51 protein-coding genes (2 of these 51 cut by a window edge) are annotated in these 57,671 nt (G+C 39.9%); 30 read left to right on the forward strand and 21 right to left on the reverse strand.

The features are described from left to right. The 3 genes in view from QSE00_RS11070 to QSE00_RS11080 are tightly spaced (at most 23 nt apart) and all read left to right on the forward strand, a layout consistent with a single transcriptional unit that may run on beyond the window. Nucleotides 1–1,021, forward strand: the 3' portion of a protein-coding gene (locus QSE00_RS11070; RefSeq protein WP_286105998.1) for a RagB/SusD family nutrient uptake outer membrane protein. It extends 866 nt beyond the left edge of the window; only the last 1,021 of its 1,887 coding nucleotides appear in the window; the start codon falls outside the window, past its left edge; its stop codon occupies nt 1,019–1,021. 23 nt (nt 1,022–1,044) lie between these two features. Beyond that, entirely contained in the window at nt 1,045–2,238 is a 1,194-nt protein-coding gene (locus tag QSE00_RS11075; protein ID WP_286105999.1) for a DUF5000 domain-containing lipoprotein, read from the forward strand. Nucleotides 2,239–2,252: 14 nt separating this feature from the next. Further along, entirely contained in the window at nt 2,253–3,674 is a 1,422-nt protein-coding gene (locus QSE00_RS11080; protein ID WP_286106000.1) for a DUF4998 domain-containing protein, read from the forward strand. A gap of 568 nt (nt 3,675–4,242) precedes the next feature. Here QSE00_RS11080 and QSE00_RS11085 read toward each other — a convergent pair. Continuing rightward, nucleotides 4,243–5,559, reverse strand: a complete 1,317-nt coding sequence (locus QSE00_RS11085; RefSeq protein ID WP_110356809.1) for a Gfo/Idh/MocA family protein — start codon at nt 5,557–5,559, stop codon at nt 4,243–4,245. A gap of 251 nt (nt 5,560–5,810) precedes the next feature. Continuing rightward, a complete protein-coding gene (locus QSE00_RS11090; RefSeq protein ID WP_286106001.1) occupies nt 5,811–6,320 on the reverse strand; it encodes a hypothetical protein in 510 nt (169 codons plus the stop codon). 191 nt (nt 6,321–6,511) lie between these two features. Between QSE00_RS11090 and QSE00_RS11095 the strand changes: the two genes are divergently transcribed. Both QSE00_RS11095 and QSE00_RS11100 read left to right on the forward strand, forming a co-directional pair. Beyond that, a complete protein-coding gene (locus QSE00_RS11095) occupies nt 6,512–9,148 on the forward strand; it encodes an MGH1-like glycoside hydrolase domain-containing protein (protein WP_286106002.1) in 2,637 nt (878 codons plus the stop codon). 16 nt (nt 9,149–9,164) lie between these two features. Next, a complete protein-coding gene (locus QSE00_RS11100; protein ID WP_286106003.1) occupies nt 9,165–11,132 on the forward strand; it encodes an amylo-alpha-1,6-glucosidase in 1,968 nt (655 codons plus the stop codon). A 21-nt stretch (nt 11,133–11,153) separates the two neighbouring features. Here QSE00_RS11100 and QSE00_RS11105 read toward each other — a convergent pair whose 3' ends face one another. Together QSE00_RS11105 and QSE00_RS11110 are read right to left on the reverse strand one after the other, a co-directional pair. Further along, nucleotides 11,154–11,411, reverse strand: coding sequence for a heavy-metal-associated domain-containing protein (locus QSE00_RS11105; protein WP_110356805.1), 258 nt, complete (start codon nt 11,409–11,411; stop codon nt 11,154–11,156). Between the two features lie 147 nt (nt 11,412–11,558). Further along, nucleotides 11,559–13,289 carry an APC family permease gene (locus QSE00_RS11110; protein WP_286106004.1) on the reverse strand — a complete coding sequence of 577 codons (1,731 nt, stop codon included), beginning with the start codon at nt 13,287–13,289 and terminating at the stop codon, nt 11,559–11,561. A 111-nt stretch (nt 13,290–13,400) separates the two neighbouring features. Here QSE00_RS11110 and QSE00_RS11115 point away from each other — a divergent pair, with 111 nt between their 5' ends. Together QSE00_RS11115 and QSE00_RS11120 are read left to right on the forward strand one after the other, a co-directional pair. After that, entirely contained in the window at nt 13,401–14,111 is a 711-nt protein-coding gene (locus QSE00_RS11115) for a DUF1003 domain-containing protein (RefSeq protein ID WP_286106005.1), read from the forward strand. A 115-nt stretch (nt 14,112–14,226) separates the two neighbouring features. Beyond that, complete coding sequence (locus QSE00_RS11120) at nt 14,227–15,603, forward strand: Gfo/Idh/MocA family oxidoreductase (RefSeq protein ID WP_286106006.1); 1,377 nt, start codon at nt 14,227–14,229, stop codon at nt 15,601–15,603. 39 nt (nt 15,604–15,642) lie between these two features. On the opposite strand, the gene QSE00_RS11125 is transcribed toward QSE00_RS11120, so the two are convergent. From QSE00_RS11125 to QSE00_RS11135, 3 genes are read right to left on the reverse strand one after another with little or no spacing between them, the layout of a single operon-like run. Further along, a complete protein-coding gene (locus QSE00_RS11125; protein ID WP_286106007.1) occupies nt 15,643–16,317 on the reverse strand; it encodes an ABC transporter ATP-binding protein in 675 nt (224 codons plus the stop codon). Between the two features lie 9 nt (nt 16,318–16,326). Beyond that, entirely contained in the window at nt 16,327–17,589 is a 1,263-nt protein-coding gene (locus tag QSE00_RS11130; protein WP_286106008.1) for an ABC transporter permease, read from the reverse strand. Next, nucleotides 17,586–18,668 (reverse strand): efflux RND transporter periplasmic adaptor subunit, encoded by a 1,083-nt coding sequence (locus QSE00_RS11135; protein ID WP_110356800.1) that lies wholly within the window; start codon nt 18,666–18,668, stop codon nt 17,586–17,588. The genes QSE00_RS11130 and QSE00_RS11135 overlap by 4 nt, the downstream gene beginning before the upstream one ends. A gap of 300 nt (nt 18,669–18,968) precedes the next feature. Here QSE00_RS11135 and QSE00_RS11140 point away from each other — a divergent pair, with 300 nt between their 5' ends. The 4 genes from QSE00_RS11140 (at nt 18,969) to glk (ending at nt 24,763) form a co-directional block, all read left to right on the forward strand. Then, nucleotides 18,969–19,421 carry a pyridoxamine 5'-phosphate oxidase family protein gene (locus tag QSE00_RS11140; protein ID WP_110356913.1) on the forward strand — a complete coding sequence of 151 codons (453 nt, stop codon included), beginning with the start codon at nt 18,969–18,971 and terminating at the stop codon, nt 19,419–19,421. Between the two features lie 101 nt (nt 19,422–19,522). Continuing rightward, entirely contained in the window at nt 19,523–21,931 is a 2,409-nt protein-coding gene (gene ppsA / locus QSE00_RS11145; RefSeq protein WP_286106009.1) for a phosphoenolpyruvate synthase, read from the forward strand. Nucleotides 21,932–22,661: 730 nt separating this feature from the next. Then, nucleotides 22,662–23,597 (forward strand): 1-phosphofructokinase family hexose kinase, encoded by a 936-nt coding sequence (locus tag QSE00_RS11150; RefSeq protein WP_286106010.1) that lies wholly within the window; start codon nt 22,662–22,664, stop codon nt 23,595–23,597. Nucleotides 23,598–23,686: 89 nt separating this feature from the next. Beyond that, entirely contained in the window at nt 23,687–24,763 is a 1,077-nt protein-coding gene (gene glk / locus QSE00_RS11155) for a glucokinase (RefSeq protein ID WP_286106011.1), read from the forward strand. Nucleotides 24,764–24,863: 100 nt separating this feature from the next. Here the strand turns inward: glk and QSE00_RS11160 are convergent, their stop codons facing one another. Then, nucleotides 24,864–25,724 (reverse strand): universal stress protein, encoded by an 861-nt coding sequence (locus tag QSE00_RS11160; protein ID WP_286106012.1) that lies wholly within the window; start codon nt 25,722–25,724, stop codon nt 24,864–24,866. A 247-nt stretch (nt 25,725–25,971) separates the two neighbouring features. On the opposite strand from QSE00_RS11160, the gene pta reads away from it, so the two are divergent. Together pta and QSE00_RS11170 are read left to right on the forward strand one after the other, a co-directional pair. Further along, nucleotides 25,972–28,065, forward strand: coding sequence for a phosphate acetyltransferase (gene pta / locus QSE00_RS11165; protein ID WP_286106013.1), 2,094 nt, complete (start codon nt 25,972–25,974; stop codon nt 28,063–28,065). Nucleotides 28,066–28,089: 24 nt separating this feature from the next. Then, nucleotides 28,090–29,280, forward strand: a complete 1,191-nt coding sequence (locus QSE00_RS11170; protein WP_286106014.1) for an acetate/propionate family kinase — start codon at nt 28,090–28,092, stop codon at nt 29,278–29,280. Nucleotides 29,281–29,341: 61 nt separating this feature from the next. Here QSE00_RS11170 and QSE00_RS11175 read toward each other — a convergent pair whose 3' ends face one another. Continuing rightward, the gene (locus QSE00_RS11175; protein ID WP_110356793.1) at nt 29,342–29,548 is read right to left on the reverse strand and encodes a YgaP family membrane protein; all 207 of its coding nucleotides are present in this window, start codon (nt 29,546–29,548) and stop codon (nt 29,342–29,344) included. 285 nt (nt 29,549–29,833) lie between these two features. Between QSE00_RS11175 and QSE00_RS11180 the strand changes: the two genes are divergently transcribed. The 3 genes from QSE00_RS11180 to QSE00_RS11190 all read left to right on the forward strand — a co-directional run bounded on the left by QSE00_RS11180 (nt 29,834) and on the right by QSE00_RS11190 (nt 32,809). Then, nucleotides 29,834–30,220, forward strand: a complete 387-nt coding sequence (locus QSE00_RS11180) for a hypothetical protein (RefSeq protein WP_110356792.1) — start codon at nt 29,834–29,836, stop codon at nt 30,218–30,220. Nucleotides 30,221–30,225: 5 nt separating this feature from the next. After that, nucleotides 30,226–31,908, forward strand: coding sequence for an ABC1 kinase family protein (locus tag QSE00_RS11185; protein WP_286106015.1), 1,683 nt, complete (start codon nt 30,226–30,228; stop codon nt 31,906–31,908). Nucleotides 31,909–32,044: 136 nt separating this feature from the next. Next, entirely contained in the window at nt 32,045–32,809 is a 765-nt protein-coding gene (locus tag QSE00_RS11190; RefSeq protein WP_286106016.1) for an exodeoxyribonuclease III, read from the forward strand. On the opposite strand, the gene QSE00_RS11195 is transcribed toward QSE00_RS11190, so the two are convergent. The 3 genes from QSE00_RS11195 to QSE00_RS11205 form a co-directional block, all read right to left on the reverse strand. After that, nucleotides 32,806–33,171: a hypothetical protein gene (locus tag QSE00_RS11195; protein ID WP_146216327.1), complete on the reverse strand. Its 366-nt coding sequence runs from the start codon at nt 33,169–33,171 to the stop codon at nt 32,806–32,808. The two genes, QSE00_RS11190 and QSE00_RS11195, sit on opposite strands and share 4 nt — an antisense overlap. Before the next feature lie 92 nt (nt 33,172–33,263). Further along, complete coding sequence (locus tag QSE00_RS11200; protein WP_286106017.1) at nt 33,264–33,662, reverse strand: hypothetical protein; 399 nt, start codon at nt 33,660–33,662, stop codon at nt 33,264–33,266. A 24-nt stretch (nt 33,663–33,686) separates the two neighbouring features. Next, the gene (locus QSE00_RS11205) at nt 33,687–34,454 is read right to left on the reverse strand and encodes an RNA polymerase sigma factor (RefSeq protein WP_110356787.1); all 768 of its coding nucleotides are present in this window, start codon (nt 34,452–34,454) and stop codon (nt 33,687–33,689) included. 253 nt (nt 34,455–34,707) lie between these two features. Between QSE00_RS11205 and QSE00_RS11210 the strand changes: the two genes are divergently transcribed. From QSE00_RS11210 to QSE00_RS11220, 3 genes are read left to right on the forward strand one after another with little or no spacing between them, the layout of a single operon-like run. Further along, entirely contained in the window at nt 34,708–35,037 is a 330-nt protein-coding gene (locus tag QSE00_RS11210; protein ID WP_110356786.1) for a YtxH domain-containing protein, read from the forward strand. A gap of 6 nt (nt 35,038–35,043) precedes the next feature. Continuing rightward, nucleotides 35,044–35,388 (forward strand): hypothetical protein, encoded by a 345-nt coding sequence (locus QSE00_RS11215; protein ID WP_286106018.1) that lies wholly within the window; start codon nt 35,044–35,046, stop codon nt 35,386–35,388. Beyond that, nucleotides 35,381–35,611: a DUF6327 family protein gene (locus tag QSE00_RS11220; protein ID WP_286106019.1), complete on the forward strand. Its 231-nt coding sequence runs from the start codon at nt 35,381–35,383 to the stop codon at nt 35,609–35,611. The genes QSE00_RS11215 and QSE00_RS11220 overlap by 8 nt, the downstream gene beginning before the upstream one ends. Before the next feature lie 35 nt (nt 35,612–35,646). Here QSE00_RS11220 and QSE00_RS11225 read toward each other — a convergent pair whose 3' ends face one another. Next, entirely contained in the window at nt 35,647–36,714 is a 1,068-nt protein-coding gene (locus QSE00_RS11225) for a response regulator (protein WP_110356783.1), read from the reverse strand. Beyond that, nucleotides 36,692–39,445 carry a PAS domain S-box protein gene (locus tag QSE00_RS11230; protein ID WP_286106020.1) on the reverse strand — a complete coding sequence of 918 codons (2,754 nt, stop codon included), beginning with the start codon at nt 39,443–39,445 and terminating at the stop codon, nt 36,692–36,694. The genes QSE00_RS11225 and QSE00_RS11230 overlap by 23 nt, the downstream gene beginning before the upstream one ends. A gap of 257 nt (nt 39,446–39,702) precedes the next feature. Between QSE00_RS11230 and QSE00_RS11235 the strand changes: the two genes are divergently transcribed. Next, nucleotides 39,703–40,542, forward strand: coding sequence for a patatin-like phospholipase family protein (locus tag QSE00_RS11235; RefSeq protein WP_286106021.1), 840 nt, complete (start codon nt 39,703–39,705; stop codon nt 40,540–40,542). Nucleotides 40,543–40,772: 230 nt separating this feature from the next. Here QSE00_RS11235 and QSE00_RS11240 read toward each other — a convergent pair whose 3' ends face one another. Next, the gene (locus QSE00_RS11240; RefSeq protein WP_110356912.1) at nt 40,773–41,237 is read right to left on the reverse strand and encodes an Hsp20/alpha crystallin family protein; all 465 of its coding nucleotides are present in this window, start codon (nt 41,235–41,237) and stop codon (nt 40,773–40,775) included. A gap of 218 nt (nt 41,238–41,455) precedes the next feature. Between QSE00_RS11240 and QSE00_RS11245 the strand changes: the two genes are divergently transcribed. Next, nucleotides 41,456–43,966, forward strand: a complete 2,511-nt coding sequence (locus QSE00_RS11245; protein WP_286106022.1) for a cation-translocating P-type ATPase — start codon at nt 41,456–41,458, stop codon at nt 43,964–43,966. 28 nt (nt 43,967–43,994) lie between these two features. Here QSE00_RS11245 and upp read toward each other — a convergent pair whose 3' ends face one another. The 4 genes from upp to QSE00_RS11265 all read right to left on the reverse strand — a co-directional run bounded on the left by upp (nt 43,995) and on the right by QSE00_RS11265 (nt 47,311). Then, on the reverse strand, nt 43,995–44,648 hold the full coding sequence (gene upp, locus QSE00_RS11250) for a uracil phosphoribosyltransferase (RefSeq protein ID WP_110356779.1): 654 nt from the start codon (nt 44,646–44,648) through the stop codon (nt 43,995–43,997). Further along, nucleotides 44,645–45,748 (reverse strand): site-2 protease family protein, encoded by a 1,104-nt coding sequence (locus tag QSE00_RS11255; RefSeq protein WP_110356778.1) that lies wholly within the window; start codon nt 45,746–45,748, stop codon nt 44,645–44,647. Before QSE00_RS11255 ends, upp begins: the two co-directional genes overlap by 4 nt. 163 nt (nt 45,749–45,911) lie before the next feature. Continuing rightward, nucleotides 45,912–46,670 carry an SDR family NAD(P)-dependent oxidoreductase gene (locus QSE00_RS11260; protein ID WP_110356777.1) on the reverse strand — a complete coding sequence of 253 codons (759 nt, stop codon included), beginning with the start codon at nt 46,668–46,670 and terminating at the stop codon, nt 45,912–45,914. 2 nt (nt 46,671–46,672) lie between these two features. Further along, on the reverse strand, nt 46,673–47,311 hold the full coding sequence (locus QSE00_RS11265; RefSeq protein WP_146216326.1) for a WG repeat-containing protein: 639 nt from the start codon (nt 47,309–47,311) through the stop codon (nt 46,673–46,675). Between the two features lie 491 nt (nt 47,312–47,802). Here QSE00_RS11265 and QSE00_RS11270 point away from each other — a divergent pair, with 491 nt between their 5' ends. Beyond that, a complete protein-coding gene (locus QSE00_RS11270) occupies nt 47,803–48,627 on the forward strand; it encodes a universal stress protein (RefSeq protein WP_286106023.1) in 825 nt (274 codons plus the stop codon). A 33-nt stretch (nt 48,628–48,660) separates the two neighbouring features. On the opposite strand, the gene QSE00_RS11275 is transcribed toward QSE00_RS11270, so the two are convergent. After that, nucleotides 48,661–49,065, reverse strand: a complete 405-nt coding sequence (locus tag QSE00_RS11275; protein WP_286106024.1) for a hypothetical protein — start codon at nt 49,063–49,065, stop codon at nt 48,661–48,663. Between the two features lie 92 nt (nt 49,066–49,157). Between QSE00_RS11275 and QSE00_RS11280 the strand changes: the two genes are divergently transcribed. From QSE00_RS11280 to QSE00_RS11310, 7 genes are all read left to right on the forward strand, one after another. Then, a complete protein-coding gene (locus QSE00_RS11280) occupies nt 49,158–50,669 on the forward strand; it encodes a sensor histidine kinase (RefSeq protein ID WP_286106025.1) in 1,512 nt (503 codons plus the stop codon). Between the two features lie 7 nt (nt 50,670–50,676). Next, entirely contained in the window at nt 50,677–51,729 is a 1,053-nt protein-coding gene (locus QSE00_RS11285) for a response regulator (RefSeq protein ID WP_286106026.1), read from the forward strand. 98 nt (nt 51,730–51,827) lie between these two features. Next, a complete protein-coding gene (locus tag QSE00_RS11290; RefSeq protein WP_286106027.1) occupies nt 51,828–52,664 on the forward strand; it encodes a universal stress protein in 837 nt (278 codons plus the stop codon). Nucleotides 52,665–52,759: 95 nt separating this feature from the next. Beyond that, the gene (locus QSE00_RS11295; protein WP_286106028.1) at nt 52,760–53,605 is read left to right on the forward strand and encodes a universal stress protein; all 846 of its coding nucleotides are present in this window, start codon (nt 52,760–52,762) and stop codon (nt 53,603–53,605) included. 17 nt (nt 53,606–53,622) lie between these two features. Next, nucleotides 53,623–54,471: a universal stress protein gene (locus QSE00_RS11300; protein WP_286106029.1), complete on the forward strand. Its 849-nt coding sequence runs from the start codon at nt 53,623–53,625 to the stop codon at nt 54,469–54,471. 156 nt (nt 54,472–54,627) lie between these two features. Beyond that, a complete protein-coding gene (locus tag QSE00_RS11305) occupies nt 54,628–55,488 on the forward strand; it encodes a universal stress protein (protein WP_286106030.1) in 861 nt (286 codons plus the stop codon). Nucleotides 55,489–55,608: 120 nt separating this feature from the next. Continuing rightward, nucleotides 55,609–56,448, forward strand: a complete 840-nt coding sequence (locus tag QSE00_RS11310; protein WP_286106031.1) for a universal stress protein — start codon at nt 55,609–55,611, stop codon at nt 56,446–56,448. 43 nt (nt 56,449–56,491) lie between these two features. Here the strand turns inward: QSE00_RS11310 and trxA are convergent, their stop codons facing one another. After that, the gene (gene trxA, locus QSE00_RS11315; RefSeq protein WP_110356766.1) at nt 56,492–56,791 is read right to left on the reverse strand and encodes a thioredoxin; all 300 of its coding nucleotides are present in this window, start codon (nt 56,789–56,791) and stop codon (nt 56,492–56,494) included. Between the two features lie 114 nt (nt 56,792–56,905). Here trxA and QSE00_RS11320 point away from each other — a divergent pair, with 114 nt between their 5' ends. Further along, a protein-coding gene (locus QSE00_RS11320; protein ID WP_110356765.1) for a universal stress protein crosses the window boundary here: on the forward strand, nt 56,906–57,671 show its 5' portion. 71 nt of this gene lie beyond the right edge of the window; the window shows 766 of its 837 coding nt (coding positions 1–766); it begins with the start codon at nt 56,906–56,908; its stop codon lies off the right edge, out of view.

The raw sequence follows: 57,671 nt of genomic DNA on the forward strand, positions 1-57,671 counted from the left end.
CGTTGATCCCTTTCCACAAAATGATACGACCCTATTGAAGGCTGCACTGAGAGGAAGAGTTACCGAAAGATGGAACAAGGAAATACTTTGGGGACATACAGAGAACACCTCTGGCATTCAATATAATTCTATGCCTAGATTATATGGCTATACTTCCAACCCGGTTACTTCCAGACATTGTCCTCCTTTAAGAATTGCAGAAATGTATTATTCAGAAAACGGTGTTCCTATTGAAGAAGATATCAATTTTGACTATACCAATAGATATAAAACCAAGGAAGCTTCCAGTCAAGACCGTTTTCATGTTGAGCCCGGGCAAAAAACCGCGGTATTAAACTTTGATAGGGAAACAAGATTTTACGCAGATCTATCCTTTGACAGAGGAGTTTGGTTTGGTAATGGTAGGGAATTGGATACGGACCCATGGTATATACACTCAAGAAAGGGTGAATTTGCCTCCGTTTTTGAAATTTCCCAATATTCTGTTACCGGATATTGGCCTAAAAAGTTAATCAACATAAAGACCACAGTAAAAAATGGTACTAGTTTAAGTACCAATAGATATGCTTTTCCCATTATTCGTTTAGCGGATTTATATCTCTATTATTCCGAGGCTTTAAATGAAATGAAAGGAGCTCCGGATAACGAAGTGTATAAGTATATTGATCTTGTTCGAGAAAGAGCAGGTTTGAAAGGAGTGGTAGACAGTTGGGCTAATTATTCAAAAGCTCCCAACAAACCTTCTACCAAGGAAGGTATGAGAGAAATTATTCATCAGGAAAGATTGATCGAAATGGCTTTTGAAGGTGGAAGGTTCTGGGATCTAAGAAGATGGAAACTTTCTGAAATTTACATGAACAAACCAATCAAGGGATGGAGCGTGTTGGAACAAGATGTAGACGACTACTACAATGTTAGAGTTTTATATAATCCTTCCTTTTCACAAAAAGATTACTTATGGCCTATTGCAGAAGGGGAATTGGTAAACAATCCTAATCTACAACAAAATCCAGGGTGGTAAATTTAAATTAAATAATATTTATTATGAAAAAAATATTTACTCTATTAGCCATCAGCTTATTTCTAATAACTGGTTGCGAAGAAGATTATGAGCACAGCCCTATAGCTAAGGATATTAATGCTCCCAAACCTATAGAAAATTTAATATATGAACCTATTCATGGAGGGTTTAATATTTCATACGACATTCCCGACGACAAGGACATACTATACGTAAAAGCATCCTATATTAATACCAAGGGTGAAGTATCCGAAGTAAGGGCGTCCTCCTATAGTAACAAAATACAAATTCTGGGATTTGGAGACACCTCTGAGAGAACAGTTGACATATTTGTTGTAGACAGGGCAGAGAACGTCTCAAAAGCTGTTTCCTTTACGGCAAAACCTTTGGAATCCCCTGTTAATGTTATAAAGGAGACCATGAGTATTACAGAGGATTTTGGTGGAGCCAAATTTCATTGGATCAATGAAGAAAAAGTGCCCATTGTTATCGGTTTATTGGCACAGGAAGACGATGGTAGTTTAGTGGAAGTAGAGACAGTTTATACGTCCCAATCCGAGACCAGCAATTCCCTAAGAGGATATGATGCGGTACCCCAAAAATTTGCAGCTGTAATTAGAGATAGGTATGACAATATATCAGATACCATTTATCCTGCCACCGAGGATAAATTACTAATCCCATTATTTGAAGAACGCTTGGATAAGACCAAATTCAAAAAACTTATTTTAAGTAATGATACCAATTGGGATGCATGGGAAGGCGATTATACCCATTTCTATGATGACAATATGGAAACCATCGTCCATACACAAGGTGATCACCCCATGCCTCAGATATATTCTATAGATTTAGGAGTGGTTGTTAAATTAAGCCGGTTTACCTTACATCAAAGATTGTCCCACGGTGACGCCCATGCCTATACACATGGCAATCCTAAAAAATATACAGTATATGGAGCCAAGGAATTGCCAGAAGACAACGGTACCATGGAAGGCTGGATCGAGCTCAAGGATTGTGAGTCTATAAAACCCTCAGGGTTGCCAATAGGTCAAAATACCGATGAGGATATCGACCATTTATATGCTGGTGATGAATATACATTTGACGAAGCTCCCGAAATTAGATATTTCCGTATCGCCGTTACTGAAACATGGGATGGTGCAGGATATATTAATGCCTCTCAAATAACCTTTTGGGGAAATATTACTAACTAATGGAAAATTATAATATGAAAACAAGATATAATTACATAAAATTGTTACCCCTTGTCTTGGTATTGGGTATTATTTCATGTCAAGATATGGATGAAGTTCACGAAGAATATGTAGCAGACGGTGAAATAATATATACCAACAAAGTAGATTCGCTTAGAACTTTTGCTGGCAAAAATAGGGTTAAAATATCTGGGTATATTACAGGAGGTTTTAATGTCAATGAAGTAGTGGTTACTTGGAACAAAGGATTGGATCAACAGATTTTTCCATATCAGAAGTCCTCTGAGGATACGGACCTCATCAATTTAATAGTAACAGATTTAAATGAGGATAACTATGAATTTACAGTATATAGCAAGGATGAAGATGGCAACAAGTCTATCCCAGTTGTAGTATTTGGATCTGCTTATGGTGAAAATTATCAGTCTAATTTGGAGCCAAGGGCGGTTAATAATGTTTCTTTTGATGGCACAAACTTAGAGGTTATACTTGCATTGAGCAATGAATTACAAAGAGAAACAGAATTTAAATTTACCGATATCAATAATACTGAAATTATTAAAAGTGCCCTTGAGGATGACCTCCTAGTAACTTTGAACAATATATCCTTGAATAAACCTATTACCTATAGAACATATTACGTGCCTACCCAAGCTGTGGAGGGTGAGGAAACTTCCATAGACAAATTTGAATCCAATTGGCAAGTCTTGACTCTTCCGACTATTGGAGGTATTATGGACAGTGTTTCCTTTACAAGTGTATTGGGTGGAGTAAAAGCCAATTGGTCCAATCCAAATGGTGCCAATCTAGTCCTTACCTTTGAATATACCGCTGGTGGTAATTTAAAAACACAGACTTTTGAATCTTCGGATACCAATGGAGAAGTAATAATCTCTGGAATGGATCCCGGCGAACAAAATATGGCTGTGACTATAGCCGATGTTTATGGAAATTCTTTTGGCCCCAATACATTTATTGTTTCGCCCCAAGAGGCATCGCAATTGGACAAAACAGGTTGGTCCATCATCGACTTTTCTTCGGAAGAAGCAGGTGGCGAAGGCCCAGTTAACGGTTATGTTACGGCAGCGATCGATGGGGATATAAATACCTTTTGGCATACGACCTGGTCCACAGGATCTCCAGATTACCCACATTACTTCACAGTAGATATGGGAGCGGAAAAAACCATCGCCAGTTTTGAAGTCTTTAGAAGGCAAAACAATGGCAGTGGGCAAACCAAGCATCAGTTTTTTGTAAGCAATGACGGTGTAACTTGGACCGACATGGGTACATTTAATATGGATTCCAGTTCTAATGATGGCCAGGTATATCCAATGGCAGATAACCCTACCGCTCGATATTTTAAGTATGTTGCCACGGAAGGGCCTAACAATTTTGCCTTCCTTGGTGAGATAAATGTTTATGGCTTAGAGTAGTACCATAATTTTAAACATTTATAATTAGTCAAAAAAATGGGGGAGGATTTAGGTCCTTCCCCATTTTTTTTAATCAATTACCCACAATTACTCTTGGCTAAACTGTTTAAAGACCGTTCAAAATTATTTAGGCCAATAAATTGGCCATATATACATTTACCACATAGATTTTGTAAAAAAAATTATATTGACATCCTCATTATTGGCTTTCCATGCTTATTGATCGTACAGTAATCGTTTTCAAAATCCAATTTAGAGAAAAGACTTGGCCACATTGTATAAGCGTTATATCACATTAATGGGTCTCCTCCATTATCAAACAATAAGTATTGGATAAATACCTATTACTGCATATGATACGTTACCTAGTATCATTAAAACCTACAATCCCGTCTAACAAATGTCATTCCCCGACAGGGCCAAAACAGCCAAGAAGCGTATATTGGAGATTAGCCTTGTTTAATTTATATAGGCGTTTCAATTGTATCAATCAGGTCGTACCACAAAAAATCCCAAACTTTCTACCTACTTGGAAAGTTTGGGATTAATAATTATTCTATTTAAAATCTTAGATCACAACGGTCTTCCCGGGGATTGGTATATTGTAAGTACCATCCGCATTGGGTTGTACCGGTGCCGGAGAATCCCAAGTTAAATTGTCCGGAGCCAAATCTATATTGGAAGTCATGGCCTCCTCCCACTTAATTACTTGGCCCGAATAAGTGGCCATCCTTCCTATAATTGCACTCATGGTACTCATAGCTCCATTTTCAGCATTGCTTATTACACCTTTGTTCCTAATGGATTCAAAAAGTTTAATATGCTCTACCTGATATGGATTTGGATCATCCTTTCCTCGGTGGGTAAATATATCATTGCCATTATAATCCTTAATAAAGGCATTATCCCCGTACGTTTCAATAGTTCCTTTGGTACCTTGAAAGGTCTCGGCCACCCTACTCATGGTTTCCGGCATATGACGGCACTGACTGGCTATTACAGCACCACTGGGATAGGTATATTCCACAAAATGGTGATCAAAAATTTCCCCATGGTCCTTACCCGTCCTTACTTGTCTTCCTCCAAATCCTTGTGCTGAAACTGGGTATTCCCCTATAAACCAATTGGCAACATCTATATTGTGGATGTGCTGTTCCAATATATGGTCTCCGCACAACCAGTTGAAATAATACCAATTTCGCATTTGGTATTCCAGCTCGGTTTGTCCTGGTTGTCTTTCCCTAACCCAAACTCCACCACTGTTCCAGTATACTTGTCCTGAAACAATTTTTCCTATCTTATTATCCTTGATTTGCTGTAAAGCTGCCAAATAACTGTCCTGGTAATGTCTTTGAAGGCCAACGACCACATTTAATTTCTTATCCTTTGCTACTTGCGCCGCTGCCAATACCTTTCGTACTCCAGGTACATCCGTTGCAACCGGCTTTTCCATAAATACATGCTTTCCTGCATTTACCGCATATTCAAAATGCTGGGGCCTAAATCCTGGAGGGGTGGCCAAAATAACCACATCCGCCATGTCTATGGCTTTTTCCGCCCCATCAAAACCAACAAACTGATTCGCCTTGGGAACATTTACCTTCTTGGTATCCTTAAACTCCTTCTGCAAATTCATTAAACTTCCCTGCAACCTATCTTCAAAAGCATCGGCCATCGCAATCAATTCAACATTGGGATCCGCTTTCAGGGCTTGTTGCGCCGCACCTGTACCACGACCACCACAACCAATCAAGGCTATCTTTAATTTCTTGTCATTAGCTACATTTACCATAGCATTCATTTGCATGGTTGGTAAAATCATAGCTCCTGTTACCAGAGCACTGCTCTTAACAAAATCTCTTCTACTGTTTTTAATATTGGTCATGGTATTACTTGTTTGTTTAGTTTTTATGATATAAAATTAAAAATTGCACAATCACGGCCCCATATCAAAAAATGGGGAACAGGAATGCGTGGTCAAGATAGAGATTTATTTGGAAACGTACAATGTACATTTGTACGGAATAGCACCTATTATGTTAAATATTTCCTGATATCCCAGAATAACGAACATAAATTTTTTCAACGCCTAAAATTCAACCGTCATTATACGGTATCCGTAACAGAAAATTTCATTTATAATTTAGACTTTTCTTTCAAAGCCTCCGGTTTAAAATGCCTATGCCTTTCCATCATCATTTCTTGCAGGGAATCCATTTGTTGAAATATTTTTCGCATGTCCGAAAAGTTGTTGTTGCGTTGCCTTTCAAAAAAATCATTAAAGTATGGGCCTCTACCCATAAGGGAATCTATATCCATGAACCGCCCCAAATTATGGTCTTCCATGAAAGAGTATAAATTATCCTCTGAGAAAAATTTCATAGCCCCCATGATACTGTCCAGATTCATTTCCTTGGGCAGGCTCTCCAGATTACTGTATGAATAAGAGTAAATGGAGTCATAGCCTATAACATTTCCTTCCTCATCGTATTGCTTATCGACCTTCCAACTTATTTTCGGTGTATCCCTAGAAATACTGTCCGTGCTTCTCTCGGCAAGCTCAAGCTTGGATGGACCGCGATCGTCCTGTGCCTGGCATGCAACTAAAATCAAACCCAACAAAAGGGTAAACACAAATTTTTTCATATTAAAAAATTTTAATTAAACCTCTGTTTTTACATCATTAGCCTCAAAAAAAATGCCATCCGAGACATTATTTAAACCGTTGTCAGGTTAAAAATGTGTTAAACATATGCTATCTTTAATGGTAGAATATGAAAGTGCCGGATGCACACGATAATGGTTAACCGCAGTACCCTTATATATGATAAAATTTAATGACTAAAGAAAGAATGGCCCAAGAACAAAAGCGATTGGATGATTCCCGATCAAAAGTGAAGGATTGGCATAAATGGGGCCCATATTTAAGTGAACGGCAATGGGGAACGGTCAGGGAAGACTACAGTCCGGATGGGGATGCCTGGAACTACTTTTCGCACGACGATTCCCGCAGTAGGGCCTATAGATGGGGAGAAGATGGTATTGCCGGAATTTCAGACAGATATTGTAATGTATGCTTTGGAATAGCCCTATGGAACGGAAAGGATCAAATCTTAAAGGAGCGACTTTTTGGACTTACGGGACCTCAAGGGAACCATGGAGAGGATGTAAAGGAGCTCTATTACTATTTGGAGAATACCCCTACCCATTCCTATATGAAGCATCTGTACAAATATCCACAGAACCAATTTCCATATCGTCAATTGGTGGAAGAAAACAGAAAACGGGGAAAAAACGATTTGGAGTACGAGCTTTTGGATACCGGCATCTTCGACAACAATGAATATTTTGACGTCCTTACTGAATATGCCAAGGCAGACAACGAAGATATTCTCATAAAAATATCTATTAGCAATAGAAGTTTAAATACGGCTCCTATTCATGTACTACCAACTCTATGGACCAGAAATCTTTGGAGTTTTGTAGGTATGCCCGAAAAACCGATCATAAAAAAAGAAACCCAAAAAGGCCAAACCTTTGTCTCCCTAAAACACATATATGTAGGGAGCTACCATCTCTATTTTGAAGAAGCTTCCCGATTGTTGTTTACGGAGAACGAGACCAATATGGAAAAGGTTTATGCACAACCTAACGATCATCCCTTCAAAAAGGATCTTTTTCACGATTCCGTGGTGAACAACGATTATTCCATAATTTCCAAAAATAATCAAGGCACCAAATTTGCACCCTTGTACAAGCTGAATATTAAAGCTGGGGAAACAAAAACAATTAAATTAAGGTTGACCGACTCTTCTTTGGAAACCCCATTCGACAAGGGTTTTGACACCATCTTTTCTAAAAGAATCCAAGAATCCCAACAGTTTTTGGATGCTACTTTTAAAACGGCAACCAAAGATGCCAAAGAAATTCAAAAACAGGCCATTGCCGGACTGCTCTGGTCCAAACAATATTACAATTACGAAGTGGAAAGGTGGTTGAACGGCGACCATAAGGAGATGCCTCCTCCACAAAATAGATTTAACGGAAGAAACAAGGAATGGAAAACACTGAGAAACCACGACATACTTGCTATGCCGGACAAATGGGAATATCCTTGGTTCGCTGCTTGGGATACAGCATTCCACTGTGTTAGCCTTGCCCTGGTAGATTCCAATTTTGCCAAGGATCAATTGTTGTTGTTTACCAAGGAATGGTATATGGCACCGAACGGCCAGATACCTGCATATGAATGGAATTTCAGTGATGTAAATCCACCCGTACAAGCTTGGGCGTCCCTTCAGATTTATCAAATGGAGAAAAAGAAGACCGGTAAAGGGGACCTTATTTTTTTAAAGCGAATGTTCAACAAACTGGCCCTAAATTTTACCTGGTGGGTGAACCGGGAGGATAGTCTTGAAAACAACGTTTTTGAAGGGGGATTCCTGGGGCTAGACAATATTGGGGTCTTTGATCGTAGCCGTGATATTCCCGGAGGTGGAGTCCTGGAACAAGTGGATGGAACTTCATGGATGGCCCTGTATTGTCTTAATATGTTGGAAATGGCTTTGGAAATTGCCTTGGAAGACCAATCTTTTGAGGATATGACCATGAAATATTTTGGCCATTTTGTCTTTATTGCAGAAGCGCTAAACGCAATAAGTCAGGATTATAACGGCTCATGGGATGAAATGGAAGGTTTTTTCTATGATAAGTTGATATTGCCCCATGGAGAATCCGTTCCCATTAAAGTACGTTCCATTTCGGGTTTGTTATCCCTAACGGCAGTATTGAATATCAAGAAAGAATATTTGGACAAGCTACCCCGATTCAGAAAAAGTATGGAATGGTTCCGTAAACACCGGATAGAGAACGCAAAATATCAGGTAATGGAAGAATACTCTGAAAATAAGGATGTACTTCTATCACTAGTACCCAAGGACCGTTTGCAAAAGCTGATAGGAAGTATTTTAAACGAAAAGGAGTTTCTTTCCCCATTCGGTATCAGATCCTTATCCAAAATACATGAAAAACCCTACACCATCAACATAGATGGAAAAGCCTATGGGATCAATTATGAACCTGCGGAGTCCACCTCTGGACTTTTTGGTGGAAATTCCAACTGGAGAGGGCCTATTTGGATGCCAATGAACTATTTGTTTATTAATTCCCTAAGGGAGTATCATAGCTATTTTGGAAATAAGTTGGCATTTCCTTATCCCACAGGTAATGGTAACATGATGAATCTAAAGGATATTGGTGATGAAATTGGCAAAAGGCTGATACTGCTTTTTGAAAAGGATGCGGATGGCAATAGACCCATTCACCAATTGCATCAAGAAAAATACCGGGACCCCCACTTTAAGGACCTTATCTTATTTTATGAGTATTTTCATGGGGACAGTGGCAGAGGTGTAGGAGCCTCGCATCAAACGGGATGGACCGCTTTGGTAGTGAATTTAATGGAAGAAATATAATTGTAATTTGGAGAATTTGTTCACTAAGGAATGGTTGGTTACCAACGGACTGGGCGGTTATGCCTCAGGCGCTGTCAACGGTGCCAATACAAGACAGTACCACGGTCTATTGGTCGCCGCCCTTGAACCGCCTACCGACCGCACAGTAGTGGTGGCAAAAATTGAAGAACGCGTACTAATTGATGGCCAACATTACCATATTTCCACCAATCAATATCCCAAAGTGGTTTTTCCCGATGGAGGTCAATATTTAAAGAATTTTACTGTTGACCCGAATCCTACTTGGCTGTTTGCCGATCCTAATTGGGAACTGCGCAAAAATATACAAATGATATCGGGATCCAACACCACTGTACTCACCTACACCAACATTGGAAAGAATCCATTTGTATTGGAGTTACACCCACTTTACGCATACAACGACTATCACACTACCTTTCACGAAGCTTCGCGGTATAATTTCTTTACAGAGCTCAATAAGGACCACTTAAAATCATACCCGGAATACGGAAGTAATCCGGTTTTTACCGGGTGGACGGCAGGACATTATTATGAGGCACGTAGTTGGTTTAAAAATATCATCCTCTCCAAGGGAAAAGCTCGAGGCCTAGGGTCGGTCTGCGACTACTATAGAATTGGATACCTCGAACATGAACTACAGCCTGGAGAAGAACTTATATTGTACTTCACCATAGAGGAGGACATAGTTAGGGAAGGAATAAAAAAAATTCTATCACTGGACGGCCAAAAACGAAGGAGGAGCAACAAAAAGTTCGCACCTGGTTTTTTTAAAGACCTCATGTTATCCGGAGAACAATTTATAGTCCATAGAAATTCCACCAAAAGTATGTCCGTAATTGCTGGCTATCACTGGTTTACGGATTGGGGAAGGGACACCATGATCGCTATGCGCGGATTAACCATTGCTACTGGTAAAAAAGAGCTATCCAAATCTATTTTGAATACTTTTTTCAAGAGTGTGGATCAGGGAATGATCCCGGACCGATTTCCCGATAATGCCAAAGACCCCGTTCATTACAATACCATGGATGCCACACTGTGGCTATTTGTGGCCAGTTATGAATACCACAAAAAATTTGAAGATATTGCATTCCTAAAGGATCATATAAAAATATTAAAGAATATTTTGGACCAGCATATTGCCGGGGCCCGTTACAACATTCACATTACGAAGGAAGGATTTATCTACGGCGGGGAATGCAAGGTACAGTTGACATGGATGGATGCCATAGTAGGCGGTAAGGTCATTACCCCTAGAATTGGCTGTCCTGTGGAGGTCAATGCGCTTTGGTACAATGCCCTTAAAATTTATGAAAATTTCTGCCAGATTCTCAATGCCGATGTTGAAGCCAGATATTTGGAATTAATAACCAAATTTGAATTGAATTTCACCAAATTCTTCACCAATCCTCATGGATCCTTATATGACGTGATCATCCCAGGGACCTCACAGGACGATACCTTGCGTCCCAATCAAATATATTGCCTAAGCTTACCTTTCGGAGTTCTGGATAACGACCAACAAAGATCCATTCTTGAGACTGTGGAAAATAAACTTTACACCCCCTTTGGTCTTCGCACCTTGGACCCGGATAATCCTGAATACAAGCCGAATTATGAAGGTAACCAGTGGTCACGGGACCATGCTTATCACCAAGGAACCGTATGGCCGTTTCTATTACATGAATACTTTAAGGCCTTTTTCAAAATCTACGGAACCTCTTTAAGTAATAGGAAAAAAGTAATGTTGGAATTGGAACCCTTACGTCAACATTTCTACAAGGACAATGGCATCCATTGTATTTCCGAGATTTTTAATGGTAGCAACCCCAAAGAGGGAAAAGGTTGTATTCATCAAGCTTGGTCTGTTGCGGCCATTATTAAATTGTACATAGATTATGGGCTCGACAAAATTGAACGGGAAATATCAACGGAACAGGAACCAAACCTTAAAAAAAATTAAAAATTGAATTTGGTTATTACCTTATAAAGAAAACAGTCCCTTTGGTATGGCATGAAATCCTAGGGATTTAACCATCTTCTCCACCTCTTTTATTTCAACCATTTGAGTAGTATGTACTGTAAACTCAATTGGAAAGTCATCATTAAAAACTACATTTTTTACGCCTTCAACCTTTAATAGGTTCTCCCTAATTCTCCTGAGGTCATTGGCCTCCTTGGCATTGGTTCCAAAAACTTTTCCATGATTGCCGGGAATTACATTTTCTGATAGAATACTCATATTAAATTTCTATTTATCCATAAATAATTAATTGGCCTACGCATCTTCAAAACCAAAATCTAATTAAATCCCGTAAACCTGTTATAAATTTACAAAAACAAGCAAGGACAAAGGTGATAATTATCATAACTTTAAAAGCAACAATCATTAGATAATGAGTCTTACATCGCCCAATTCCTGAATTTTATAGGGGAATTTATCCCCAGGGGAGCCAATGAACATAAAATTGGTAGGAATTCCCCATCGTTTTGAAAGCTCCTTTATTTTTGCTGGACCAAACACACCTACTTCTTCAACACATTGGATATGAATGTCAGGATAAGCCCTATCCAACACCTCAATATCCTCCTTTAATTTGGGGGCCATAATATGCCCTTCATTTACTACCGCTACTATTTTAAGTATCCTAGTTGGTTCATTGTTCTTAATGTAAAGCATTACCTTATTTAAGGTAGCTACATCATCATGGTTGGTAAAGAAAACAAACTGTTGTTTATTTATTGCCGCCAGTAATTTTTTGGTCTGCACATTCAAGGTCTTAAATAGATGGCCCTTATCTGGAAAGACAAAACTTAGAATATCTAGAAATCCCCTAAAAATATAGGTGCGGTACAACATAAAAAACACTACAAGAAGGGTGGGAATGAGGTATTCCGTAAAAATCCCCAAATAAGAAGGGTTTAAAATAATGTTTCCTGCCATGGCTGTAATTACCGCAAGTATGGCAATTATAAGGCCCACCCAACTTGATCTTTCCGGGCGTGGTAATTTGTCCCGATTTATTTTTAGCATCATGTTTCCCAATCCAAACAATACCATAACCGATAAAAAGGCTATGGTATAAACCCCTGCCAATTTTGCCAAATTTCCTTTGGTCGCCAATAATATGGATACACAAAGTATATAGAAAAGCGTATAGATCAAATATGAACTTCCCGACTTATTCTTCTTCAATAAAAATTTGGGTAGGATCCTATCCAAGGCCATACGTTCCATAAGTCCCCCTACCCCAACAAAAGAGGTAAGTACGGCCCCACTTAAAACCAATGCCGCATCAATGCCCACCAGAATGGAAAGCCAATTACCTCCGGATACATCGGCCATGTGGGAAAGCAGGGCATCTTGATTGGATTCAATTACATTTAGCGGGATAATGGCTAGGGCAAGAAATGCTATCAAGGGATTAAAAACAGTTACCACCACCCACATATTGCGCAAGGTCTTTGGGAAAACCCCTGCTTTCTGCTCCTCTACATAATTGGCCGAACTTTCAAAGCCACTAATCCCCAACATTGCCGCAGAAAACCCTAAAAACAAAGCGCTAAAGACACTACCTTCCAATGGGACCTTATAATTTGACAACAAGGTCCCAAATCCATTTTGAGCAAAAAAGACTATACAGAAAGCACATAATAAGGTTAATGAAAATAGATGAAATAAAAAAATAACTATTGCCACCTTGGAAGACTCACCAATTCCAATGATAACCAATGCCATAAAACAAAACATCAAGAATATGGTCACTGGCAAAACAGGAATAAAGCACCATATACTATAGGCATATTTTACAGCCTCACTAGCCGATATCACAGCTGTTGCCATATACGACAAAACGGTCAATGCTGCAGCAAGGGATGCTGTCGATTTCTTAGTAGTATTCAACAAAGCATTATAGGCACCTCCGTTCAATGGTAGTGCCCCCACTACCTCTCCATAAATTTTCCTAAAAAGAAACAGGACAAATGCCACTACCAAAAGGGAAATCCAAGCATACTGACCGGAGTAAACTATGGCCAATGCGGAAACAAATAGACACGATGAACTAATGTCGTTACCACATATGGCAGTGGCTTCCAGCTGATTCAATTTTTTTTTCATCGAAAATAATTAGGAGATTGAATTCATATTTAAAGATAAGGGTAACAGCACAACTTTATCTTCAAATAGGCTAGAAAATACCTTACATTTAATAGATAAAACAATATGGACATGAAGACCTTTGTAAGCGCCCTATCCCTAAAAGAATATCCGATCAGCGAACAGGTTCCTGTAAAAACAATTCGAAAATCAATTATGGACCTTATCCACAAGGAGCATCCAGAAATACATTCGAAAAAATCCATATCTGTTTCAGAACTTAATTTATATCGGCAAAAATACCTGTCGGACTATCTTATCCATGAGGTTGGTGAATTATCCACTTTGGAAGAGGACGTACTTAAAACGATAGAGCAAGAACAAATAATTACCACACAGAGGGAAGGGTTGATTACTGCAAAGGAATATTCATTTGGCCAGCGATTGGCAGACAAGGTAGCAAGCTTTGGCGGAAGCTGGAGGTTCATAATTTTGTTTGGCATTTTTATTGTTATTTGGATGATCATCAATATTGTTTTCCTCCTGGATAGCGGATTTGACCCCTACCCTTTTATACTTCTCAATTTAATTCTATCCTGTTTGGCGGCATTACAGGCCCCGGTAATCATGATGAGCCAAAATAGACAGGAAGAAAAGGACAGGGAGCGTGCCAAACAAGATTATATGATTAATTTAAAAGCAGAACTTGAGATTCGCGTCCTGCACGAAAAATTGGACCACCTTATTATGCATCAACAACAGGAATTATTGAATATACAACAAGTTCAAGTTGAAATGATGGAAGATATCATGAGGCAGATAAAAGGACAACAGAAAAGTTAAAGGGTAAGGGTGTATTAAATATACATTTCAAAATTTAACCGAGAATATTCGTCAAGGATTGAAGTTATTTTGTATTTTTTGAAAACCAATAAACCATCAAATAATTAGCCCGACCATGGATAACAAGATTTTTAATATCAACCGAAGAAACTTTATGAAGGGGGCAGCCGCATCCTTGGCTCTTTCCTCTTTTGGATCCTATGGCATGGAACTCATTTACCGGGATAAACCGCTACGGGTGGGGTTGATAGGTACAGGTTGGTATGGAAAAAGTGATCTTTTTAGGCTAATGCAAGTCACTAAAGTAGATGTTGTATCTATCTGTGATGTGGACGAACGTTTACTAACAGAAGCTGCAAACCTCATCAGTCTTAGGCAGCCATCGCGTAAAACCCCTAGAATTTATAAGGATTATAGGAAAATGCTCGCAAAAAGGGATTTGGATATTGTACTTATTGGTACCCCAGATCATTGGCATGCACTGCAGGCCATAGAGGCCTTAAAGTCCGGAGCCCATGTTTATGTACAAAAACCAATAAGTGTTGATGTAATGGAAGGGGAAGCTATGGTAGCGGCCGCTAGAAAATACAACAGGGCAGTTCAGGTGGGAACCCAGCGTAAGAGTACCCCACATCTTATAGAAGCCAAAAAAAACATAGTGGACGCAGGCTTATTGGGGAAAATTTCCCATGTGGAAATGTGCTGTTACTATCATATGCGGGCCAATGGCAACCCTCCCATAGAAAAGGTTCCCGATTTTTTGGACTACGAAATGTGGACTGGACCGGCACCACTGCGTCCTTATGATGGAATCCCCCACAGACGTTGGTGGCGAACCTTTATGGAGTACGGCAATGGCATTATGGGCGATATGTGCGTACATATGTTGGATACCGTTAGATGGATGCTGGAGTTGGATTGGCCCAAAAGGATTAGTTCTACAGGCGGCATCTATGTCCAACAAGACGGGAAATCCAATATTGCCGATACCCAAACCGCCATCTTTGAATATGAGGAACTCAATTGCGTTTGGCAGCATAGAAGTTGGGGAACCCCCGCAGACCCGGATTACCCTTGGTCGTTTAAACTTTATGGGGAGAAAGGCACACTGTCCGGAAGCACCATGAGGTCCGACTTTGTTCCGCACGGGGATGGAGAAAAGATACATTTGGATGTTGTTTATGAAAAGGAAAAATATCCAGAGGACCTTACCGAAAAAGATATAGAACTGAACGCAGCTCCGGCCACCAGATTACATATGCTGGATTTTCTTGCTGCCATTGAAAAGGGCAATTTACCTGTTGCCGATATTCGGGAAGGCCACATATCCACCGCAAGCTGTATCTTGGCCAATATGGCCATGGCCACAGGAAGACCTTTGATCTATGATCCTAAAAATATTATGGTGGTAAATGATGTGGAGGCAACAGCGCTTTTACAAAGGGAATATCGTTCCCCATGGAAGCATCCCCATCCCCACGATTTTAAATAGAACTATGGCTGTCCCATGTAAGTTTGCGATAAATAAAAATTAATCCAAAATACGGCCATCCTCCATCTGTATAATTCGGTCTGTACGTTTGGCAAAGTCCTCGTCATGGGTCACTATCAAGAGAGAGAGGTCTTCCTCCTCCTTTAATCGTTTAAATATACTGAAGACGTTTTCAGAATTATGGCTATCCAAATTCCCGGTAGGTTCGTCGCCCATCAGAATCGCGGGATTGTTTATCAAAGCCCTGGCAATGGCCACCCGTTGTTTTTCCCCACCTGATATTCTCGAGGCCCGTTGATGGGCCAACTTTAGGATGTCCAACATTCTTAATTTTTCCATGGCATCGTGTTCTATTTCCGCTAAGGACTTCTCTCCCAATTTTTTTGCCGGTAGCATCACATTTTCCAATACGCTAAACTCGGACAGCAAATAATGAAACTGGAACACGAAACCTATATTCTTATTGCGTATTTGTGAAAGTTTACCGTGTTTTTGGCCCGTAATCAATTCATTGTTTAAAAATAATTCCCCGGTATAATCCGTATCCATGGTAGACAAAATATAAAGCAGGGTTGACTTACCTGACCCAGATTTACCCATGATAGAGGCAAATTCCCCCTTCCTTATTCCCAATGAGATATCTTTGAGCACATGAAATTTCACAGGCTTGTCAAAGTATTTGTTGATATTTTTTGTCTCTAAAACGAAGTCCATTTTTCTTGATTAAGTTCCCCTAATAATACGCACAGGGTCTATGTGCTTTGCTTTATTGGAAGGCAACCAACCAGCAACAAAGGTCGAAATCAGGGCAAAGGAAATTCCGATGACATAGTACCAAATATCATAATCAATGGGATAGGTGGTAATGGTTGGTAACGCCTCGGTTTCAAAGGCTACATTATCTATTAGTTTGGAAAGAACAAACCCAACAATAAGCCCAAGAATCCCACCCAATACGCCAATAATCATAGCCTGACACATAAATATAAGCTGCACGTCATTGCCTGAGAATCCAATAGCTTTTAAAATTGCGATATCCTTCATTTTCTCATAAATGAGCATATTAAGGATATTGTATATTCCAAAACCTGCAACTATCAATAATGTAATGGACACAGCGTAGGTGATCAGGTTACGAATATTGGATCCCGTCTCAAATTGGGCATTGGCCTCGTTAATGCTGGTCGCCTTTACTTGAAACTGTTTTCCCAAGCTTTTTGCCATAGTAGTGGCCTCGTTAATATCGTACAACTTTACATTGATATCGGTAATGTAGTTCTGGGCCTCTCCCAAAATACGTTGTACCGTCTTTAGATTGGCATAACTTTGAATATTATCTATTTCTGCAATGCCACTTTGGTAGATTCCCACAATTTTTAGGGGAAAAACATCCCCCTTTATAGTGCTTATCTGTACACGATCCCCTTTTTTAAGCGACATTTTTTGGGCAAGACCGGCACCCAAAAGTATTCCGTTATCACTATTTTTCAGATCCTGGGCCGTTCCCTCTACTATATAATCACCAATGTTCGAGAGTCTTGCCTCCTCCATAATATCGACCCCTACCAAATTTCCGCCCAGTTCTATGGAACCGGACAGATAAAAGATCTGCGCCCTAAGTTGTGGGGTGGCACCATACACCTTTTCGTCCTTTTTTAGATAATTCAGGATGGGTAGACCGTTGTGAATCTTCTTCTGACTTTGTTTTGGCTTAACGGAATTCACTACATTAAAGGCATCCTCAAATTCTTGGTAAAGGGCAATGGGCTGTTCATCCGAGGGTTCAATTTCATTGTAAATATGGATATGGGGTGTTTGGTTCAAAATTAGGCTGTCCAGCATTTCATTGAGCCCCGTCATAAAACTGACCAAGGTTATATAGGCCCCGATACCAAAGGTAACGCCTAGGGAGGCGGTGACCGTAGATTTCATCTTGGTGAGCAGATGGGTTTTGGCGATATTCAATATGACCTTCCAATTGATCATTCTTCAGGTTTTAGAATTTCTGTGGTCTCATTGATGCCTTTTATAATTTCGACACGATCCAGGTTTTGTAGCCCTGGAACAATTTCAACAAGTCCGTCCGGGGTCTTTACCTTATTCCCCTCCAACAAATATTCCTTGGGAATGGTCAAGACATTTTCCTTTTCAGAAATAATTATATTCCCCTCCCCTGCCAAACCGGGATAAAGTGCTTTTGGAGGATTATTAAAAATGGCCTCTGCCTTGAACGTTTGGGAACGCTCGTCCTTTTTGGGATATATTTTGCTTACTTTGGCGTCAAACACCATATCTCCATAGGCATCCAGCGTAATGAGGGCTTTTTGGCCCAACTGGAGTTTTACTATATCGACCTCATCTATCAACAACTCAATAATAAAATCCGATGCACTTCCCACCGCTGCCAAAGGCTCCATGGAATTGACTATCTCCCCGGGGTTTTTGTAAAGGGCATAAACCTTTCCATTGATCTTGCTGCTAACGGTAAAGTCTTCGGTGGAAAGCTTGGAGGTATTGTAATTGTTGATCGCTTGCTGAACTTGGGTTGAAAGTTCGTTCTTGGTCTGGACGTACTTATTTTTAAGTTGTTTTAAATTATTTCCCGAAATTTCATAAGCTAGTTTTCGGTTCTCGAACTGCACCTTTGAACCAATATTTTGATCCCAAAGCCTCTTTTGTCTTAAATAATTAACGGAATCATTTTTAAAGGATAAGGTTGCCGATCGAATCTCATCCTCCAATGAACTTAAGACCGCCGAACTTCCATTATAATTTGCCTTTGCCAATTCCAGGGTCAATCTGGCATTCTCCATATTGAGTCTTGGGGTACTGTTAACTATCTGAACAATGGGCGTTCCTTCCCTTACCAAGTCTCCCTCTTCCAATAAATTACGATCCAAAATACCCGCTACAGGGGCATAGGCCTGATATAGACTATCTGGCTGCACGGTTACGGATGCATATACAGATTCGGTTAAATGGATTTTTGTCGGAAAAGTCCTTTCCGGTTTGTCTCCACAGGATAACAATAGAAAAAGACACTGAATCAATATAAAATTCCTCATAGAAAATATAAAATACGGTAGCACAAAATAAAGGGAATTAAACTATTTGGAATATGAGAAAAATCATGATTGGTCTATTTCTGTCCAAATCCCAGCAAACCTTGCTCCTATAGTCTATTGGACCTATTAGAATATATGGGTAGTTTTTCTAAAAGGTAATGGACTGACCGATATCATATTTTACAAAAAAAGAAGGGACTAGATTTGACCCTATCGAGGTTTGGCAGAAATGACTTTTAAATGCAGTAATTACAATTGTTGCATGTTGCAGCCAAGTTAACGGACTATATCAAAAATAAAATGACAAATTTAACCACAAGCGAAAGTATACGATTACTCAGGAATAATTATACTGGTCATTTGGGATATATATCCCAACAACAGCCTTATGTACTTCCCATTACTTATTACTATGATAAGGATGACCACTCCTTAATAAGTTATTCTGCAGATGGTCATAAGATAGAAGCCATGCGCAAAAATGCTGCGGTTACCTTATTAGTGGAGGAAATAAAATCATCCAACAATTGGCAATCGGTCATGGCTCATGGTACGTACGAAGAACTTAAAGGTGCCGATGCCAAATTTAAGTTGCATCAATTTACTGAAGGAGTAAAAGGACTTATTCTCTCCAAGGAGAATAGGGAGACCGAATTTATTAGTGAGTTTTCCGGCAAATTATACTCACGCGGGATTCCAACCGTATATCGCATCAAAATATTAGAGATTACAGGAAAAAGAAAAGAGACCTAGACCGGTATTCAACGGGCTTGGTTTCTACATTTTCCAGCTACTGCCAATTGGCTGTATATCTCTATAAAATCAATTTCAACAACCCTCACAATATATTGGAGATGAAAAACTACATAAGACACTTTAACGAAATAGACATTAGCGATATTCCCGAAGTGGGAGGCAAAAATGCCTCCCTGGGCGAAATGTACCAGAAACTGACTTTAAAGGGGGTACAAGTTCCTGACGGATTTGCCACTACTTCTGACGCATACTGGCTATTCTTGAAAGAGGGCCAATTACAGGAATCCATATTCACCGAAATTGCGAAACTGGATAAAAAAGGATTTTCAAATTTAAGGGAAGTTGGGAGTGCTATACGAACAAGTATAGCCAATGCGGAATTTCCACAAGCCATCAAATCTTCCCTTGAAAAAGGATATAATGCATTGGTTAAAAAATACGGACCCCATATTTCCTTGGCAGTCCGTAGTAGTGCTACGGCAGAAGACCTTCCCAATGCCAGTTTTGCCGGGCAACAGGAAACCTATCTCAATGTTAAGGGATTTGATGAATTGGTAGCTGCCTGTCATAGGTGTTATGCTTCCTTGTTTACCGATAGGGCTATAAAATACCGAGAAGACAATCATTTTGACCAGACCAAGGTAGCGCTGTCCATTGGTGTTCAGTTAATGGTACGCTCAGATCTTGCCTGCTCCGGAGTAAATTTCACCTTAGATCCGGACACGGGGTTTAACAAGGTAGTTCTTGTTTCCAGTATTTGGGGCCTAGGTGAAAATATTGTTCAGGGTAGTGTAAATCCCGACGAATACTTTGTATATAAACCTAGTCTAAAAAATAGCATTCCCCTGCCCATCATTTCAAGAAAATTGGGCAGCAAGGAAAAAACCATGGTATACGACAGTTCGGGCAGTGGTATCCTTAACCTTGACACCAAAATAGAAAAACAGGAAAAATTTGTACTTGCCGATGCGGAAGTGATAAAACTAGCCCAATGGTCCATAATCATTGAAGACCATTATGGACGTCCGATGGATATAGAATGGGCAAAGGACGGATTGACCAATGAATTGTTTATAGTCCAGGCTAGACCCGAGACAGTACAAAGTGCCAAAAAAGACAAACTTAAAATCAGTACCTATTCCTTACTTCAAAAAAGTAAGGAAATTACGAGGGGAATGGGTCTTGGCAACAAAATATCGGCCGGGAAAGCACGCATCATCCATAGTCCACTTGAATCCGATAAATTGCAAGCAGGGGAAATTCTTGTCACGGAAAAGACCGATCCCGATTGGGATCCCATCCTCAAAAAAGCGGCCGGCATCATTACAGACCAAGGGGGACGCACAAGTCATGCCGCCATTGTTGCTAGGGAAGTTGGTGCAGCAGCCATTGTTGGCACCCTTAATGCCACAAAAACGATCAAGGACGGTCAGGATATTACCATATCCTGCGCGGATGGGGACACTGGGGTGGTCTACGAGGGAATATTGACATGGGATGAAAAAGTGGTGGATACCAAGTCACTTAAAACCCCCATAACCCAACCCATGCTCATTTTGGCAGATCCGGAACAGGCATTTAAACTATCATTTTATCCCACGGCCGGAGTTGGTCTGATGCGATTGGAATTTGTCATCAACAATTCCATTCAAATCCATCCAATGGCCCTAAAACATTTTGATGATTTGAAAGATATTACGGCCAAAACACTTATTGAAAAACTCACCCACCACTATCCGGACAAGGCCGATTATTTTGTACAAAAATTAGCAGAGGGAATTGCCACCATTGCAGCCGCCTTTTATCCTAAAGATGTTATTGTACGCACCAGTGATTTTAAATCCAATGAATATGCCAATCTAATAGGCGGTAAGGAATTTGAACCGTTGGAATCCAATCCTATGATCGGTTTTAGGGGAGCATCACGCTACTATCATCCTAAATATCAGGAGGCCTTTGAATTGGAGTGCAAGGCCATGAAAAGGGTTAGGGAGAAAATGGGTTTTAATAATGTAAAGATTATGATTCCCTTCTGTCGTACCCTTAAAGAAGCAGAAAGAGTGGTAGATCTTATGGCAGCTAACGGATTGAAAAGAGGCGAAAATGGCCTGCAGCTCTATATGATGACCGAAATTCCCAACAACGTTATTCTCGCCGAAGAGTTCGCACATTTTTTTGACGGCTTCTCCATAGGTTCCAACGATCTTACCCAATTGACCTTGGGTGTGGATCGCGATTCGGAACTCTTAAGCGACATTTTTGATGCCAATGATCCGGGAGTAAAAAAAATGATCTCTATGGCCATTGCCTCGGCCCATAAAACAAATACAAAAATAGGACTCTGCGGACAGGCTCCCAGTGATTATCCTGAGTTTGCACAATTTCTTGTAGAAAAGGGTATCAATTCCATCTCCTTTAGTCCGGATGCGCTCATTGATGGAATCAACAATATAAATATGGCGGAACAAAGTAAGATCAGCTTTGGAATGGCGGAAAGCAGTAATTGATATATGACCCGGTAACCATAAAAGGTATTAAACCTCAGCGCAAGCCTGTCTACCGACAAAGGCAGGCCTGTCTGCCGACAAAGGCAGGCCCTGAACCCAATAATAGGAATCGACCCTAGGGTCGAGATATTGAACCCAGATCCCGCCAAAAATGGCGGGATTAGTTCAACTTGCAATTTTAAGTGCGTCTTTCTGACTTCTCAATATTGAGTTTCACTAATAAATTCATATCCTGGAAATAGAGATTTATTTTCGTGATATTTCAATAATCCGATCCACTTATTCGCTAACTAAGGTACAGAAACAACCAAATAGGTTCCCGCTTCCCCGTTCGTCCTTAGTTTTTTTTAGAAAATGTAAAGAAAAAGCCTAATGGTAGCGATATCGGCGATGGTAACATTCCCTTTATGATCAATTAACTCCATTAAAGCAACTTTTGCAGACAATAAAATGCAGATAGTTGAACCACCCCTTAAAATTGAATAACCAATATTCTGGCCCAACCAACAAAAATATAAGCTCAAGTACATGGAATGATGATTAATATCATTTTTCACCACCTTCTTAACTATTTCCTTTGTGATTACAAGTGGGACACCCTATGGTATTCTATAAACCTATAATACCTTTTGGCGTTTTCCTTTGATAAAGGAAACCTAGGCTAGGAATGTCCAGTTTCTGCCCGGATCAAAAGACATAGGGCCATGAACAATCATAAATTATAACCAAGATGCAAAAGAGAATTATAACCCTTACCTTAAATCCTGTAATAGATAAGAATGTCTCGGTAGCAGGTATAAGCCCTAACACCAAACTACGCTGTACCGCGCCAACTTACGATGCGGGGGGGGGTGGTATCAATGTATCACGTGCTCTTAAAAAATTGGGCGAGAAATCACTCTGCATGTATCTGGCCGGGGGACCCACAGGAGAACATTTAAGGCAAATTTTGGACAAGGCAGATATTGATCAATTGGTAATACCCATTAAGGGATGGACACGGGATAACCTTGCAGTTACCGATACCACTACCAACTTACAATACCGCTTTGGAGTGCCAGGACCACAGGTGGCAAAGGAGGAGTGGGAAACCCTACTAGTAAAACTGGATGAGAATCTGGAAAATGGGGACTATTTGGTGGCCAGCGGTAAATTGCCCCCGGGAATGCCGGATGATTTCTACGTTCTGGTAGCGGAAATAGCTAAAAGAAAAAAAGTACACTTTATATTGGACACTTCCGGGGAGGCCTTGCTTCAGGCTACCAAATCCAAAATATTTATGCTAAAGCCCAACCTTGGGGAATTGAGTACTTTATGTGGTGTTTCATCAATCTCTGCTATGGAATTGGAACCCCTCGCCAAAAAATTTTTAAAGGAGCACGATTGTGGGATACTTGTTGTATCATTGGGTCCGAAAGGAGCCCTCTTGGCCACCAAGGATCTCATAGAACATATTCCAGCGCCCACGGTTCTCCAAAAAAGTACCATTGGCGCAGGCGACAGTATGGTGGCCGGTATGTTAGTGGGTTTGCTCAAAGGCAAAACAAACAGCGAAATGGTAAAATACGGAGTGGCCTGTGGTACAGCGGCTACCATGCATGAGGGCACCCAACTGTGCAATAAAGATGATGCCGATAATTTGTACCAATGGATCCTAGGACAATAAAACGCTTGAATGATAAGCATGGATTACTTAATTTAATTCAAAATATTCTAGTGGTATAGAACGCAACCATATTATAAAAGATAGACTTTATGGACAATATTCAAAAATTTTCGTTACCCGCCATCCATAAAGGAGAGATTCCCTTAGCTTTTATGAATAAAGGAATATCCGAGGACAAAGGTGTTATTTTGGCCGGGGATATTGGTGGCACCAAAACAAATTTGGCCCTTTTTCAAATTCAGGATGGCAACCTAGTACCATTAAAGGAAAAATCATATCGCACTAAACAATACCAATCCTTTTTGGAAATGGTATCTGCCTTCCATACCATAGACATGCCCAAGATAAATGGTATATGTCTGGGTGTTGCCGGACCCGTAATCCAAGGCAAGGTAGATGGCACAAATTTTCCTTGGGCAATTGACAGTGAAGCAATTAGTAAGGAATTTAAAATAAGGGCTGTTTCATTGATCAACGATATGGAGGCCAATGCGTACGGATTGGCTGCCCTACAAGAAAAAGACTTTAAAACCCTTAAGTACGGCACAAAAATACCTGGCAATGCAGCACTACTATCGCCAGGTACGGGACTGGGGGAAGCTGGAATGTTCTGGGATGGATCGCACTACCACCCCTTTGCCTGTGAGGGCGGCCATTGCGATTTTAGTCCTCGCAATGAAATGGACATAAGAATTCTACAGCACTTCCAAAAGAAGTTTGGACATGTAAGCTGGGAAAGGTTGTTATCAGGTCCCGGAATCATGGATCTTTATGTGTTCCTAAGGCAAATAAGTGGTGTAAAGGAACCTCAATGGCTGAGTGATCAAATATCCAAGGGTAATCCTTCTGCAGTAATTACCGGGACGGCAATGGAAGGTAAGGATTCCGTTTGTTCCGAAACCCTGGATAACTTTATTCGTTTCCTGGCCATAGAAGCGGCACAGCTCGCTCTAAAATTCAAGGCTACAGGGGGTATTTATATAGGCGGGGGAATCTTGCCAAAAATAATAGCAGGTATTAATCGGGACGTTTTTTACAACAACTTTGTGCAGTCGGGGAGGTTAAACCCCGTTTTGAAAATGGTACCGGTCAGGGTCATCCTAAATGAAAAAACGGCACTCTTGGGAGCCGCCTACTATGGTGCTATGGCTTTGCAAAAAAGCTAAAGAATGTTGTTTTCCATCAAACATAAGAAGAATATGGCATAGCTATATATTTTCAATCCACATACTTTGTCCCATCCTAAAAACCAAGCATCAAATACGCCTAAAAAAATAAGGTTTTATGGTTATGCTCATTAAAACTCATCAATATTACCTCGCCGTAATCCTCCATTTTTTTTACTAAATCACTATGGAACCATTTTTTTAGAAATCCTTTTTTTTCCCTTTCCAGCATCACTACCATATCCGCATTTACCACCCCTAAATAAATGCTGAGAGTGTCAAATATATCTTCAGAAAACAACAGTTCAAACTCTATTTCTGGATAATCCACCTTGGATTTTAGCATGTCCTTAAACCACTCCATTCGCAAATCTCCCGCGTATTCCCCACTGGTTGAAATATGTACTACCCTAATCTTTGCTTTTAATGGCTTGGCTATTTCTGAAAGCTTTTCAATGGCATGTATATCTTCTTCTTCAAAATCTGTAGCATAGACCATGGTATCCAAATTTCTAGGCAATACATCTTTGGGAATGGCTATTATAGGACAAGGTGCTTTCTCTATTAACTTCTTGGTAGTACTACCCAAGATCAATTCCTCCAGACCATTATCTCCTTTGGTTCCTACCACGATGAGTTGGGCGTGATATTCTTCCGCTTTGTATATAATTCCTTTGATTACCGAACTGTTCTGTACTGGCTCCATTTGTATTTTGGGATTGTTCCACTTGTTCCCAAGGTGTTCTGTGCAGAATTTCTCCAACTCGTTACGATGAAATTTAAACGGATTTCCCTCATGGATAGGTGGGGCACCCTTTACCTCCACACCCAATACAGTAGGGGAAGTAAATGTATGGGTAATAACCAGTCGGGTACCCAAGTCCTGACCCAATTTATAGGCAAACTGCAAAGCAGAGACCGAGTTTTCGGAATAATCCGTGGCATAAAGCAATGTTTTCATTTTATTATAATTGTAATCTATCAACACAACTTGCAAGAAACCAAATATTCCAATTGGGGTAAACCCCGTAATACTTGCCTATTTAAAGAAGTTAAATTGTTAATGGGATAAAGTTGTTAAGTTAAAATTAAGGTCAATTGTTGTATCCATAAATGACTTCTATCATATAAGGTACTATTTCTATACCCGAACTTCGCAACTTGAAAAAAAATCCTTATTATATAACTTCAAAGAATAAAAGTAATTCATGAGCAAAGCCATATATCTTGCCACTACAGAGCCCAATAGCGGAAAATCTATCGTAACCTTGGGCATGATGCAGTTATTATTGGGAAAAACCGCCAAGGTGGGTTATTTCCGTCCAATTATCGATGACTTTGATAAAGGCAGGATTGATGACCACATAGACACTGTACTAAAGCATTTTGAGGTAGATCAAAAATTCGAGGATTCCTATGCCTATACCCGTAGCCAAGTGGTACAACTCAAAAACATGGACAAGGATGATGAAATTATTGGTAATATCATCAATAAGTATAAGGCCATTGAGGATAGGTTTGACATTGTTTTGGTGGAAGGAACGGATTTTTCGGGGGAGGGTGCCATTATTGAATGGGATATTAATGTACTTATCGCCAAAAATTTGGGAATTCCTGCAATCATCATAGCCAACGGTATGGGCAAGACCGTTCAAGAGTTGATCGGAAATGTCTATATGGCCTATGATTCCTTCAGGGAAAAGGGTGTTGAAGTACTACTTACCGTCGCCAACAAAGTTCCTCCAGTGAATTTGGACCAGGCAATAGACGGTCTCAAGACCAAACTACCCAAAAAAGTATTGATAGCCGCCATCCCTGTGAACCCAATTTTGGGAAATCCTACCGTAAAGGAAATTGCGCAGGCGCTTTCGGCCAAGGTTTTGTTCGGTGAAAATTTTATTAATAATCAGGCCGGGGAGTTTAGTGTGGGTGCCATGCAGCTCCGAAATTATCTTACCCATTTAAAAAAGGATAGTTTGGTCATAACACCAGGAGATAGGGCTGATATTATTCTAGGGGCATTACAGGCCAACATCTCTACCAATTATCCCAATCTCTCGGGTATTGTATTAACGGGGGGGCTTTTACCAGAGGGCTCCATTATAAAACTTATTGAGGGCCTTTCCGATATTATCCCCATCATCTCGGTTGCCGATGGTACTTTTTCAGTAACCAACCGTATTGGCACAATTAAACCTAGGATCTATCCGGAGAACAAAGAAAAAATATCGACCTCTATACACGAATTTGAAAAATATGTTCCCACAAGTGAATTGGCAGAGCGACTTATTACTTTCAAGGCTGAAGGAATTACCCCTAGAATGTTTCAGTACAATCTGCTTAAACGGGCAAAATCGGCCAAGAAGCATATTGTTCTCCCTGAAGGGAATGACGAACGCATTTTAAAGGCCACCAAAAAACTTTTGGACACCAATGCGGTTACTATTACATTGTTGGGAGATGCCGAACAAATAATAGCAAAAATTTCAGAATTGGATATTAATCTGGATACCAATAGCTTCAATATTATAGACCCCAAATCATCGCCCTATTTTATGGATTATGCTAGCACGCTGTACGAGCTTCGCAAGGAAAAGAATGTAAACTTGGCCATGGCAAAAGACCTAATGGAGGATGTTTCCTATTTTGGAACCATGATGGTCTACAAAGGCCATGCGGATGGAATGGTGTCCGGTGCGGCACATACTACTCAACATACCATTAGACCTGCTTTACAGTTTATCAAAACCAAACCGGAGGTCTCCATTGTTTCCTCTGTGTTCTTTATGTGTCTCCCCAATCGTGTCACTATATTCGGGGACTGCGCCATAAATCCAAACCCCACCGCTGAACAATTGGCCGAAATAGCCATTTCTTCGGCAGCTACCAGTTCGGCATTCGGTATTGAACCTAAAATTGCCATGCTATCCTATTCCTCCGGTGCTTCAGGAGTGGGAGAAGATGTGGATAGAGTGCGCAAAGCCACAGATATTATTAGAAAAAAACAGCCCAATTTAAAAGTAGAGGGTCCCATACAATACGATGCAGCAGTAGATATCAATGTAGGTAAGAGTAAATTACCGGATTCGGAAGTGGCAGGCCAAGCCAGTGTATTCATTTTTCCAGATCTAAATACTGGAAACAACACCTATAAGGCCGTCCAAAGGGAAACAGGTGCTCTGGCCATTGGTCCCATGCTACAAGGTCTTAATAAGCCAGTGAACGACCTAAGCCGCGGTTGTACCGTAGAGGATATCTATAATACTGTAGTCATTACTGCCATACAGGCACAAGGCATATAATACCAATACCAAAAAACCAAAAACATGAACATACTGATAATTAACGCAGGTAGTTCTTCCATTAAATACCAAGTAATTCAAATGCCTTCCGAGCTTTTAATCGGCAAGGGTCTAATAGAGCGAATCGGCTCCAAAAATGCAACTGTAAAATATAAAACCAATACCGTGGATATGGAGGAGGTTATGGTGATACCCGACCACAGTGCCGGATTCAAGAAAATGGCCACAATCCTGATGGATCCCGTCCTAGGTGTTATTGCAAATGTCAATGATATTGCCATAGTGGCCCATAGGGTAGTACATGGTGGCAACACCTTTTCCGATACTACGGTGATTACAGAGGAGGTAAAAGATAATATAGGGCAACTTGCCATATTGGCACCTTTACACAACCCACATAATTTGGGAGGAATATTATTGGCCGAAGAAGCCTTTCCCACTGCCAGACAAATTGCCGTTTTTGATACCGCTTTTCACCAGACCATGCCAGTGAAGGCCAAGAAATATGCCTTGCCCAATGAATTATATACAGATCACCGTATCCAAGCCTTTGGTTTTCATGGTACCAGTCATAAATATGTGTCCGAGAAGGCAACTTCCTTCTTAAGATTAAAATCTTCCAAAATGATTACGGTACATCTGGGCCATGGTTGTAGTATTACTGCTGTAAAGGATGGCAAAAGTGTTGATCATTCCATGGGTTTTACCCCTTCCAGTGGACTTATCATGGGTTCTAGAAGTGGGGACATAGATCATTCCCTTATATTTTATTTGGTAAATAGTTTAGGCTATGGCCTAGAAGAGGTCAATACCTTACTCTCCAAAAAAAGCGGCATGCTGGGACTAACGGGGCATACGGATCTAAGGGATATTGAAGCCAAAGCACAGGCCGGAAACCCGGAATGCCTATTGGCTTTGGAAATGAACGCATACCGTATTAAAAAGTATATAGGAGCCTATGCGGCTGCCATGAACGGATTGGATGCCCTAGTCTTTACCGCTGGCATTGGGGAAAATTCCAGCACGATCAGAAGCCTGGTATGCACCGACATGGAATATTTGGGCATTGCAATGGACCCTACCAAAAATGAATTAAAATCCTCGGACATCAGGGAAATTGGAAACGAAAATGCCCAAGTCAGAATATTGGTAGTCCCCACAAATGAAGAACTGGAAATAGCAAAACAGGCCTATGGGCTATCCCGAAAACTATGATTTTCACATCATAGATTTATAGCCACTTCTTGGAATTCACGCCTGTTAAGACCTAGGCCTATTACTTTTTCGCTTTACATGTTCTAATTCCAAAAGGAAGGTAGAGCGGGCAAAAGCCTATAAAACTGGTCAGGAAAAAGACAATGGCCAAAACCACCAGTACAATGCCCAACGTTCCGGAAATAACATCATTATAATAAAGAGCGATCAATGCCGCCGCTACCACAAAACGCAAGGTTCTGTCCAAATTACCCATATTTTTCCTCATAACTATTAATTTATATTATACAAATTGCAAGGCCCACTACCAAATGTCAATTCAATTGTTCAGGCATTGTATGTTTTTTATTTGCAAACATCAAACTACCACAAGTATATATTGACACTTCCTTGTTGGGTTCAGACCTTTTTTCGGTTTCCTCCAGTTGATGTTCCAACAATGCAAAGTAAGTGGATATGTAAAATTCCACAAATGATATATGTCATTTGAGGGGTGGATACATTTAAATAATTTTGGAGTGTGCCACATTAATAATATTTAAATACAATTATCATGGAAAAAGAGATCATATATAATTCAAACCTGCATTTTGAACACGAAATTTGGAGGAGGGAACTCTTCTTTTGGAAGGATGAACTCATCATTTTCAATAACAGGCTTAGCGAACTGGTTACTAGATGGACCAAAAAGGAGGTATTAAAGCAATTGGACCACTTTCAGAACGAATTTATACTACACGGTGGAGTAATTGAGGATTTATTGGAAGAAATAGAAATCCATGAAACCCGCATGGCCGGTCAAGATCTGGTATCGCATGACGCCATGGACACCGAATTGGTAAAAAAACATATAGAGTTCCGAAAAAAAATGGAGGTACAGGAAGAAATCTATGCGGATCTTAAAAAGGACTTCTTTCGTTTTTTGACCAAGTACCTCTAAATTATATGTTTGGTATAAAACTTCCACAGAAACAAAATCTTAAAAGGTACAATGCCCTATTCATGGTTCTTACCAAATATGGGTTTGAGGATATTATGGCCAACAGCCAAGCTAGAAAATTTATCCCCAAAAAATACCTTCTAAAACACCCTGATACAGAAAAGCGGTTATCAGGGTCTACATTTCAACGTATCCGTATGGTGCTTGAAGAATTGGGCCCATCCTATGTGAAAATGGGGCAAATTATGAGCAACCGGGACGATATGTTGCCTCCAGACCTGGTTAAGGAACTTGAAAAACTACAAGACCATGCTCCCACCCTACAGAATTTTGAAGTAGAAAAAGTTTTGTCACAGGAACTGAATATCAACTGCCCCCAATATTTCCTTTCTATTGACCCCAAACCATTGGCAGCGGCCTCTCTGGCCCAAGTACATAAGGCGCAACTCCTGAATGGAGATTGGGTAGCCCTAAAAATTCAGCGTCCCAATATAGCGGAGGTCATTGCTTCGGATATTTCCATTATGAAGGAAGTTGCCGAAGCCCTGGAAAAATATAGTGCACAGGTAAAGGCCTTTCAGCCCGCAAAATTGGTAGAGTCCTTTGAAAAAAGTGTTAACGAAGAACTTAGTTTTCATAGGGAAATGGACAATATGGAACATTTCGCCAGAAACTTTATGGACAACAATGATATCTATGTCCCAAAATTATACCGGGAATTGAGCAATGACCATATTATTTGTATGGAATGGATAGACGGAATCAAGGTTTCCGAACTGGAAAAATTAAAAGCCAAAAATATTGATTCCAGTGCCGTAGCAAAAGTTGGGGTAGATCTATATCTGGAACAGGTATTGGAACATGGTTTTTTTCACGCCGACCCACATCCCGGAAATCTATTTGTATTGCCCGAAGTCCAAAAAATCTGCTTTATAGATTTTGGTATGATGGGTACCATTATGCCTAAAGACAAGGAGGCACTAATAGATCTGCTGCTTTGTTTTTTAAAAAAAGATGTAAGGAAACTAATTCCGGTACTAAAAAAAATTGCCATAAGGTCCGAAATCCCGGATGAAAAAAAACTGGAGTATGATCTGTACGAATTGGTTGAAGGTATAAGCAATACCTCTATCCGTAACATTAAGTTGGGAATCACCTTGAAACAATTTAAAAATGTTCTTTACGAGAATAAAATTACGATACCACATTACTTATATATCCTTATAAGGGCTTTGGTAATAATAGAAGGCGTAGGTCTAAAATTGGACCCTGAATTCAACATAACGGATAACTTAGAACCCTATATGGCCAAGATTACCCGTAAAAGGTTTGGCCTAAAACGACTTTTTAAAAAGAACCTGAATAGATTTCAAGATTACAATGCCCTGTTGGATAAATTGCCGGACGACATTAATGAAATAGTGGATAAGATCAAAGATGGCAAATTGGTCATTGTACATGAACACAAAGGCTTGGACGAATTTAGAAAAACCTTAAAGACTGCTTTTAACCGTTTGGTATATGCGGTAATTATTGCTGCCCTATCCATAGGCTCCGCTCTTTTGGTAATGGCCGATATGCCTCCGAAGGTTAGTGGAATACCCGTATTGGGAGCAATAGGTTTTGGTCTGTCTGCCATTATTGGATTGGTTATTCTTATTTCAATCTACAGGAGTAAGAAGGAATAAACCTTCTACTGCTCTTTCCGAAGGTTGGGGAAGGAATGGATAAAACTTTAATTGATCATTTTATAAAAACAGTTCGGAATCATTATCTTTATTCCGAATTATTTTTTTAGATCGTGTCCTAAATAAAATCCATATAATGAGAATAATTTCCTGGAACGTCAACGGCATTAGGGCCATTGCCAAAAAAGATTTTTTTGAATCCGTTAACAAAATGGCACCTGATATTCTCTGTCTTCAAGAGACCAAGGCACAGGACCATGAGGTAGAGGAGACACTTTCGGCAATGGAACATTATATTATCCATTACAATTCGGCCGATAAGAAAGGTTATTCCGGCACTGCACTGCTAAGCAAAACAGCACCAATTGCCGTTACAAAAGATATGAAAATATCGGAGCACGATAGTGAAGGTAGAATACAATGTGCGGAGTATAATGATTTTTATTTGGTAAATGTCTACGTACCCAATTCCGGCCAGCAATTGGACCGTTTGGATTACCGTAAACAATGGGATGCGGATTTCCTAAACTACCTTAAAAACCTTGAAAAGACCAAACCCGTAATAGCTTGTGGGGATTTTAATGTGGCCCACAGGGCCATAGACCTTAAAAACGATAAAAGTAACTATAACAAAACAGCAGGATACACCCAAACTGAAATTGACGGAATGGACGCTTTTACCCAAGCAGGATTTGTGGATTCCTTTCGGCATTTTCATCCAGATACCGTAGCCTATACCTATTGGAGCTATCGTTTTAAGTCGCGGGAACGAAATACAGGCTGGCGTATAGATTATTTTTTGGTAAGCAAGTCTTTGGTAGACCGTATAAAGTCTGTTGACATCCTATCGGATTATTTTGGTTCCGACCATTGTCCCATCTCCTTGGAAATAGAATTCTAGACAGATCCGATTTGCCCTAAATATTCCTGCAGGACACTAACTTGAAAATCCCCTACGACCTGTAGATCGGCATCGGCATTCATAAGCACCAACCCAAAGGCCAAATGTGATAGCTTGCAATCGCTCACCACTTGTTCTTGAATTCCAGTGAATACCGGCCTAAAATGTTGATCTATATCCAGACCGGAAGATTTCCCTACAGCCATGGCCTTGACCACCGCCTCAGTAATTTGTGTGGGCGACAAACCATGTGCCAACAAATCGCTGGCCAGATGTTTCAACCGAAATCCATAGTAGAATTCCAAAAAATTGGCAATACTATCCATTGTTTTATTTTCCGAAGTGTAAATTGAAATTTCCATAACTTTCATATATATTTGAACGCTGTCATTTTGTTCATGGACAAAGATTATTGGACTCATTTCCCCCTAAGGCACATCTGCAAACGTTATGGCTACAACTTCTTGGCGTACCCAAATACCATTTTTTTTAATTCCTTAAAGTCATTGGTAAACAAATCCATTTGTTCTTTAAGGACCGCATGTTTTCCCCTATAATCCTGATCGGATAAACCTTCCTCTCCTTTTACCAGTCTGGAAAGTAACCTTTCATGGTCTAGTATATCTGCTGCCAAATAATCAAATAGCGATGCGTGGATCTTGTCCAAGTATTGCAGCATTTGTCCATATTCCGAGGCATTCACCTGCTCATGATCCAACAAATCGCTGAAAAATTTAACTTCATCCTTCCAAAATGCTATGCTATTGGTCCATTCCTTACTTTCCTTGTGTAGCATATCCAATGCACTACCCAACAATATTTCTTTTTTCGGACTCGATGATTTGGCGCTCATAGATCTTTATTAAGTTATCCCTAGTTAGGACACATACCTACTTAAGAAACTTTTACGCAAGCTTTTCCTAGCTGCCTCCAAAATGGATTCTACCTCCTTAATGGTACTGTTGCGTATTTTAGCAATTTCGGCCACATCAAACTGATGTTCTGTAAAAAGCTCATACACCCTTCGCATGGGTACTGGTAACTGCCGTAATACCAATTCTGTGTGTTTCCTAATATTCTCATCTCCCAGTTCCTTGTCCAATTGGACTATGATTTTCTCATCCCCGTCTTCGACAAAAACATGATTCAGTACATAATCGTTCTTCGCATAGGAAATATCGTCCCATTCTTCTTTCATCACCAAATCACCATCCCCATCGGTAGAAAATTTCTCCTGCATTTCATCCCATTCGGGCTTGGAATAGTTATCCAAATTCTCTAAGAATAAGGAATCAAATTCCTCTTCAACAAGAATATCCCCCAATAACTCATCTACCTTTTTAAACATCCAAGGGTAAAGTTCCTTTTCATTTTCAATTTCATCAATATGATCATACATCTCTATAAAGAGTTGATCAATGAAATCATCTGCCCTATACTTGTTCCTATCAATTTTGCCACTGGCCAATGCCCTGTCAAGTTCCTTATTAACATACCGTTTCACTTTAGGTATCGCCTTTACCAAAAGATTATTGAATGATGAAAGATCCCCTTCCTTTTTGAGCCGTATCAAATCCTTGTACGTATTGGCTACAAATAAGTGAAACTCCCTATTGCCTTCATAAATATTTACTGATTCTTCCATGTTGAATTTATTTATATACTAAGTAACTTTCCTTCAAAAATGCAAACTTCAACGCTTATATAAAATGACTTATATCAGTTGTCCTTCTTCCTTCCGGTTTTTTAATAGGTTGGCCAAAGCCTTGCAAAACTTGAAACCTAATTTAAGTACCTATTTGGGAATAGGATATGATTTAAATCATTTCAAATCGATTTTGTTAGGGCTACATTTGATTATTATTCTAAAACATGTAGTAATCTAAAAATCAAAAATCATGACAAACAACGACGGGAATATTTTTTTGGCATTATTGACAGGGGCTGCCATAGGTGCAGGAATTGGAATTTTATATGCCCCGGACAAGGGTATTGAGACCAGACATAAATTAAAGCAAAAAGTTGGGGAAACCACCCATGATATATCTGATAGAATATCGCACGCCAAGGAAGAACTTACCAAAACTGCCAACGAGAAAAAAGATGCCTTCGACCGAAAATTGGATGAAGCCATTTCCACTATGAGCTACAAGGCAGATGATATTATTGCTTCTTTGGAGCGCAAATTGGAAGACTTAAAAAAGAAAAACGCACAACTTCAAAAATAAGGTAATATGGCCTTGGAAGAAATTAAGAGAGACCTTACAGAGGCAGAAGCCGATGTAAGGTCTTATCTAGAAAATAGCGAAGAGTATGCCAAGCTAAAAATATTTAAGGTGCTCATGGAGCTGGTGACCATATTTGCACAAACCCTTTTAATTGGGGCTTTGGCCCTACTTGCCTTGGTTTTGTTGTCTTGGGCAGCATCAAACGCTCTTAACACAGTTATGGAAAGCACTTACCTTGGGTATTTAGTGGTTGGTATGGCCTATATTCTCATAGCTTTCATAAGTTATTATCTTAGGGATAAGCTCAATGGGCCATTATTACGTACATTTTCCAAACATTTTTTTGATTAAGACTATGGGGAAGCAATACAACTCTTTTAAAGAAATTGATGAAAGGCTAATGGTCTTGAAATTACAGCGCCAAATTGAAATTGAAAGCCTTAAACTTAATATTAATCAGGTTAAGGCAAATCTAAGACCATTGCAATTGGCAGGGAATCTGAAGGGAAGCATACAACAAATATTGTTGGTCTATGCCATTAGGAAACTCAAAGCCATTTTTAACCGAAGGTAGCTTCCACGATTCTGACCCTTTACCCATTGGCAACTTTAAAAATCGGCTACTTCCCTAAGTCCTTTTTCATTTGTTATAGTAATCCTTCTTCCGTGGTCGGTGGCAATCAAACCTTCTTCCTTAAAGTCCGATAAGGTACGGATAGCGGTTTCTGTTGCCGTACCGATCAAACCTGCGAAATCTTCCCGAGGAATCCCTATGCCCCCGTTGGGTTTATCCAGTATTACCTGCTTATCATAAAGGTCCAATAGTGCCTTGGCTGCCCGTTTCCTTACCGAGGCATAAGCCATATCCACCAACTGTTCCTGTAAGTGCATTATATTATTGGATATCATACCTATAAATTTCTGAGAAACCACAGAGTTGCCATAAAGCAATTTGGTAAAATCTTTCCTGGGAATGGCACACAATTCGGCATCTTCCAACACAGTGGCATTTTCAACATACACTTTATTGGAATTCAACAAGGACAATTGCCCAATAAAATCGCCCGGGCCTAAAATACCCGTTACGAATTCCTTTCCAGATTCGGTGCTTTTATAGGTCTTCACACTACCGTATTCTATGAAATACAAGGAATGTGCATTATCGCCTTCCCAAAAAATAATCTCCTTTTTATGGTACTTCTTAAGGGGGTAATCCTTGGAAAGACTCTTCATATCCATGTATTGGGTGGCCTCATCCAGAAAATTATTAAGTCCCTCCATGTTTTTTGCAATCTCTTTTTTAAGAAAATCGCTCTTGCGCAAACGGGAGGCAATAGCCTCCAATAATTCCTTTTCCTCAAAAGGTTTGGTCAAATAATCGTCTGCCCCCAAATTCATTCCCAACCGCACCTCTGCCCTATCGGTTTTTGCCGTCAAAAATATAAAGGGTATACTTGAGGTTGCATTGTTTTTACCCAACAGTTCCAAGACTCCATAACCGTCCAATTCGGGCATCATAATGTCGCATATAATCACATCTGGCCTAAATATTTCAGCGCGTTCTACCCCTATTTTACCATTCTCGGCAGTAGTGACCTCGTAATTGGCCAATTCCAATATGTCTGCTGTATTTTCCCGCACATCCTTGTTATCCTCAATCAATAGAATTCTTTTCATATCCGTTTATATTTACGGGAAGTTCAATATTAAAGGTACTTCCAACACCCACTTCACTTTTAAAACTTATACTACCACCCAATAGTTCCGTATACTGTTTAACAATATGAAGCCCGAGACCCGTGCCCTGGAAGTTGGTGGCGTTTTCTGCACGAAAGAAGCGATTGAACAGGTTCTTTTGCTCCTCTTTGGGTATTCCAATGCCTTTATCCTTAATCTCTATAAATAGTATTTCTCCCTTAACCTCAATTTTTATGATGATTATTTGTTGCTCCTCCGAATACTTTATAGCATTGGAGAGAAGGTTTATAAGGATATGATTCAATAATTTGGGGTCAAGAAAAACCGATATGGAAGGTTCGGGACACTTTAAGACAAAGTCTTGACCATCCTTTTTGTTTGGCTCCATTTCATCGAGCAACATTTTTATAAATTGTATCAATTCAAAAGACTGTGGTTTTACCTGTACCTTGCCTTCCTCCAACTTGCTCAAGGATAAGAAGTCGTTCAGAATAACAACTAGATCCTTTACATTGGTTCTAATCCGCGAGACATGTTTCAATCTCCTGTCCTCTTTCCCTGGCTCATTCTGTTTTCCTATTAGGATAGCAGAGGAAAGTATGGCACTTAGCGGGGTACGGAATTCATGTGAGGCCATCGAAATAAATCGGGATTTGAGCTCATTTAGTTCCTTTTCCGCTGTCAGTGTCCTTTCCAACTTATGTTGTACCTCTTTCTGCTCATTAACATTGTTGTAAACAAACAAGGCCCACATTATTTTTTTTTCATCGGAATAGAGCGGTGTCGAATTTACGGCATAGCATTGATCATGAAAATCCACTTCAAAAGAAATATTGCTTCCCCTTAATGTCTTTCGAATATCCGATTTTATTTTTTTGATCTGGCCTTTTGAAAAAACGGGGATGTCATCTAGGGGAATTCCTTCAAAATCCGCCTTTTTAACATTGATACGGTCCATCTCCTCCCCTTCCACATAAACCAATTCGTAATCGGAATTAAAGACCATAATGATTCCATTGGGGAAATTATGTGCTATGGCAGAAAACAATGCCTTGTTTAGCTTCGCCTTCTTTTCCGCCCTTTGGGTCTCCACCACCTGATCTTCCAGATCTAAACTGGTGGCTGCCAATTTCTGCACTGTAGTTTCTACCTCCCGTGTCCGTTCCTTTACTCTATCCTCCAATTGTTGGGCATATTCCTCTAATTTCCTTTTGTTTTGCTGAATTTCAGTAACATCGTTCTGAACCCCTATAAAATGTGTCAATTTTTGCTCTTTGTCATATAAGGGCGTAATGGCCAGATCATTCCAAAAAAGGGTTCCGTCCTTACGATAATTTCTGAGTACCACCCTACAGGGCTTACCACTTTGTATAGCCTTTGCCAAGTTTGCAATTTCGGGTTGGTGCCGATCCCTATTCTGTAAAAACCTACAATTTCTTCCTAGAATCTCATCACGGGCATACCCCGTTATTTTAGTAAAGGACTTATTGCTATAGATTATTGGCAGTTTTGGATTTTGGGCATCTACAATAATAATTCCGTTTCCAGCAAGTTCCAAGGCACTATTCCTTATATTTAAAGTGTTTTGTAATAACTTGGTTTCTGTGATATCCACACCAGAACTTACAACCCCAATAATTTGATCGTTTCCATCCCGTAAGATAGCATTTCGCCATTGTATAAGTCGCTCCCTACCATCTTTGGTCAACACATGGTTTTCATAAAAATCGGGGGGATCCACGTAATCCGCAAAACTAGTATCGAGAAGTGCCATTAGTCCCTTTCGTTCCCTTGGCGGAACGAAGCCGGTAAACCAGTTCTTGTGCAAAATTGCATCCCGATCATAACCTAAAACCTCACAGGTCTTTTTATTGACAAGCTCAATGGAATAATTCTTATTGATCACCAAAAACATGGAAGCTGAATTATCCAAATACTGACGTAGTAATTTTTTTTCCTTGTTAAGTGCAATTTCCATTTCCTTACGCTCCGTAATATCCTGCATAAAACCTTCCAAACTGTAGGCTATGCCTTGTTGGTCCAAAACACAGGAAACCTGTTCCCAGATCCATTTTATTTCTTTGTTGGCCGTAACAATCCTATAGGTGAGCTGATACGGTCTTTCCCCTACTATTGCCTTTTTTACCTTTGCCAAAACCCATGACCTATCCTCTGGGTGAATTATGGATTCCCAGGTATGTTCCAGGTTGGCATAAAATTGTTCAGGAGAATACCCACTAATGGAAAGGCAAGCTTCGTTAATAAAATCAAAATTCCAAGGTTTATCAATTTTGGAACGATATACTATTCCCGCTACATTGGAGATCAGGGTTCGAAACTTTCTATCGCTTTCAAATACGGAAACATTGGCCGGCTTACAATATATAACCTTTAAATTCTGTCCTTTAACTACAGTTGGCACTATCCTAAAATCGATATGAAATTTGATCCCATCCTTACCTAGACCGTAAAACTTTTTGGCCCCTTCAACAATACCATCCATTGGAACGGCAATAGTGTTGATCTCCCAATCTGGAACAATCCATTGAACATGCTTCCCCTTCAATTCGCCCCCATCATAGCCGAATATTCTTGCCGCCGATGGATTGGAGGTGAGAATGCATCCAAATTGGTCTACCACAATCAATCCAATAAAAGATGATTCAAAAATGGATTGAAAAAGATCGCTATTTGTTATTTTTTCGGTCATTGCCCCCTTTACTGATTTTTACTAATGGTCTTGACCAAACCAAAAAGGAAGAACGGTAGGAGTTTAGTTGAATATACCCCCTCTTAAGGCCTGTATCCTGGTTTTTTAGTACTCAGTTACACAAATGTATTGTTCACCTAATCCGAAAGAAATGATATCGGTCATAACCTGAGCCCAGATTCCCTTAACATGACAATAGTCATATCCATACTCCCAATTATGCAATAATTTTGAGATTAAATATAAAAGTACGATCAATGACTACAGGTTTGGTATTATCCGGGGGTGGAATCCGGGGCGTTGCCCATTTGGGAGCAATAAAGGCCTTGGAGGAATATGGTATTTACCCCTCGCATATAGCGGGAACAAGTGCAGGTGCCATTGTTGGTGCCCTATACGCTTCGGGCTGTACTTGGGAGCAAATGTTGGATTTTTTTAAGACTACGGAAATTTTTAGTCTTACCAATTATGCGATGGGAAAACCTGGTTTTCTGGACACAGAAAAATTCCATCGTCAATTAAAGGCCTACATACCGGTTGATACCTTTGAATCCTTGGAAAGGCAACTTTTTGTTACAGCCACTAACTTGCTCGATGGCACACTCCATATTTTTAGTCGAGGAGAACTAATAAAACCAGTATTGGCGTCTGCAGCGGTTCCTGGATTATTTGCTCCTGTACAAATTGAAAAAGGATATTACGTAGACGGTGGCACTTTAAACAATTTCCCTGTGGATCTAATTAAAAAGTATTGCGATCTTATCGTAGGTGTTTATGTAAACCCTTTCAGTCCTGTAAGCATTAAGGATCTGAACCACGTTAACAAAGTTTTGGAAAGGGCCTATCATGTAATGGTGGCCAATGAAACGACCAAGAAATTCAAGGATTGTGATTTATTGATTCGCCCGTCTAACATGGATAAATACAGTATGTTCTCCTTAAAAAACCTGGACATAATCTTAGAACTGGGATATAATGCCACCATAAACGCCTTAAAAAACAACCCCATTTCTTCGGAATTACTGTCGGAGGCAGAATTGGAAGCTATGAATGGCTTTTCTTTGGACACTGCGGTTAAAGGGAATCCAAAAGATTGATCCCCCACGAAAATCATCACTTGTTATCAAGATTTTTATACTAGGTTGAAATATACAAGGTAAAATATCTCTATAGGTATTTTGCTTCTTTACCCCTACTTATCACCACATGATGTAACCCAGCCAAATTATGGAATTCAAAAGCCTTCCTGTCCAATATACCCTGTGTGGACACGTTTAGGGTTAAGACAGGAAGGCAATTGCTAACCAAATAAATAACCAATAACTAACTAACCTATCTGTACCTTTTTAGGAGGCATTTTTTTTGTCGTTTCTTTTTTGGCAAGGTTAAAGCTCAGTATACCATCTTTGTAGGCAGCCTTAATTTCTTCCTGCTTTACATTCTCAGGTAATTGTAAGGACCGCTCAAAGGAATTATAGCTAAATTCCCTACGTGTAAATTTGTCCTCCTTTTCCTCCTTGGATTGTGATTTCTCGGCAGCAATATTTAGGCATCCATCATCAATGGTTACCTCAAAGTCCTTTTTTTGAAATCCCGGAGCGGCCAACTCGATTTCAAAATGGTCATCGGTTTCCTTAATATTCAAAGCTGGTTCCGATCTTTTCCCGTTCCAGAAACTATCGGGCAACATATCCCTTCCCCAAGCACGATTATCAAAAAAATCGTCCAAATCAAAAAAATCCTGGTTCACTAAATTTCCAAATGGTCTTCTTTTAAATTTTACAAGTGACATAATACTGTGTTTTTTAGGGTTATACATATATTATAGCCCTAAATTACTTTCAAGAACAATGTAAAAAAATGACATAGGTCAGTCTCTCTAAATTTATTTAAATTTATTTTTACAGTATCATTATCATTGAGCTCCAACAAGGCTGTTAATCCCTTTTCATTCATATGCGATTACTGTTTTCTTTAAGGTGAGCTGGCATAATTCACTAATCCAATTATATGATCAATCCAATCGATTTTGGCATCAAAGGGCTTACGGATGAGGAGGTAAAGAACTCCGGGAAAAAGTACGGCAAAAATAGCCTCAGTTATAAAAAGGAAAATGGTTTCTTTGATGCCTTAAAAAGTATAGCTCAAGAACCAATGCTCATTTTATTGATGGTGGCTTCCTCCATCTACTTTATAACAGGAAATAATGGTGATGGTATATTTATGGTCGTCGCTATAATCCTGGTAGCTTCCATATCCCTCTACCAAGACTCCAAAAGTAGGATGGCCCTGGAAAAATTAAAGAATCTAACCCAACCCAATAGTCAGGTTATTAGGAACGGCCTGGTTGTAGAAATATCCAGTGATGAACTGGTTGTGGGCGACAGTCTCATGGTTGAGGAAGGCAACACCATTCCTGCGGATGGCACCATTGTACATTCCAACGATTTCTCCGTAAACGAATCCATACTTACTGGGGAATCGTTTTCTGTTTTTAAGGATGCTTCAAAATTGGACAATAAGATATTTGGTGGTACCACAGTTGCCAGTGGGTTGGCAATCGCCACCATTACAGATGTTGGCAACAGCACAAAATTGGGTAAAATTGGAAAAAGTCTTGAAAGTATTGAAGAAGAAAGGACACCTTTGGAACAACAGATTTCCAATTTCGTAAAGCATATGTCCATTTGGGGCGGTATAATCTTTCTCTTGGTCTGGGGAATCAATTATCTGCAAACACGGGAGATATTGGAAAGCTTGTTAAAGGCATTGACCTTGGCCATGAGTGTGCTGCCAGAAGAAATACCGGTGGCCTTTACCACCTTTATGGCCCTAGGCGCCTATAGGTTGATGAAAATGGGCATTGTTGTAAAACAAATGAAAACTGTGGAAACACTGGGAAGTGCCACCGTTATTTGTACGGACAAAACAGGTACCATAACCCAGAATAAAATGAAACTTGCAAAACTCTTCACCCTGGATACCGGAGAGATAGTTTCGGCCAATGCCCCTCTGAATACTTATCAAAAGGAGTTGGTCACCATAGCGATGTGGGCCAGTGAGCCAATACCTTTCGATCCTATGGAAAAGGCTTTGCATGAGGCCTATGGTAGCATTGCTTCTGTGGACCAGCGGCCCAATTATAAAATGATACATGAGTATCCCCTAAGCGGAAAACCTCCTATGATGACCCATCTGTTCGAAAATAGTGCAGGCAACCGTATCATTGCTGCCAAAGGGGCCCCGGAAGCTCTTTTGGAATCTTCCAACCTTACGGATGCCCAAAAAAAACAGATCACTGACGTATTGAACAATTTAGGGCAGGAAGGATACCGTATGTTAGGGGTGGGACAGGCCGATTTAAAAGGGTTCGACTTTCCTGAAAAACAACAGGATTTTCAATTTGAATTTAAGGGTTTAGTGGCCTTCTATGACCCTCCTAAGGAAAATATTCGCCAAGTACTTAAAGATTTTGACAAGGCTGGAATACAGGTAAAACTAGTTACAGGTGATAATCCCGCGACATCTATGGCCATTGCCAAACAAATTGATTTTCCCGGCTACGAAAAAAGCATGACCGGGGAAGAACTTATGAAATTACAGGATGGGGAACTACAACATAAGGTCATGGAAACCCAGATCTTTACACGTATGTTCCCAGAAGCCAAATTAAGAATTGTAAACGCCATAAAAGCCAATAAGGAAATAGTGGCCATGACGGGAGACGGTGTAAATGACGGACCCGCGCTAAAAGCCTCACATATTGGTATAGCCATGGGCAAAAAAGGAACCGAAATTGCAAAACAGGCCGCCTCCTTGATCTTGGTAGACGATGACCTTTCCAAAATGGTCGATGCCATTGCCATGGGCAGAAAAATTTATGGCAATTTAAAAAAGGCCATTCAGTATATCATATCCATCCATATCCCTATCATACTAACGGTATTTATCCCCCTGGCATTGGGATGGGCCTATCCCGCCATTTTTTCACCCTCCCATGTTATTTTATTGGAATTGATTATGGGACCCACCTGTTCCATCATTTATGAAAACGAGCCCATGGAAAAAAATACAATGATCCAAAAACCAAGGCCATTTACAACAACATTTTTTAATTTTAAGGAATTGATAACCAGTATCGTACAGGGATTGGTAATTACTTTGGGTTCCTTATCGGTATACCAATACGCCGTTTATGAAGGATATAATGAATCGCTGACTAGAACGATGGTGTTTATGGTATTGATCTCATCCAATATATTCCTGACCTTGATAAACCGCTCTTTCCTCTACTCCATTTGGACTACTTTAAAATATAAGAACAACTTGGTCCCCTTGATTATTGGGATTACCTTGATCTTATCGGCACTACTACTCTATATGCCCCCATTTACAAGATTTTTTCAATTTGAAGCCTTAAGCGGAGGTCAACTGGGGATTTCTGTTGTTGTAGGCATTGTCTCTGTGCTATGGTATGAAATAGTGAAGATGGTAAAACGGGCCAAGGGAAAATTAAGATAGTGCTTTGGATCTCCAGAAAGAAGGTTGGCTATAGTTTCACCCCAAAAGCCAAATCCCCAGCATCCCCAATACCGGGAACAATATAGCCTTTACTATTTAACCGATTATCTATGGCTGCTATCCACAATTGGGTGTTCTTTGGAAAAACTGTCGTAATATGGTCTATTCCTGATTGGGAACCAATTACCGATATAATATGAATCTGCTTGGGCCTGCCATGGTCCCTTAAGGCATTTAAAACATTTTCCAAGGTTTTACCGGTGGCCAACATTGGATCAGTAAGTACCAAGGTTTTATTTTCCAAGGATGGAGCGGCAAAATAATTCACTATGACCTCAAAAGCATCCTCATCTCCACGGTGGTGTCTAAAAGCCGAAATAAAAGCATTTTCCGCATTGTCAAAATAATTTAACAAACCCTGGTGTAAAGGAAGTCCGGCGCGTAAAACGGAACAAAGCACCAGATCATCAATGGGAATGGACATATCTTTGGTTCCCAGAGGGGTTACAACTGTATGGTCCTTATAGTTCAGGGTTTTGCTTAGTTCGTAGGCCAGAATTTCCCCAATACGTTCAATATTTCGCCTAAAGCGCATGCTATCGAGCTGTATCTTGGCATCCCTAATTTCCGAAACAAATTTATTAAGTAGTGAATTTCTTTCCCCTAAACCGTGTATGATCATGAATTATCTATTTTATTCCAAGATACAGATTTAAACAAAATAAACTCCCCAATATTGACCATGTCTATGGCACCTATTAACTTTGAATTCCGTGTAACGGGAAAAAAGCTCTTCTTTTCCTTTCCTACCAATTCCAATACTTTAAGGATTTCTGTAGACTCATCAACTGCCGTGAATGTTTTGTCCATTATATCCCTTACCAGAATTGAAGGGGTCTTGGCGTTCTTAATTATATCTTTTTGGGTTATTATTCCCAATATATCCTTGTCCTGGGCTACCACAAAATCCTTTTCCGTACTTGCCAGAAGAATATCTATAACCTCCTGCACATTATTATCCGGACGCAGTACCGTTATATTGGTCAATGTAGCTTCCTTTACCAGATGCCCTTGCAGCAGGGAGTTTTGCTTCACCATTTGGTTCTCGCCACGTGCCCCGAAGAAGATAAAAAAGGCAATCAGGATTAAAAAAGGGTTAACGAAAAATCCGAGTATAAAGAAAACAACGGCCAAGGCCTGGCCAATACTGGCTGCAATATTTGTTGCCTCCACTCGGCTCAATCTAAAGGCCAATAAGGCCCTAAGTACCCGACCACCATCCATCGGAAATGCAGGAATAAGATTAAACACTACCAACATTACATTGGCTATAAAAAGATAAAAAAGGAAATTCTGCAGGTTGGGGGCATAGAGCATCTCCTCCACCAAAATATTATCAAAATTAAAATAACTCTTAACAGGAATTATAAGAGCCAATACAATGGCTATTACTACATTAACGGCTGGGCCCGCCAAGGCTACAAGCAGTTCCTGCCCAGGTTTTTCGGGCATTTTTTCCAAAGTGGCCACACCACCAATTGGCAGTAATATAATTCTTTGGGTCTTAATCCCAAATTTTCTGGCGGTCAGGGCATGACCCAGTTCATGGAGTACTACACAAGCCATTAACACCAAAATAAATCCTTGGTTAACTGCTACCCTTTCGAGGTTTCCGCTATTCCGAAACTCAATAAAACCAGCCCAAATCAATAATAAGGCAAATGTCCAATGTACCTCCAATCGGATACCTGCCACCTTTCCCAACTTTAAAAAACCCTTCATAATCAAAATTTTGATGAAGATATTTCTGTAAAGCGACTTAGACAATGACAATTATCATATGTGGGAATGCTGTTGTTGACCACGTCCTTATTTAGCCCATACCCAAACATCAAAAAGCTATAATTTACCGGTGGACTTGAGTATAAAATAGAAAAGTAACTGTTTAACTTAACATACCCCCATCCACTACATGGGTAGTACCTGTGATATATTTGCTCTCGTCCGAGGCCAAAAAAAGCGCCATAGCCGCAATCTCACTAGATTCTGCATATCGTTTTAAAGGTACCGCTGCTTCAAAGCCTTTCATAATATCATTGGGACTTTCAGGGGACATATCATTTTCCAGCCGTCTCATCATATTATTATTGACAGGACCCGGATGAATGGTATTCACGCGAATATTACGGTTGGCATTTTCTTTGGCCGCTACCCTCATTAAGCCTACTACGGCATGTTTACTGGCCACATAGGCCCCCAATCCGGAAAAACCCCTTAAGCCAGCCACGGAAGAAGTGATTATTACACTTCCACCTTGTTTCATTTTTGGAATTACATGCTTGCAACCTAGCCACACCCCCTTAAGATTGACCCCGATTACCTTATCAAAAATCTCCTCCGGATATTCGGCAATTGGTTTGGAAGTACCTTCAATCCCTGCATTGGCAAAAAATATATCTATCCTCCCATGACGCTCAAGGATTGTCTCTACAAACTTTTCGTTGTCCAGCGCTTTTGAAACATCGGCAACACAAATAGACAAATTCTCGTCATCTACGGCCAGGGTTGCCTTTTCCAAAACTTCCCTATCGATATCCACAATTACAACCTTGGCACCTTCCTGTAAAAACAATTTAGCCGTGGCCAATCCAATTCCTCCAGCACCACCCGTAATAACGGCAACTTTATCCTTTAATCTTAACATAATCAATTATTTAAAGTTATTTTCCTCACTTCCCAACCTTCATCCTGGGAGTATACCCCGACCAAACCTTTCGATAATTGTTTTACCCCTACCGAAGGCCTCCTGTACCTTTTTTTGGTCATTTGGATATTGTTCCTTCTATTGAAGAACTCCACAATTTCCCCTGAAGTATCCAGCATAACATCGTGAAACTTAAATTCGTAAATATCTAGATTAAATTCATTTTTTCCCTTCATGGATTTCTCAAAAAGAACCCCTGTGGTAAAACCATTATCAAAGGGGTAAACATTTAGCAGCTGGGGTTCCAGTACTACATTTCCCTTGGTATCGATAAATCCGTAAACGGGCACACCATCCTCCACCATTTTGGTGATCAGACACCTTCCTTCATTAAACATGGGATATTGGACCCCTGAAATATCCTTTTTTGTGGTATCGGCATCACGGTTCCAATAAATGTCGCTGCGAAAATTAATGACCATTTGACCTTCTTCGTTAATAAACCCCCATTGATCCCCTTGTCGAACAGCCGCGAGTCCTTCACTAAATGGAGCTATTTCATCAATATTTTTAATGGTTTGGGAATGGAATACATTGGGAAGCATTAACATTACAAATACTGTTATTATAATTTTTTTCATGGCTTTGAATTTTATTTCCACTAAAGTAGTATATGAAAATTCAGTATAAAATGACCAATGTCAGTAATCCGAAAATAACTTTTACCAGCTCGGTCCCCCGCCCTTTTTAAAGGTTTTATAAAGGCATACAAAGCATAAAGGAATGTTGTGCCCTACCGGTCCAAGTATCCTCAAAATGTTTTAATTAAAATTGGGGTTAGTGACCAATGTCATTTTAAATGGTTCGGCTACTGTTTATTTTTGTTTCGGTAGATCAAAGCCTTATACCATCACTTGGGTCTGGACCAACCACAATTGACGATTTTGCAAAGGGGACCACAACTACCCATTAATAAAAGGTATTGAACCTAGATCTCGCCGAAAAAGGCGGGATTAGTTGAACCTGCAATTTTAAGTGCGTCTTACCGACTTCTCAAAATTGAGTTTCACTAATAAATTGACAGAGTTGACAAAAATAGACCTAAGAGGAGTACAACCATAAACAAAATATAATGAAACACTTATTGGTACCAGTAGATTTCTCAGAACACTCTGCCTATGCCCTAGAGGTAGCTGCCGGCATTGCAAAACAGCAAAACGCGGATATTACCCTAATCCATATGCTGGGAATTTCAGAAGCAGTGATTGCCGAAGATGATTTATTGGAGTATGAGGAAGCCAAATACTTTATGGGACTTGCAAAGAAAAAATTTAAAAGCTTCTTGGACAAACCCTATTTAAAAGATATCACTATTCGTAAAATAGTGCAGAACTACAAGGTATTCAGTGAACTCAATAATGTTGCCAAGGAACAAAATATAGATCTGATCGTAATGGGTTCGCACGGCAGTACGGGCTTCAATGAAATTTTCATCGGTTCCAATACCGATAAGGTAGTACGCACTTCCGATGTCCCCGTTTTGGTTATAAAAGGACAAAATTCCAATTTCACCATACGAAATATCCTATTTGCCTGCAGTTATTCGGAAGATATGATCGTGGCGTATAAAAATGTTAAGCTAATGGCAGAAAAATTTTCGGCCAAACTAAAATTGGTCTACATCAACACCCCCTATCAGGATTTTTTGAGTACACCTGAAGCTGAGAATCGCATAGCCAAATTTATGTTGAAGGCCGGGGACACCAAATCCAAAGTAGAGGTATACAATGACCACAGCGTGGAAGTTGGCATACTGAATTTCAGCAAGACCGAAGATTTTGATCTCCTCGCACTACCAACACATGGCAGAAAAGGCCTTTCACATTTCTTGCTTGGAAGTATTGGTGAGGATATTGCAAACAAAGCCGGACTACCGGTTATGACATTTAAGATCTGAACAGGAATCGGAATCCCAACCCCATCCAAAGTTCTATTTCTTTAGCAAAAGTTCCAATTTGCCCAACATTACCAATTCTGCCTTGTTTTTTCCTGCGAAACTATTGGAAATGGCATGGGCCGTATCCAAAATAAGCACCTTGATAAACGCGGTGAACAAACCCCCATTATCTTTATAGAACTCCTTAAAACTTTCATAGCACACTTCACTATCCAGATCATTTTCCATAGACCAATCGAATACCGATTCGATTTGAAAGGCCGCGTCCGTACCAAATTCATCCTCCAACCCATCAACCTCCAACCAGTATTTTATAATGAACGACCTAAGCTTGCTTATTTCCTTACCATGAACGCGGGAGTCTGCCTTGGCGATGGCATAGAATAATTCTCCAAGATTTTCATACAATTTCTTACCTATTGCCTTTGAATTTTTCATTTTCTTATTGTTGAAGATAACAAGCTAAAATTAGCGCATAACCCTATTTTTTTATATGACAATAATCAGTTTAAAAATTTTATCTTTGGATAATGCAGGCCTTTCAAAAAAACAGTGACATATTCAATCTACTTTCCGAAGGGGTATCCGAAGGAATTATTGTTGTAAATACCCAACAGATTATAGTAGCCACTAATTCCTCTACCGGATTAATGTTTGGTTATAATAAGGGCGAGCTCCTCGGAAAACCCTTGGACACCCTTATTCCAAGAAGGTTCCACAAGCATCATGGAGACCATGTGGAAGACTTTATCGAAAAAAGTGAACGCAGGCAAATGGGTAAGGGAAGGGATTTGCATGGAGTACGAAAAAACGGCGAGGAATTTCCAGTTGAGGCGGGCCTAAACCCTTTTGAGCTATATGGCGAAACCTATGTAATGGCCTTGGTAATAGATATTACCGAACGTAAGATCAAAGAAAGGGAACTTAGCCATTGGGCCAGAATATTTGATGAGTCCTTAAACGAAATTTACGTTTTCGATGCCATTACACAACATTTTGTAAGTGTAAACAAAGAGGCCCTTCGAAATATGGGCTATGACTTGGAGGAATTTAAGGCCATGAAGCCTTTGGATATAAAGCCCTATATGGATGCAACACAATTCCAAGGGCTTATAGAGCCTTTGCTTTCCGGGGCAAGGGACAAGGTGAAATTTGAAACCGACCATCAAAGAAAGGACGGATCCATATATCCCGTGGAAGTACATTTGCAGCTATCCACATTTGGTGAAAGGGATGTTATAGTTGCCATAATCCTCGATATTACGGAACGTAGGAATTATACCGAAAAACTAGAAAAAAAAGTCCAGGAACGCACCAAACAACTTACCGAAGCCCTGGCCAAAGAGAAGGAATTGAACGAACTTAAAACTCGCTTCCTCTCCTTGGTTTCCCATGAATTCAAAACCCCTTTGAGCAGCATACTTACCTCCATAACCTTATTGGCCAAGTATACCGAAAGTCACCAACAGGATAAGCGGGACAAACATGTGGAAACCATAAAGAACAAAGTACGTTATCTGGATACCATTTTAACCGATTTTCTTTCCGTGGAACGCTTGGATTCCGGAAAGGTAAATTACAAGATCGAAACCTTCCCCCTAAGCAAAATTATAAACGAGGTAGTCTATGGTGCCAACATGCTCCTTAAGGCGGGCCAAACCATTCAATATCCAGAGAATATCGACGACATTTTTATCAGATTTGATGAAAAAACATTGGAACTGGCCTTGTCCAACCTGATCCACAATGCCATTAAATATTCCCCTGAAGATACAACCATTAGCCTAGCGGTCAGTAAGGAAAAAAACAATGTATTAATTAAAGTCATAGACCGTGGGATTGGTATTCCTGTCGAGGACCAAAAACATATTTTCAATCGATATTTCAGGGCGGAAAATGCATTATTGAACCAAGGCACGGGCATTGGACTCAACATTGCCAAACAGCATTTGGAGAATCTTGGCGCCACCATTGAATTCACTAGTGAAGAAAACAAAGGATCTATTTTTACCATAGTGATCCCTTTAGAAAATATAAATTGAAAGAACAATGAAGACTATTCTATTGATCGAGGACGATAGGGCCTTACGTGAAAACACCGAAGAGCTTTTGGAGCTTTCAGGCTATAGTATGATTACCGCCCCCAACGGTAAAATTGGTATTCAATTGGCAAAGGAAAAACTACCCGATATTATCGTCTGTGACATTATGATGCCGGAAGTAGATGGTTATGGTGTATTGAAAGACCTGTCATCAGATGAAAAAACCAAACATATTCCCTTTATATTCCTATCTGCCAAAACCGAACACAAAGAGATACGGCGAGGAATGGATCTGGGCGCGGACGATTACCTTACCAAGCCTTTTGAAGAGGAAGACCTCGTAAATGCCATTGAAAGCCGTTTGGCCAAAGTGGAACTCTTGGGGCGAATGGCACAGGACGCAAAATCAGACCCCTCCAACCCGGAAGATCAGATTCGTACCTTGAACGAGTTGAAGAATTTTTTTGACGACAATGGCGAACCTAGTAGTTTCCCCCAAGGAAGCTCCATCTACCTAGAAGGTACCTATTCGCATAAAATATATCTTATCCTAAAAGGGGTAGTAAAATGCCATACAATGGACGAGGATGGAAAAGAGCTGATTACTTCCCTTTATAGGGCCGATGACTTTTTGGGATTTACCTCCTTTATAGACAATATTCCATACCAAGAATCGGCAACTGCCATTGAGGATACGGAACTGGCCGGAATTTCCAAGGAAAATTTAAAGCAAGTACTGGAAAAGAACCACAATATCTCCTTGGAACTAATGGAACTGCTTTCTGGAAATATTAAGGACATAAAACAACAATTGTTGCAAATGGCCTACAGTTCCGTTCGTAAAAAAACCGCCCAAACCTTGTTGCAATTTGCAGAAATAATGAATAAAAAAACCGAAGACCCCATTAAAATCTCCCGAAATGATTTGGCTAGTGTAGCCGGTATTGCTACCGAAAGCCTTATTCGTACGCTTTCCGGATTCAAAAAAGAAGGGCTCATAGATATCGAAGGAAGGAATATCCGTATCAAGGAATTAAAGGCCCTGCAGTACATAAATTAAGTATATTCTTACTCTATATTTTATTCAAACTGACCAATGTCATATTTCATTTTTGGCCTTAAGTATAATTTTGCTCCCAAATGGACATATAATATTGAATGAAGAGTATACTGTTCCCCACCGATTTTTCCCAAAATTCCAGAAATGCCATTGAATATGCCATAAAGCTGTTTAAAGATGCTCCCTGTAATTTTTACGTACTCCATGTTGATGCACTGAGTCAATCCGGTGTGGATAGCAATTCCCTTATTATGCCGCCCAAAGTAGCCAATTTACCCCATAGGGATAACCTTGCTGCTACCTTTGCACACATAAAGACCCTTAGCACCAATAAGGAACATCACTTTATTGCCCTCCATGAGTTTGGAAATCTCATAGATATTATTCGCAAGACCGTATTGGACAAAAAGATAGATTTGATTGTCATGGGCACCAAAGGGGCCTCGGGCTTAAAAGAAACCATCTTAGGGAGTAATAGCGGCAATGTCTTGACCAAAGTACCCTGTAATCTATTGATGATTCCAGAAAAGGCCGTTCAAAAAAATCCCAAAGAAATTGCCTTTCCTACCGATTACAATATCTTCTATTCCCACTCTATTCTGGAGGCAATTTCCCAAATGATCCATCTCACCCAAGCTAAGCTAAGAGTTGTTAATGTCTCCAAGCCCGGTGTTCCTTTAAACAATGTCCAAAATCAGAATATGACCTATTTGAAGGACTATTTGTTGGAGCTTTATGAAAAATCGCATAGCATCCATCATCTAAAACACGATAGGGTTAAAAGTGCCATTGAACAATTTGTGGTCAACGAGAAAATAGATCTGGTAATCATGGTGGCCAAAAACCTCAATTTCCTTCAACAACTGCTGTTCGACACCACCATTAAAAAGATTAGTTTTCAGACCAGCGTTCCCCTACTGGTTTTGCACGAATAAATTTATCCAAATAAATCGATGTTGGGCTACTGATAAATGTCATAGGTTTTATAGGTCGCTACCAATAACTTTGGTAAGTACACAAAAGAAAACCTATGAGAACAGTTCTGATTCCTACCGATTTTTCCAACAGCGCAATGCATGCCATAGATTATGCACTAAATCTATATAAATGTGAACGCACCAATTTCTACTTTTTGCACGCTTATGCAGACGAGGTTTATGGTCCGTACAAGACCAATGGGGAATCCTCCATACAAGTGCAAAAAGAAACGGTAGAAAAGAATACCGATGAGGCATTAAAAGACCTGATTCAAAAACTTACCGCTAGGGAGAACAACCCAAAACACTCTTATGAAACACTCTCTGCATTCGACACCTTGGTAGATGCTGTCAATGATTTTGTCAACCAAATAAATGTAGACTTGGTAATTATGGGTACCAAAGGTAAAACTGCCGACAAAAAAATTACTTTCGGCAGCCATACAGTGCAGGTTTTCAAATACGTACAGTGCCCCGTGCTCGCTGTACCACTGGACTATAAGTTCCAACAGCCAAAGAAAATATTGTTTCCCACAGATTATATGCTGCCTTACAAGCGAAGGGAATTGAAGTTGTTGAATACCTTGGCATCCGAATTTAAATCGGAAATACATTGCCTACACCTTTCAGACTTTGATGATTTAAGCACAAGACAGATAGATAACCAACGCTTCCTTAAGGAATCTTTGGCAGAGGCGTATTTATTTTTTGAACGACGCCCCACCAAGAATAAGGCGGAAGCTATAATGGATTACATTAAAAAAAATAACATCAATCTATTGGTCATGGTAAACTCGCGCCATTCATTCCTGGAGGATATGCTTTACAGATCCACGGTAGACGAAATTGGGCTACGATTAAAACTGCCATTTTTGGTGATGCAGAATCTACCCAGATAATTTTAAAAGCTAAAAGGATGAAAAAAATTCTATTGCCTACCGATTTTTCCGACAATGCCTGGAATGCCATATTTACAGCATTAAAACTCTATGCGGATGTCCCATGCAAATTTATCATTTTACATGCCTACGAACCAAAAGCCATGAACATGTTGGGGCAAAAAAGTCAACAGCGATTGGGCGTCATTTATGACTCCCTAGCACAGTATTCGGCCCAGGAACTAGATAAAATTTTAGCTTACCTCAATCAAAACCACAACAACCCGAACCACTTTTTTGAAACCATTTCCAAATCCGACACTTTGGAAGGATCCGTTAGGGATATAGTTTCTAATAACGACATAGACCTCATAGTAATGGGCACCCAAGGCGTCACCGGGGCAAAGGAAATCTTTATGGGAAGCAATACGGTAAGAGTCTTAAAACAACTTAAAAATATTTCCATAATAGTAGTGCCCAAGAACTATAACTTCCAAAAGTTAAAAACACTGGTCTTTCCAACGGATTATACTAGAAAGTTTGAAAAGTTTGGGCTATTGCCCATGACAGAATTAACAAACCTTTGGAATGCAACAATACAGGTAATCCATGTAGCGGTAGAATTTATTCTCACCGATGTCCAGAAAACGAACCTGCATATTCTGGAAGAACGATTGGCCGATACCACATATTCCCTTAATGAAGTAAGATTCGACACCAATATTGTGCAAAGTGTTGAGCAGTATGTCAACAAATCCAGGGCAGACCTACTTGCCATGGTGAGATACCACCATAGCTTTTGGGAAAGAATTATAGAGGAGCCTGTTGTTAAAAAAATAGCCTTCCATTCCATGGTGCCGGTCTTGTTCCTTCCCGGGCAAACCTAGGAAGACAATCAAAAGCTGTTCCAACATTGATATGGTCCCATGTTTCCGAAAATTAGTTCATAAACGGTCTTACTATTATTAAACCCCTAAAGGCTACACCCTCCAGGTAGAATTATTTGCACAGGGTGGCCCCAAATACACGGTAAATAAAAAAGTATGAAAGCAAAACATATACTCCTGCCAACGGATTTCTCTGCAAACGCCCGCAATGCCATAGACTACGCGGTATACCTATTTGAAAAAGTGGAATGTGTTTTCCATATTTTACATGCCTTTGAAGTTGGCCCGTCCAATTTGAGCAGTACTATGGGCAAGGCTAAAGACACTCGCTTATTTAGAGCTATAAAAGATGAATCCCAGAGAGACATAAAATCCCTAATGGACGAATTGAAATCGGTAAACAAAAATAGCTTGCACTCCTTCAACGGATTGAGTATCGCCGACTCCTTGGTAAACGCCATTGGCAGAACCACCATAGATAAAGATGTACAATATATTTTTATGGGAACCAAAGGTTCCTCTGCTCTCAAAGAAGTATTTATGGGCAGCAACACGCTAAGGGTGATACAAAAAATAGACTTCTGCCCTATTATTGCCGTTCCTGGGAAATATGATTTTGAGGCCCCTAAGGAAATAGCCTTTGCCACAAATTTTGAACATATATATAGTGAGGTAGAATTGGTACCGCTTTTGGAATTGGCTAAATTATGGGACTCTAAAATTACCATTGTGCATATCGGTATCGGTAAAGAATTGCACCCCCACCAACAAACTGCCAAGGATTTATTGCCCAAAAGGTTCCTTGACATAAAATACGGTTTTGAAGAAATTAAGGGACATAAGAATATTTCAGGGGCAATAAATAACTATACCCATGTAAATGACAATATAGGAATGATAGCCATGGTAAATTATTGGCATAGTTTCTTCGAGAAACTTACCAACGAAAACGTTATTAATAGGGTAGCTTTCAATACCGAAGTACCTTTTCTAATATTTCCGTTAATTGAACCCTGAAGACTGCTATCATCATGAAATTATTACAGCCAATATGATATATGTCATTGGGGAGCAAATAAAGAGCAATTAATTTTAGTTCGTTAAAGGGAACCTTATTGAACCGTTAAATCAACTTTTATGAAAAATATATTGATACCTACCGACTTCTCTGATAATGCGTGGAATGCCATTAAGTATGGAACAGCATTGTATTCCAAAACCAGATGTACTTTTCATATCGTCCATATAAATCCTATTTCCTATAATTCCGGTGGTGAGGCAGCCATGTATGCCTCGGCAGAACTCTTGGAGGAAAATATTCTAAAGGAGAGTAAGGAGAAATTGGAAAATTTGCTTAATGAGATCGAACGTCTGCCCTTAAACACTAAGCATAGCTTTAATACTACTGCATTGTACGGGTTTTTTACAGATCATATAAAGCAAGAAGTAAAGGACAGAAATATAGACCTGATCATTATGGGAACTAAAGGTGCCAGTGGCCTTAAAGCTGTTTCCCTGGGAAGCAATACGGGCAATGTCCTTACCAAAGTACGATGTGCGGTTTTGGCCGTGCCCGAGGACGCTGAATATAACAACCCACGTGAAATAGGGTTTCCCACAGATTTCCAATTAAGTTATGATATAAAGGTGCTGAACCATATCAAGGAACTTGCGGTAATGCATAACTCCGCATTGCGCTTTCTATATGTGTCTCAAAAAGGGAAGGACCTCAGTGATCTACAAATGAAGAACAAGGAATTTATAAAGAACTATTTTAGGGAAAATGAACATTCCTTTCATACCCTTACCATAAAAAATTTGGATGATGCGGTACAGGCATTCGTTGAAAGCAGGGATTTGGATATGTTGGTTATGGTGGCCAAGAACCTAAACTTCTTGGAGCGCATCCTATTTAAACCAACGGTCGAAAAAATCAGTTACCATACCAAGATTCCATTTCTAATAGTACACGAATAAGCATGTTGGATCTCAATTGCGGGGCAATCCTTGGGGTATCCCTTTAAATATGCTGTTGCACCACCCCAACAATGTCATTCTTTTGAAGTACTCCGGATTGTCGCCAAACCTGCTTTCCGTTTTTAAACAACAACATGGTGGGTACTCCCCTTACTTGGTAAGTGTTGGCCAAGGATTGATTCTTGTCCACATCGATCTTTATAATTTTTAGGGTACTTCCCAATTCGTCCTTTACCTGTTTTAAAATGGGCGCCAACATTTTACAGGGTCCGCACCAATCCGCGTAAAAGTCGACTAGCACCGGGGTATCGGAATTGATTATATTGTTAAAACTGTCCTTCATAATTTAATTTTTAGAAAGTAAAATTACCTAAACAGAGGGAATATGAAACTGACGAATATCATGGTTTTCAAAATTCTTCCGCTTTAGATTTACCATATTAAAGTAAAAAGCACCATGAAAAGAATATTGTTACCCACTGATTTTTCAGACAACTCCATTAAGGCTATTGGCTATGCCTTGAAGATCTTTAAAAATACCAAATGTAAATTTTATCTTGTGAATACCTATTTACCTCCGGTATACAATGCGGAATATCTGGTTGGAAGTCCGGGTCTTATAGGCTTGGGTGACGTAATGCAGGAAACGTCCATGACCCAACTGGAGAAACTAAAAAGTGATTTTGAAATGGAATACAACAATCCTAATCATAGCTTTGTTGTTCAAACTGCATTTAACACCTTGGTGAACGAAGTGTTGGAAACCGTTGAATCCGAAGGTATAGATTTGGTAGTAATGGGCACCAAAGGCGCCACAGGGGCCGAGGAAATCCTCTTTGGAACCAATACCGTACATGTAATACGAAAGGCCAACTGCCCAGTATTGGTGGTACCCCCCAATTTCGAGTATGAGAATCCTTTGGAAATCCTATTTCCTACCGACTATGAAATTGAATACCAACAGGAGAGGTTAAATCCACTTTTGGAGATAGCCAATGAGCATGGATCCCAAATAAATGTGTTGCACGTATCCACAGGCTATGAACTGACGCCGGATCAAAAAAAACAAAAAAAAGGCCTTGAAAAAATGTTGGGCCACAAGGCATTATTCCATGATGTACCCAATAATGAAATTATAGACGCCATCAATACCTTCCAGGCCAAGGAAAAAATTAACCTCCTGGTCATGGTACAGAACAAACATACCTTTATGGAGCGACTTT

Origin of the sequence: Arenibacter flavimaris, assembly GCF_030291335.1 — a bacterium.
Taxonomy (GTDB): domain Bacteria; phylum Bacteroidota; class Bacteroidia; order Flavobacteriales; family Flavobacteriaceae; genus Arenibacter.

Coding starts and splice junctions, on each gene's coding strand:
- QSE00_RS11125 (WP_286106007.1), bottom strand. CDS start 16,317: ATGGACTTCGTTTTAGAGACAAAAAATATCAACAAATACTTTGACAAG.
- QSE00_RS11215 (WP_286106018.1), top strand. CDS start 35,044: ATGGCCTTGGAAGAAATTAAGAGAGACCTTACAGAGGCAGAAGCCGAT.
- QSE00_RS11090 (WP_286106001.1), bottom strand. CDS start 6,320: ATGAAAAAATTTGTGTTTACCCTTTTGTTGGGTTTGATTTTAGTTGCA.
- QSE00_RS11130 (WP_286106008.1), bottom strand. CDS start 17,589: ATGATCAATTGGAAGGTCATATTGAATATCGCCAAAACCCATCTGCTC.
- QSE00_RS11255 (WP_110356778.1), bottom strand. CDS start 45,748: ATGAAGGGTTTTTTAAAGTTGGGAAAGGTGGCAGGTATCCGATTGGAG.
- QSE00_RS11195 (WP_146216327.1), bottom strand. CDS start 33,171: ATGGAAATTTCAATTTACACTTCGGAAAATAAAACAATGGATAGTATT.
- QSE00_RS11105 (WP_110356805.1), bottom strand. CDS start 11,411: ATGAGTATTCTATCAGAAAATGTAATTCCCGGCAATCATGGAAAAGTT.
- QSE00_RS11265 (WP_146216326.1), bottom strand. CDS start 47,311: ATGAAAAAAATTATAATAACAGTATTTGTAATGTTAATGCTTCCCAAT.
- QSE00_RS11180 (WP_110356792.1), top strand. CDS start 29,834: ATGGAAAAAGAGATCATATATAATTCAAACCTGCATTTTGAACACGAA.
- QSE00_RS11225 (WP_110356783.1), bottom strand. CDS start 36,714: ATGAAAAGAATTCTATTGATTGAGGATAACAAGGATGTGCGGGAAAAT.
- QSE00_RS11080 (WP_286106000.1), top strand. CDS start 2,253: ATGAAAACAAGATATAATTACATAAAATTGTTACCCCTTGTCTTGGTA.
- QSE00_RS11260 (WP_110356777.1), bottom strand. CDS start 46,670: ATGTTAAGATTAAAGGATAAAGTTGCCGTTATTACGGGTGGTGCTGGA.
- QSE00_RS11210 (WP_110356786.1), top strand. CDS start 34,708: ATGACAAACAACGACGGGAATATTTTTTTGGCATTATTGACAGGGGCT.
- QSE00_RS11095 (WP_286106002.1), top strand. CDS start 6,512: ATGACTAAAGAAAGAATGGCCCAAGAACAAAAGCGATTGGATGATTCC.
- QSE00_RS11230 (WP_286106020.1), bottom strand. CDS start 39,445: ATGACCGAAAAAATAACAAATAGCGATCTTTTTCAATCCATTTTTGAA.
- QSE00_RS11290 (WP_286106027.1), top strand. CDS start 51,828: ATGAAGAGTATACTGTTCCCCACCGATTTTTCCCAAAATTCCAGAAAT.
- ppsA (WP_286106009.1), top strand. CDS start 19,523: ATGAAAAACTACATAAGACACTTTAACGAAATAGACATTAGCGATATT.
- QSE00_RS11085 (WP_110356809.1), bottom strand. CDS start 5,559: ATGACCAATATTAAAAACAGTAGAAGAGATTTTGTTAAGAGCAGTGCT.
- QSE00_RS11310 (WP_286106031.1), top strand. CDS start 55,609: ATGAAAAATATATTGATACCTACCGACTTCTCTGATAATGCGTGGAAT.
- QSE00_RS11305 (WP_286106030.1), top strand. CDS start 54,628: ATGAAAGCAAAACATATACTCCTGCCAACGGATTTCTCTGCAAACGCC.
- QSE00_RS11285 (WP_286106026.1), top strand. CDS start 50,677: ATGAAGACTATTCTATTGATCGAGGACGATAGGGCCTTACGTGAAAAC.
- QSE00_RS11200 (WP_286106017.1), bottom strand. CDS start 33,662: ATGAGCGCCAAATCATCGAGTCCGAAAAAAGAAATATTGTTGGGTAGT.
- QSE00_RS11120 (WP_286106006.1), top strand. CDS start 14,227: ATGGATAACAAGATTTTTAATATCAACCGAAGAAACTTTATGAAGGGG.
- glk (WP_286106011.1), top strand. CDS start 23,687: ATGGACAATATTCAAAAATTTTCGTTACCCGCCATCCATAAAGGAGAG.
- QSE00_RS11190 (WP_286106016.1), top strand. CDS start 32,045: ATGAGAATAATTTCCTGGAACGTCAACGGCATTAGGGCCATTGCCAAA.
- QSE00_RS11235 (WP_286106021.1), top strand. CDS start 39,703: ATGACTACAGGTTTGGTATTATCCGGGGGTGGAATCCGGGGCGTTGCC.
- QSE00_RS11270 (WP_286106023.1), top strand. CDS start 47,803: ATGAAACACTTATTGGTACCAGTAGATTTCTCAGAACACTCTGCCTAT.
- QSE00_RS11110 (WP_286106004.1), bottom strand. CDS start 13,289: ATGAAAAAAAAATTGAATCAGCTGGAAGCCACTGCCATATGTGGTAAC.
- QSE00_RS11140 (WP_110356913.1), top strand. CDS start 18,969: ATGACAAATTTAACCACAAGCGAAAGTATACGATTACTCAGGAATAAT.
- QSE00_RS11160 (WP_286106012.1), bottom strand. CDS start 25,724: ATGAAAACATTGCTTTATGCCACGGATTATTCCGAAAACTCGGTCTCT.
- upp (WP_110356779.1), bottom strand. CDS start 44,648: ATGATCATACACGGTTTAGGGGAAAGAAATTCACTACTTAATAAATTT.
- QSE00_RS11240 (WP_110356912.1), bottom strand. CDS start 41,237: ATGTCACTTGTAAAATTTAAAAGAAGACCATTTGGAAATTTAGTGAAC.
- QSE00_RS11135 (WP_110356800.1), bottom strand. CDS start 18,668: ATGAGGAATTTTATATTGATTCAGTGTCTTTTTCTATTGTTATCCTGT.
- QSE00_RS11175 (WP_110356793.1), bottom strand. CDS start 29,548: ATGAGGAAAAATATGGGTAATTTGGACAGAACCTTGCGTTTTGTGGTA.
- pta (WP_286106013.1), top strand. CDS start 25,972: ATGAGCAAAGCCATATATCTTGCCACTACAGAGCCCAATAGCGGAAAA.
- QSE00_RS11275 (WP_286106024.1), bottom strand. CDS start 49,065: ATGAAAAATTCAAAGGCAATAGGTAAGAAATTGTATGAAAATCTTGGA.
- QSE00_RS11295 (WP_286106028.1), top strand. CDS start 52,760: ATGAGAACAGTTCTGATTCCTACCGATTTTTCCAACAGCGCAATGCAT.
- trxA (WP_110356766.1), bottom strand. CDS start 56,791: ATGAAGGACAGTTTTAACAATATAATCAATTCCGATACCCCGGTGCTA.
- QSE00_RS11280 (WP_286106025.1), top strand. CDS start 49,158: ATGCAGGCCTTTCAAAAAAACAGTGACATATTCAATCTACTTTCCGAA.
- QSE00_RS11205 (WP_110356787.1), bottom strand. CDS start 34,454: ATGGAAGAATCAGTAAATATTTATGAAGGCAATAGGGAGTTTCACTTA.
- QSE00_RS11150 (WP_286106010.1), top strand. CDS start 22,662: ATGCAAAAGAGAATTATAACCCTTACCTTAAATCCTGTAATAGATAAG.
- QSE00_RS11300 (WP_286106029.1), top strand. CDS start 53,623: ATGAAAAAAATTCTATTGCCTACCGATTTTTCCGACAATGCCTGGAAT.
- QSE00_RS11170 (WP_286106014.1), top strand. CDS start 28,090: ATGAACATACTGATAATTAACGCAGGTAGTTCTTCCATTAAATACCAA.
- QSE00_RS11115 (WP_286106005.1), top strand. CDS start 13,401: ATGAAGACCTTTGTAAGCGCCCTATCCCTAAAAGAATATCCGATCAGC.
- QSE00_RS11075 (WP_286105999.1), top strand. CDS start 1,045: ATGAAAAAAATATTTACTCTATTAGCCATCAGCTTATTTCTAATAACT.
- QSE00_RS11185 (WP_286106015.1), top strand. CDS start 30,226: ATGTTTGGTATAAAACTTCCACAGAAACAAAATCTTAAAAGGTACAAT.
- QSE00_RS11245 (WP_286106022.1), top strand. CDS start 41,456: ATGATCAATCCAATCGATTTTGGCATCAAAGGGCTTACGGATGAGGAG.